Annotated in this window: 27 protein-coding genes and 4 pseudogenes; 19 read left to right on the top strand and 12 right to left on the bottom strand. The window is 44.1% G+C overall.

The genetic code is table 11. The features are described from left to right. The first annotated feature begins 126 nt into the window (after positions 1 to 126). Together K4039_RS19540 and K4039_RS19535 are read left to right on the top strand one after the other, a co-directional pair. Positions 127 to 3099, top strand: coding sequence for an adenylate/guanylate cyclase domain-containing protein (locus tag K4039_RS19540; protein WP_265237681.1), 2973 nt, complete (start codon positions 127 to 129; stop codon positions 3097 to 3099). A gap of 151 nt (positions 3100 to 3250) precedes the next feature. After that, entirely contained in the window at positions 3251 to 5314 is a 2064-nt protein-coding gene (locus K4039_RS19535) for an adenylate/guanylate cyclase domain-containing protein (RefSeq protein ID WP_265237679.1), read from the top strand. Positions 5315 to 5571: 257 nt separating this feature from the next. Here the strand turns inward: K4039_RS19535 and rpmB are convergent, their stop codons facing one another. The 4 genes from rpmB to rppA all read right to left on the bottom strand — a co-directional run bounded on the left by rpmB (position 5572) and on the right by rppA (position 10299). Then, positions 5572 to 5808 (bottom strand): 50S ribosomal protein L28, encoded by a 237-nt coding sequence (rpmB, locus tag K4039_RS19530; protein ID WP_265237677.1) that lies wholly within the window; start codon positions 5806 to 5808, stop codon positions 5572 to 5574. Between the two features lie 84 nt (positions 5809 to 5892). Further along, positions 5893 to 7878 carry a molecular chaperone HtpG gene (gene htpG / locus K4039_RS19525; RefSeq protein WP_265237675.1) on the bottom strand — a complete coding sequence of 662 codons (1986 nt, stop codon included), beginning with the start codon at positions 7876 to 7878 and terminating at the stop codon, positions 5893 to 5895. A gap of 217 nt (positions 7879 to 8095) precedes the next feature. Beyond that, positions 8096 to 9427, bottom strand: coding sequence for a two-component system sensor histidine kinase RppB (rppB, locus tag K4039_RS19520; protein WP_265237673.1), 1332 nt, complete (start codon positions 9425 to 9427; stop codon positions 8096 to 8098). A 182-nt stretch (positions 9428 to 9609) separates the two neighbouring features. Then, the gene (gene rppA, locus K4039_RS19515) at positions 9610 to 10299 is read right to left on the bottom strand and encodes a two-component system response regulator RppA (protein WP_265237671.1); all 690 of its coding nucleotides are present in this window, start codon (positions 10297 to 10299) and stop codon (positions 9610 to 9612) included. A 207-nt stretch (positions 10300 to 10506) separates the two neighbouring features. On the opposite strand from rppA, the gene K4039_RS19510 reads away from it, so the two are divergent. From K4039_RS19510 to K4039_RS19495, 4 genes are all read left to right on the top strand, one after another. Further along, positions 10507 to 11511, top strand: coding sequence for a multicopper oxidase domain-containing protein (locus tag K4039_RS19510; RefSeq protein WP_265237669.1), 1005 nt, complete (start codon positions 10507 to 10509; stop codon positions 11509 to 11511). 162 nt (positions 11512 to 11673) lie between these two features. Beyond that, entirely contained in the window at positions 11674 to 12705 is a 1032-nt protein-coding gene (locus tag K4039_RS19505; protein WP_265237667.1) for a helix-hairpin-helix domain-containing protein, read from the top strand. A gap of 194 nt (positions 12706 to 12899) precedes the next feature. Further along, positions 12900 to 13856 (top strand): FTR1 family protein, encoded by a 957-nt coding sequence (locus K4039_RS19500; RefSeq protein ID WP_265237665.1) that lies wholly within the window; start codon positions 12900 to 12902, stop codon positions 13854 to 13856. Between the two features lie 81 nt (positions 13857 to 13937). Then, on the top strand, positions 13938 to 15410 hold the full coding sequence (locus K4039_RS19495) for a sensor histidine kinase (protein WP_265237663.1): 1473 nt from the start codon (positions 13938 to 13940) through the stop codon (positions 15408 to 15410). A gap of 120 nt (positions 15411 to 15530) precedes the next feature. Here the strand turns inward: K4039_RS19495 and K4039_RS19490 are convergent, their stop codons facing one another. Together K4039_RS19490 and K4039_RS19485 are read right to left on the bottom strand one after the other, a co-directional pair. Continuing rightward, entirely contained in the window at positions 15531 to 16001 is a 471-nt protein-coding gene (locus K4039_RS19490) for a DUF2808 domain-containing protein (protein WP_265237662.1), read from the bottom strand. A gap of 236 nt (positions 16002 to 16237) precedes the next feature. After that, positions 16238 to 16717 carry a hypothetical protein gene (locus tag K4039_RS19485; RefSeq protein ID WP_265237660.1) on the bottom strand — a complete coding sequence of 160 codons (480 nt, stop codon included), beginning with the start codon at positions 16715 to 16717 and terminating at the stop codon, positions 16238 to 16240. A 442-nt stretch (positions 16718 to 17159) separates the two neighbouring features. Here K4039_RS19485 and K4039_RS19480 point away from each other — a divergent pair, with 442 nt between their 5' ends. The 5 genes from K4039_RS19480 (at position 17160) to K4039_RS19460 (ending at position 20565) form a co-directional block, all read left to right on the top strand. Further along, positions 17160 to 17468 carry a hypothetical protein gene (locus K4039_RS19480; protein WP_265237658.1) on the top strand — a complete coding sequence of 103 codons (309 nt, stop codon included), beginning with the start codon at positions 17160 to 17162 and terminating at the stop codon, positions 17466 to 17468. A gap of 14 nt (positions 17469 to 17482) precedes the next feature. Next, on the top strand, positions 17483 to 17977 hold the full coding sequence (locus K4039_RS19475; protein WP_265237656.1) for a PepSY domain-containing protein: 495 nt from the start codon (positions 17483 to 17485) through the stop codon (positions 17975 to 17977). A 123-nt stretch (positions 17978 to 18100) separates the two neighbouring features. Then, positions 18101 to 18868, top strand: a complete 768-nt coding sequence (locus K4039_RS19470; protein WP_265237654.1) for a hypothetical protein — start codon at positions 18101 to 18103, stop codon at positions 18866 to 18868. A gap of 178 nt (positions 18869 to 19046) precedes the next feature. Next, positions 19047 to 19763: a hypothetical protein gene (locus tag K4039_RS19465; RefSeq protein ID WP_265237652.1), complete on the top strand. Its 717-nt coding sequence runs from the start codon at positions 19047 to 19049 to the stop codon at positions 19761 to 19763. Beyond that, positions 19741 to 20565, top strand: a complete 825-nt coding sequence (locus K4039_RS19460; RefSeq protein ID WP_265237650.1) for an ISL3 family transposase — start codon at positions 19741 to 19743, stop codon at positions 20563 to 20565. Before K4039_RS19465 ends, K4039_RS19460 begins: the two co-directional genes overlap by 23 nt. A gap of 21 nt (positions 20566 to 20586) precedes the next feature. Here K4039_RS19460 and K4039_RS19455 read toward each other — a convergent pair whose 3' ends face one another. The 5 genes and pseudogenes from K4039_RS19455 to K4039_RS19435 all read right to left on the bottom strand — a co-directional run bounded on the left by K4039_RS19455 (position 20587) and on the right by K4039_RS19435 (position 30202). Then, positions 20587 to 21294, bottom strand: a complete 708-nt coding sequence (locus K4039_RS19455; RefSeq protein ID WP_265237649.1) for an IS630 family transposase — start codon at positions 21292 to 21294, stop codon at positions 20587 to 20589. Between the two features lie 135 nt (positions 21295 to 21429). After that, positions 21430 to 22854: pseudogene (locus K4039_RS19450) on the bottom strand (IS5 family transposase). 119 nt (positions 22855 to 22973) lie between these two features. Next, positions 22974 to 23309, bottom strand: a complete 336-nt coding sequence (locus K4039_RS19445) for a helix-turn-helix domain-containing protein (RefSeq protein WP_265237647.1) — start codon at positions 23307 to 23309, stop codon at positions 22974 to 22976. Between the two features lie 234 nt (positions 23310 to 23543). Continuing rightward, positions 23544 to 29249 (bottom strand): AAA family ATPase, encoded by a 5706-nt coding sequence (locus K4039_RS19440; protein ID WP_265237645.1) that lies wholly within the window; start codon positions 29247 to 29249, stop codon positions 23544 to 23546. A 209-nt stretch (positions 29250 to 29458) separates the two neighbouring features. Further along, complete coding sequence (locus K4039_RS19435; RefSeq protein ID WP_265237643.1) at positions 29459 to 30202, bottom strand: hypothetical protein; 744 nt, start codon at positions 30200 to 30202, stop codon at positions 29459 to 29461. 576 nt (positions 30203 to 30778) lie between these two features. On the opposite strand from K4039_RS19435, the gene K4039_RS19430 reads away from it, so the two are divergent. The 8 genes and pseudogenes from K4039_RS19430 (at position 30779) to K4039_RS19390 (ending at position 43685) form a co-directional block, all read left to right on the top strand. Further along, positions 30779 to 30985, top strand: coding sequence for a hypothetical protein (locus tag K4039_RS19430; RefSeq protein ID WP_265237641.1), 207 nt, complete (start codon positions 30779 to 30781; stop codon positions 30983 to 30985). Positions 30986 to 31307: 322 nt separating this feature from the next. Beyond that, positions 31308 to 38120, top strand: coding sequence for a PAS domain S-box protein (locus K4039_RS19425; RefSeq protein WP_265237639.1), 6813 nt, complete (start codon positions 31308 to 31310; stop codon positions 38118 to 38120). A gap of 461 nt (positions 38121 to 38581) precedes the next feature. Next, on the top strand, positions 38582 to 40306 hold the full coding sequence (locus K4039_RS19420) for an EAL domain-containing protein (RefSeq protein ID WP_265237638.1): 1725 nt from the start codon (positions 38582 to 38584) through the stop codon (positions 40304 to 40306). 315 nt (positions 40307 to 40621) lie between these two features. Then, a complete protein-coding gene (locus tag K4039_RS19415) occupies positions 40622 to 40786 on the top strand; it encodes a response regulator (protein WP_265237636.1) in 165 nt (54 codons plus the stop codon). 19 nt (positions 40787 to 40805) lie between these two features. Next, positions 40806 to 41939, top strand: coding sequence for a hybrid sensor histidine kinase/response regulator (locus K4039_RS19410; RefSeq protein WP_265237614.1), 1134 nt, complete (start codon positions 40806 to 40808; stop codon positions 41937 to 41939). A gap of 213 nt (positions 41940 to 42152) precedes the next feature. Continuing rightward, positions 42153 to 42344: pseudogene (locus K4039_RS19405) on the top strand (IS5/IS1182 family transposase); the annotation flags it as partial. A gap of 132 nt (positions 42345 to 42476) precedes the next feature. Further along, positions 42477 to 43192, top strand: a pseudogene (locus K4039_RS29980) (hypothetical protein). Beyond that, entirely contained in the window at positions 43167 to 43685 is a 519-nt protein-coding gene (locus K4039_RS19390; protein ID WP_265237607.1) for a hypothetical protein, read from the top strand. Before K4039_RS29980 ends, K4039_RS19390 begins: the two are co-directional and overlap by 26 nt. A gap of 26 nt (positions 43686 to 43711) precedes the next feature. Here the strand turns inward: K4039_RS19390 and K4039_RS19385 are convergent. Beyond that, a pseudogene (locus tag K4039_RS19385) lies at positions 43712 to 44230 on the bottom strand (ISKra4 family transposase); the annotation flags it as partial. Positions 44231 to 44358: the final 128 nt, after the last annotated feature.

Here is a 44358-nt window from a genome sequence, read left to right as displayed (position 1 = left end):
TGGTATTTATGTAAGTCTTTTAAGATAATTAAATTTTTGTTTGAGTTTTTCACAAACGAACATAAATTTGATTTCCCCAAAATCCATCAATACACCTATACATAGAAAATGATTTAGGATTGCTATATGAATCTGAATCTAAGTCAGTTTCTTCGATTTCCTCAATCCCGAATTTGGCGGTACTTAGCCCAAGTAACTGTCGTGGCGATCGCTTACGCCGTGGGGGCGAGGCTAGCATTTTCAATTCAAGGTGTCAGTCCCTTTGCTTCCTCGGTGTGGCCGCCCGCAGGCATTGCACAAGCCGGACTTTTATTGTTTGGTAGAAAAGTCTGGCCTGCGATTGTTTTGGGTATATTTTTACTCAATTTTGTTAACCCAAGTGAACAGATATTCGCGGTCTGGGTGGGAGGAAACCTCGGGGCAATTTTGCAAGCTGTGTTTGCAGTAACTGCGCTACGCTGGCTGGGGTTTCGTCCATCTCTAGAACGTTTGAAAGATGTAGTTAATTTAATCTTGTTTGGCGGGTTAATTTCCACTCAGATTAGTTGCACTATTGGCGCTTTTTCCCTATACTTACTAGGAAAAGTAGATTGGGCAGGCTATTTTTCTGCTCGCTGGAATTGGTGGTTGGGAGATACAATGGGAGTTTTGATTTTCACTCCGTTAATTCTCATATTCTTTCGCCCTAAAGTCACGGCAGACCGTTTAAAAAGACAAACAGAGAAACCGAAAAATTATCTAATTTGGCGGGGAGTATGGTTGATATTATTAATTGGGCTGAGCTGGTTTGTATTTGAGTCAAAAAATGACGCTTCTATTTCTCGCTATCCCCTTGAATATTTGCCGTTTCCCTTGATAATTTGGGCGGCGCTCCAATTCGGTCAGCGGGCCGCTGTTCTGGCCTCGTTAGTTGTCTCCATCATCGCAATTTTTGGCAGTTCTAATGGAGGTGGGCCATTTATAGCTAAAGCAGAAAATATTAGTCAGGCTATTTTATTTTTACAAGCTTTTATGGCTGTAGTTACGATTACTTCGCTATTATTGGCAGCGACGGTAGCCGAACGCGCAGCCGCCGAAAATTCTCTGCGAGAAAGTGAAATTAAATATCGAGAGTTGGTTGAGAATGCTAACAGTATTATTGTCAAATTGGAGCCAAAAGGCACAATTATTTTTTTTAATGAGTTTGCTGAAATATTGTTTGGCTACAATCAGGAAGAAATCCTGGGGAAAAATGCAGTGGGAACAATTATTCCCCAAACCGACGACGAAGGGAATAACTTACAGTCGGTTTATAATGAAATTTTACAAAATCCCGATCGCTTTACTAACTATGAAAATGAAAATATCCGGCGCGACGGATCTCGCATTTGGGTAGCTTGGGCAAATAAACCGCTGTTTGATGCAGCGGGAGAACTCCAGGGCATCCTCTGCATCGGCACAGATATCACCGATCGCCGAAACGCTGAAATAGCCTTGCAAAAGCTGAATGAAAAGCTGGAAATCCGAGTTGCAGAGCGCACAAATGCCCTGAAACAAAGCGAACTTCAGCTACAGAAACAAAAATCGGCATTAATTGATTTAGCCAAAAATAAAGCGCTGAATCAAGGCGATTTAACCAAAGCGCTTCAAGAAATCACTGAGACTGCTAGCCGTACTCTGGAAGTTACCCGATCGAGTGTATGGTTGTACGATCGCCCTAAATCTAAGATGGAGTGCCTGGATTTGTTCGATCGCACCGCCAACCAGCACTCAAAGGGTATGGAATTAGCAGCAGCAGACTATCCTGTCTATTTTCAAGCACTGCGAGAAGAACGCGCAATTGCTGCCTTTGACGCGCAAAAAGATTTTAGAACTAGAGAATTTGAGGAATTTTACCTAATTCCCTTGGGCATCACTTCCATGCTAGATACCCCGATTCAAATAGGCGGAAAAATAGCAGGAATTCTCTGTTTGGAACACGTAGGAATGCCCCGCAATTGGACTATTGAAGAACAAAGTTTCGCTGTTTCTCTAACAGATTCTGTAACTTTCGCAGTGGAAGCGCGGGAACGCCAGCGCGCTGAAGCAGCGCTACGGCAAGCTGAGGCCAAATACCGCAGCATTTTTGAAAATGCGATCGTCGGGATATTTCAAACTACTCCAGATGGGGAATATCTCAGCATCAATCCTGCTTTGATTCGCATTTATGGTTACAGTTCTTGCGAGGAGTTGATGGCCAATTTAACTGATATCAACCGCCAGCTATATGTAGACCCAGAACAGCGCGCCGAAGTCATACAGTTAATGCGAACTAACGGCAAAGTATCGGATTTGGAATCTCAAGTTTACCGTCAAGATGGGAGTATAATTTGGATTGCCGAAAATGCTTATACTGTCTGCGATATACATGGAAATTTACTGTATTACGAAGGTACTGTTGAAGATATCACAACTCGCAAAGAAGCTGAGGCAGCTTTACGATTAGAACAAGAAAAATCCGATCGCCTCCTACTCAACGTTTTGCCGCAAGCGATCGCCGAAAGACTCAAACAAGACCAAAGCATCATCGCCGATACTTTTGCTGAAGTAACAGTATTGTTTGCGGATATAGTCGGTTTTACGCAAATTAGTTCCCAAATTTCTCCGCCGGAATTGGTTTCGTTGCTTAACGACATTTTTTCTACCTTCGATCGCCTAGCCCAAAAGCACGGATTGGAAAAAATTAAGACGATTGGTGACGCTTATATGGTAGTAGGAGGGCTGCCCGTGCCCCGCAGCGATCATGCAGAGGCGATCGCCCAAATGGCCCTGGATATGCAGCAGGCAATTATTGATTTCAGCCACACCCAAAATCAAGATGTCAGCATCAGAATCGGCATCAACAGCGGCCCGGTTGTCGCGGGAGTCATCGGGATTAAAAAATTCATCTACGATTTGTGGGGAGACACCGTTAACACCGCTTCCCGCATGGAATCCCACGGCTTACCGGGGTGCATCCAAGTCACATCTGCAACTTATGATATATTGCAGTACAAGTATGTATTTGAAAGTCGCGGCGCGATCGAAGTCAAAGGCAAAGGTGAAATGAACACTTATTTTCTCACAGGCATTAAATTGTAAAATAAGGAAGAAGGAAGAAGGAAGAGGGAAGAAGGAAGAGGAAAAAAAGAGGGAAAAAGGAATAAACAATGTTCAGCTCATATTTGTGCAATTAATTAGATCCTAATCGTCTTAGCTGTTTGCATAGCTAATTAAAAATATAAAGCTGAGTATGAACCAAAACAAAAATCTGTTTCTGCGATTTGCTCAATCTATAAATTGGCAATACTTAGCAAAAATAGCTGCCGTTGCCTTTGTTTACGCTTTAGGAGCAAAAATAGCAGTTTCAATCCCAGGCGTAAATAAATTAGCTACCTGCGTCTGGCCGCCCGCAGGAATTGCACAAGCTGCAATGTTATTATTTGGTTGGCGCGTGTGGCCGGGAATAGCTTTAGGCGTATTTTTTTACGAGACTATTAACCTCAATGTATCGTTAACACTTGCAACAATAAGTGCCTTTTGCGCTTGTTTACAAGCTTTGTGCGCCTTTACCTTGCTGCAAAAATTCAAGTTTCGCCCGTCACTCGATCGGCTGATCGATGTAGTCAATTTAGTCTTTTACGGTGCTGTAGTTGCCACTCAAATAAACTGCACTCTCGGCACGCTGCGCCTGTGTGTAACTGGTCTAGTTGACTGGAGCGAATATTGGGCAATTCGGTGGAATTGGTATTTGGGAGACACCTTAGGAGTTTTAATTTTTACGCCATTGTTGTTGATTACATACCAAAAAATAGCGGCACAAAATCAAGTAAATACAGGCAATAAAAGAATTGCCAACCAAATCTGGCGCGGCATATGCTTGCTATTATTGGTAACAGTCAGTTGGCTAGTATATAACTCAAAAAGTGAAGGTAATATCTCCAGTTATCCCCTCGAATACTTGCCATTTCCTTTAGTCATTTGGGCAACGATTCAATTCGGCCAGCGCGGGGCTGTTTTAGCATCTTTTATTGTATCCAGTATCGCCATTTGGGGAGGTTCTCAGGGAGGTGGGCCGTTTATTGCCAAAGCGGAAAATATCAATCAAGCAATCTTATTTTTGCAGGCTTTTATGAGCGTAATTGTAGTTACATCGCTGCTGTTGGCTGCCACAGTGGCCGAACTCACATCAGCACAGGATTCGCTGCGGGAAAGCGAAATTAAGTATCGGGAATTAGTGGAAAATGCTAACAGCATTATTTTAAAATTAGATACGGAAGGTAATATTACTTTTTTTAACGAATTCTCACAGAAATTTTTTGGTTACAGGGAAGAAGAAATACTGGGTAAAAATGCTGTTGGTACAATTATTCCCCAGACAGATACAGCGGGAAATGACCTGACAGTATTATTGAGTCATATTTTAAAGAACCCGGAACAGTATACGACAAATGAACATGAAAGCATTCAGCGTAACGGCAATCGGGTTTGGGTATCGTGGGCAAATAAACCGCTGTTTGATGCGGCCGGAAAGTTCGTGGGACTGTTGGCAATCGGTACGGATATCACAGGCCGCAGGCTGGCTGAAATGGCGCTTTATAAGCTGAATGAAGAGTTGGAATTTAGAGTTGAAGAACGAACTAATGCTCTCAATGATACTTTAAGTGCACTGCGAGTTCAACAGGAACAATCAGAACGGTTGTTGTTAAATATTTTGCCTGAAGAAATAGCCAATCGGTTGAAGCAGGGAGATAGTACGATCGCAGATACTTTTGCTGATGTTACTGTCTTATTTGCGGATATCGTAGGTTTTACTCAATTGAGTGCGCGAGTTTCTCCAACAGAATTAGTTGCCTTGCTGAATGACATCTTTTCGACATTTGACAACCTAGCAGAAAGGCACGGTTTGGAAAAAATTAAGACGATTGGCGATGCTTATATGGTTGTTGGAGGGCTGCCAATTCCTCGCCCGGATCACGCAGAGGCGATCGCAGAAATGGCGATCGATATGCAGGAGGCAATTATTGACTTCAGCAAGACTCAAAATCAACATCTTAGTATCAGAATCGGCATCAACACTGGCCCGGTTGTCGCCGGAGTCATCGGCATTAAAAAATTTATTTACGATTTGTGGGGAGACACCGTTAACACGGCTTCCCGCATGGAATCTCACGGCTTGCCGGGAAGCATTCACGTCACAGCGACAACTTATCAGCAATTGCAGGACAAGTATGTTTTTGAAAGTCGCGGTGCGATCGAAGTTAAAGGCAAAGGCAAGATGACTACTTATTTACTACAATGCAGAAAATGGATCTAATCTCAATACGGATAGGACGTACGGTTGAAACCGCGCCTACAAAAACCAAGTCCGCCTCCGCGGACTGAAGAAAATAAGGTAATTTCAACCAATCGGTCTTTAACCCGCGCACCATCCGGGCTTGGTCTGTATAGAAGCGGTTTCAACCGCCCGATCTTTTGAACCGTATTGGGCGATAATCTATGTTTTTCTCTAAAAGTAAGGGCGATCGCACTTTTAATTTACACGATCGCCCTTTTCTCAATTAACAAAGTTTTTTACAGCTTGAAAAGGTTAATACCAGCTTTCTTCGCCATTACTTCTAAACCCTTGTGTTCCAAGGTTTTAATCGCCTTCGTAGAAAGATGTAATTTTACCCAGCGCTTCTCCTGCGGCCACCAAATGCGCTTCCACTGCAAATTTGCTTCTTGCAACTTGTGAGTGCGGTGGTGCGAGTGAGAAACCGCAAAACCGTTATTCGCCTTCTTGCCCGTTAGCTGACATTTCCGTGACATATTGCCCTCCAGATTACCGTTTTTTGATGCAGCCTCTCATTATATAGCAATGACAAGGCGCGCAATGCGCGCCCACTTGCAAGATTACATTGCACGTTCAGTCAATTTTGTCAACACTTGATTCGATCGCTCGACAAACTCCTGCATCCCTTCAGCATCGAAACCCTTCTGGGCCATCAAAGCCAAGTCATAAACGTGGTGACAAATCATACTCGCCAACTGCGCCGACGGAGACTCGCCACCGTCTTGAATAATCGCACCCTGGCTCAAACTTGCCAGATTTTGAATCAGCGGGTGAGACGTATTCACCAGCAAAACGTGTTCATCGGGGAATTCGGCCGCTTGCTGCTGTAAAAGCGCCGTCATATCGCGCATCCGGCGCAAAGCTTCCGGTAAAAGGACGATCGCAGGTGGCGCACCCTCAGTAGAGTCAGACTTCAAAGCTTCAGTGCGAATGTTCACTTTCGGCTTATTGAGAGCCTTTTGGAACATTTCTTTAACTTGTTCACTACGAGTTTTGTTAGTTGTCGGATCGACAATTTCCGCTTCTTTTTCTTTGTCAATTAGCGTGTCGTCAATGTCAGAATCAACCCGCGAGAATTTGACATCTGAATGTTCTCTTTCTAAGAAACTCACAAAGTGCGTGTCAATGAAAGAATCCATAAACAGCACTTCTAAACCTTGACTTTTGTGCAGTGCGACGTAAGTTGCTTGAGACGCAGGTTCTGTGCAGTAAAACACGCGATTTTCGTGACGTGTTTGATTGCGTTCCAAATACTCTTTCAGCGTCGTGTAAGGCTGCGTCGAAGAACTGTCCGATTTCGGAGTTACATCTTGCCACAAATCTCCGTCCTCAGTTTGCACCTGCACTTCTGGGGTGGTAGTTTCTGGCTTTTCTACTGTCGGCTCGTAGGTGCTGCGGTAGATTAAGATATCTTCGACTTGCTTTTTAAACTTGTCATCGTTGAGGGCTCCAAATTTGACAAAAGTGCCGATATCTTGCCAGCAACGGATGTACTCGTTGCGGTCATCGCGGTAAAGTTCTTTCAGGCGATCGCCCACTTTTTTCGCAATATAATCAGCGATTCTTCGCACTGTGCGATTGCTTTGCAAAGAACTGCGAGAAACGTTCAGCGGAATGTCGGTACTGTCAATGACTCCCCGCAGCGGCATCAAAAATTTCGGGATAATTTCTTCGCAGTGATCGCTGACAAAAACCTGGTTGGAAAATAGCTTAATATTGCCTTGGGTGACATCGACATCCGGCCGCAGTTTCGGAAAGAAAAGAATTCCGTTGACAATGAAAGGATAATCTGTATTCAGGTGTACCCAAAGCAGCGGCTCATCTTGGTATGGGTAAAGGTAGCGGTACAGTTCTAAGTAATCTTCTTTTTGTAAATTGCTGGCTGATTCCCGCCAGATTGCTTTGTCCTTGTTGAGTGCCTCTCCCTCAAATTTGATGGGAACCGGCATGAAATCGCAGTAGGTTTTGATTAACTGCTTGATGCGGGTGGCATCTACATACTCTTGTTCTTCATCTTGGAGTGTCAGAGTAATGGTAGTACCGCGTTCTGTGCGGGCAGATTCTGATAGTTCAAAAGCGGGAGAACCGTCGCAAGACCAGTGTACTGCTTGGGAGCCTTCTTTGTAGGAAAGAGTATCAATGTCTACTTGCTTTGCTACCATGAAAGATGAGTAGAAACCGAGACCAAAGTGACCGATAATTGCGTCGTCGCCGCTGCCTTGGTATTTTTGAATAAATTCTTCGGCGCTGGAGAAAGCGACTTGGTTGATGTATTTTTTTACCTCGTCGGCGGTCATGCCGATGCCGTTATCGGTAATCGAGAGGGTTTTGTTTTCAGTATCAATGACAATGTTGATTTGTGGTTCGCCAATGTCGTCGCTGTATTCGCCGGAACGGGAAACCATTTTGAGTTTGGCTATGGCATCGACGGCGTTAGAAATTAGTTCCCGCAAGAAGACTTCGTGGTCGGTGTATAGCGACTTCTTGATAATCGGGAAAATATTCTCGGTATGGATGGAGATTGTTCCCTGTTCTAAAACTGTCATAGTTTTTCTGTGTGGTAGTTTTTAGGAATCAGTAGTCAGTAGTTATTAGTTATTAGTTATTAGTTAGTGGTTATTCGTTGTTATATCCAACAACTATCAACTGTCAACTGTCAACTGTCAACTGATTACTGACTACTTAATAATTTTCGGCGATCGCGCTATCTTCTGCAAAAGGGATTACCCTAAAAAGATGATTCGGTTTCCCTCACATAGTACCTTACAAAGGCAACCGCAGGACAAAGGTGCTGCCGAAACCCAATTCGCTGCGGGCGCTGAGGCTGCCGCGGTGGGCGCGGGCGATGGTTTGGGCGATCGCCAATCCGAGTCCCGATCCGCCGGTATGGCGCGATCGATCGCTATTAACTCGGTAAAATCGATCGAATATGCGCGCTAAATCTGCCGCCGCTATCCCAATCCCGGTATCTTGAACCTGAATGATCGCCTCTTGGTGACTGGAATCTAAGATAACTGTGACTTTTCCGCCAGCCGGAGTGTATTGAATGGCATTGACAATTAAATTAGTAACCAGACGGTAAAGTCGATCGGCATCTCCGACAACATTCAACTGCTGCTGTACGCGCATTTCGGATGTTAGCGCTACCTCGGAGGTGATCGCCAAAGCCGCCAATTCCTCGACTAAATCGCTAACCAAGTCATTCAAACAACAAAGCTGAGGGCGATCGGCGATCGCTTGAGAGTCCATCCGCGCCAACAGCAACAAATCAGCCACTAACTGAGTCAATCGTCGGTTTTGGCGATCGACAGTTCGCAAAACTTCCCGCGCTTCTTTCTCATCCAATGCTGGCATCAACAGGGCTGATTCTACTGTTGCTTGGGATGCCGCTAAAGGCGTCCGCAATTCGTGGGCAGCATCCGCCGTAAACTGTTGGATTTGTCGGTAGGAAGAATAAATCGGTTTCATTGCCAATCCAGCCAGCCACCAACTAGAAAAGCCTACCAAAATTAACGCTGTCGGCAATCCCAATTTCAAAATTAATCTCACTGTACTGAGATAACTATTGAAATCTTGCAAACTTCGCCCTACTTGAAAATATCCCCAATCTTGCTGTGTTCTAGTGTGCAGCGATACAGAAATTTGGTGATAAATATTGCCTTGGCTGTCAGCGATCGTTTGCCAGTGTTGCGAGTTAAATGTCGGCGGCAATGCTTCGGGATAAGCGCCTGCTGTAGCAATCAAATTCCCTGAATTGTCAAACAAACGAATATAATAATAACTTTGATTCAGCGCGCTTAAAATATGGCGGTTTGGCAACTGTTCTTTCATGCCGTTAACTCCAATTACGCGGAGGTTTGGCAAAAGTTCATAGACTATGGGTTCCAAACGTCCTGGCTGCTGTAGCTTGATTTCGAGGCTGTCGTGGAGTGTCCCCGCTACCGATTCTAGTTCGCGATCTATGGCGATCCAGTGCGCGTGGGCGATTGCCTTATACACGCCAAATCCCAACAAGCTTAAAATCAAACCCATTACTGCGGCATAGGAAATGGCTAATTGCGATCGAGTTCGATTAAATAGTTTGTTTTGATTCACATTTCATAATTTGGCATTGGGCATTGGGCATTGAGCATTGGGCATTGGGCATTGAGAATTGAGAATTGGGCATTGAGAATTGGTAATTGGTAGTTGAGCCTGATGTTTTTTTGTGAACCGCATACAACGCAGAGTTTCTGTTTCTTTAGGGGCGGTACTCGTGTCCGCCCTCCGGGTTTCTTTCAATTTCTCATCCGATATCCAACACCGTGGACAGTTTCAATTAAATTCGCGCAGCCAACTGATTCGAGTTTGCGCCGCAGCAAGCGCACTTGAGCGGCTACTACATTGCTAAAGGTATCTGCGCTGGCTTCCCATATCTGATTCCGAATTTGGTCGGTGGTGACAATTTGGTTCGGATGTTTCATGAAATATTCTAGCAGTTGAAATTCTTTGTTAGTCAGCGAAATTGTCTGGTTTGTGCCGTTTTGATTCAGATGACAAGCCGTGCGATTCCCGCAATCTAAGGCGAGATTTCCAATTTGTAGCTGTTGAGGCTGTATTTGGGGCGATCGCCTTTGTAATGCGCGCAACCTTGCTAACAGTTCCGCCATCCCGAAAGGCTTGACCAAATAATCGTCAGCCCCCGCATCCAATCCCGCGACTTTATCTTCCATCCTGTCTTTGGCTGTCAGCATCAAAACTGGCAAAAAACTATGTTTTGCGCGCAATCTTCGCAGTAGTTCTATTCCCGACAATCCCGGAAGCAACCAGTCAAAAATGGCTAGGGTGTATTGTGTCCACTGACTGTCTAGATATTCCCAAGCTTCATTTCCGTCCTGGGCCCAGTCAACTATGTATTTTTCTTGCTTCAAAGTGCGATCGATCGCTTTTCCTAAATCTGGCTCGTCTTCAACTAGCAAAATTCTCATAAGATTAATTTACAGCAGTCAATCTGTATACATTGTTAGCTGCCGCCAGCGCCAACCCCCAATATATAAGTTGACACACTTAAATGAAATCAGTATGAAATCTCTTGAGTTCGCATAAAAAAATAACAATTGACAAAAATTGACAATAAGCTGGAAATGTCTTATACTCGAATGCAGCCCAAATTTTGACAATTATTATCAAGAAGTATGGCAGACTTATCCGATCGCTCCGCGATGAAAAAGCCGGGGCACTGGACTCGCCGCCAACTCCTACAGCTAGGAATAGGTGGTGCTGGGGTAGCGGGCGCAGCGATCGCACTGCAAAATTTTACCCAAAGGCGATCGGCTGCGGCGAGAATACCACCAATGGCTGCCGATCCAGTCGCAGCTAGCACGATCAACCCGATGCAAATTGCGCGGGATTTCGATTACGGCACGGTGACGCGGGAAAACGGGCGCACGGTGCGGGAATTTCGCATGGAAGCTAACACATCGATCGTCCAGCTTAACAGCGCCGTTAGTTTCAACACCTGGAATGTGAACAATCGCGTGCCGGGGCCGACATTGAGAGCAACTGAGGGCGATCGCATCCGCGTCATTTTTTCTAACAAAGCGGGACATTCTCACTCACTGCACTTTCACGGCGTTCATCCTACAGAAATGGATGGCGTTAAACCGATCAGAAACGGCGCTGCATTTATATATGAATTTGACGCACTTCCCTACGGGCTGCATCTATATCACTGTCACGTTGCACCCGTAACGCGCCACATCGGTAAAGGACTTTATGGAATGTTCATTATCGATCCGCCAAAACCCCGCCCTCCGGCAGACGAAATCCTGTTAATCATGGGAGGATACGACGTAAACGATGACGAAAAAAATGAACTTTACGCTTTTAACGGGATGCCAAATTATTATATGAACAACCCGATCCAAATTTACAAAAATCAGCTGATCCGGCTGTATGTAATGAACATGATTGAGTATGAATCGGCAGTGACTTTTCACCTGCACGCCAATTTTTTTGACGTATATCGTACGGGAATGACTTTAACTCCCAGCGAGAAAACAGATGTCATTACAATGGGAGTAGCTGAACGACATATTTTAGAATTTAGCTACGGCTACGGCGGAAAATATATGTTTCATCCCCATCAAGATGCGATCGCCGAAGCAGGCTGCATGGGTTTATTTGAAGTCATCGCTTAACCCAAATCGCGATCGATCTGCGTCTATTTAAGTTAAGAAAATCTTAAATTATCTACCCAAATTTATCATAAATAGGTAGAATCATTAACTCGCAAATAATTAAGAAACTTTCTTGATAACAGGCGAGTCCTACTGCACCTAACCAAAAAATCATCAACTGCCATGTTACCATCCTTTCGCCAATTACCCACAGCCGCCGCTACAGCAATCCTCGTTGCTTTGACTGGTTGCGTTTCCACCCCCACCGCCAGCAACACCGGCAGCACCGCCTCACCCACCGCCACTGCTAGTCCCGCAGCAACAAGCGGCCACAGCATGAATCACAGCGGCAAAGGCGGAATTAACATTAATACCGCCATTCTTTCGGAGTTAGATAAACTCGAAGCCAAGTTAGGAATCCCGGCACTTTCTAACAAAATTCAAGCCAGCCGCCCCTACGGAAAAACAGAAGAATTGGTCTCAAAAAATGTCATCAATCAAGCCCAATTCGACCAAATTAAAGACATGGTGACTATTGAAGATGTCGTCCTCACAGGGGAAGCCAAAGATGTAGACTACATGACTAAACTCGGCTTGATGAAAGGGCATCTTTTTGTAGCCAAAGAACTCTTGGATGCAGGCAAACCAGACCAAGCCGAACCGCACATCGGTCACCCGGTAGAAGAAATTTATGCCGACGTAGAAGACCAGCTAAACGAGCGAAAAGTTCCCGAATTTAAGACAACTTTAATTAAATTGCAGGATTTAATTAAAGCGGGTGCAAAAGATCCGGCTCAAGTAAATGCAGAATTTAATACATCAATGCAAGCTGTAGATGGAGCAATTGCCGCCCTTCCCGAAGCGCAGCGCCAAGATCCGAAATTCGTATTGCAAGTGATTAACGGCTTGCTAGATACAGCTAATTCCGAATACGGAGCGGCAGTTGCTAACGGCAAAATTTCCGCAGTTATTGAATACCAAGATTCGCGGGGTTTCGTCATGTACGCGGAAATGCTGTACCAAAATATTGCCGCTCAAGTGGCTAAAACTAACCCGGATATCGACAAAGCAATTGTTGCCAACATGACTGAACTTAAGGCAAATTGGCCAACTGCGATCGCGCCGCCAGCCCCGATAAAAACCACCGAACAAGTCGCCTTGCTAATTAAGACGATCGAAAACGACAGCCAAAAAGTTCTCAAACCCGCATCCTAAAAGATAGTCCTCGACGCACGGGTAGCTAGAAACCGGGTTTTTCAACCCAAATATTTGCCCAAAACCTTCAATAAGAGTCAAAAAACCCGGTTTCTTTGCTTTGATGCGTAAGTTTTGAATAATTAACTCAAACCGCCAACGGTAATTGGATAAAAATATACCAATTACCTCCACATATTACCTTAACTAAAAAGATGAATTTTAGCGAAGCATTGCCCACATTTGTAATTACTCTCCGCGAAGGAGTGGAAGCAGCATTAGTTGTCGGAATCGTTCTAGCTTGCCTCAAAAAATCGGGACAAAGTTATTTAAATCCTTGGGTTTTCGGCGGTGTCGCCGTCGGACTTATTGCCAGCGCTTTGATAGGTGTACTGTTCGGCTGGACTATTCAAATTTTGTCCGCATCCAATCAGCCCTTTGCACCAATTATGGAATCTCTGCTAGAGGCAAGTTTTGGAGTTTTAGCAATAGCAATGCTGAGCTGGATGCTGCTCTGGATGACCAAGCAAGCGCGATTTATGAAAGCCGAAGTTGAAGGCGCAGTAAGTGCTGCCTTAACGCAAAACTCTCATGCCGGTTGGGGCGTATTTAGTTTAGTTTTAATTGCCGTTTTGCGCGAAGGATTTGAAACCGTTTTGTTTGTCGTCGCTAAGTTTCAACAAGGCATTCTTCCAGCCATCGGCGCTTTGGGAGGAATACTTTCAGCCGCCGGAGTTGGCGTGCTGCTGTTTAAATGGGGAGTGAAAATTAATATCCGCTTGTTTTTTAAGTATATGGGCATTTTATTGCTCTTCATTGTAGCGGGTTTAGTGGTATCTACTTTAGGATTATTTGACAGCGCGGTGAATATTTTATCGCAAGCAAATCGCGAGTCAGCAGGGATGTGTTTCTATTACGAAAGATTTGCCAAAGTACACTCTTGCATTCTCGGCCCGATGGTTTGGAATACCTCTAAAGTGCTTCCCGAAGAAAAGTTTCCCGGTTTGTTGCTGAGCGCGATGTTTGGCTACACTGACAAGCTTTATTTGGTGCAGGGCTTTGCTTATTTCGCGTTCTTAATGACCGTTGGCGGGATTTATTTTCAAAGTTTGGGCGGTCGAGTCTTTTTTCCATTCAAATCAAAAAACAGCAGTAACGAAATAGGAAATTAAGTGCAAACAACAGGGTGCATCTATCTAGCAACTTAAAATTAGTGAGATTTAAACCCAATTCAAATTAACTAAGGATTGTTTATGATTGACTTAGCAATTGCTACGGTTTCAGCAAACTCTGGAATGCTTAATTGGGAATGGCTGCAAGTTCTGATCGTAATTGCCTATTATGCAATTCCCACAATGCTGGTTTACTCGCTTTACAAAGGGCGAGATATCCCGTTTCAGTGGATGTTTCTGGTATTCGGAGCATTCTTCGTCACCTGCGGCACAATTCACGTAATCGAAACATGGTATCTATGGTTTCCTGAGTCTTTAGTCTCACAATTCATGAAAGCGATTACAGTTTTCGTCGCTGGTAGTTCAGTTTTGTTGCTATTAACATTGATGCCTTTTGCACTGGCACTTCCCAGCCCAGCAAGGCTAGAAGCCGCTAATTTAGCATTAGAAAATGAGATTGCAGAACGCCGGAAAGCCGAGACAGCACTGGCTGAACTAGCCGAATTATTGGAACAGCGAGTGCAAGCAAGAACTGGCAAACTTTCCCAAGCAAATAATTATTTAATTAAAGAAGTTCAAGAGCGGAAAAAAGCTAAAAAAGCGCTGCAACAATCTGAAGCAGACTTGAGAATAAAAGCCGGAGAACTAGAGCGAGCTTTGCAAAAACTTCAGGAAAGCCAAGCTCAATTAGTACATACCGAAAAATTATCAGCTTTGGGTGAACTGACAGCAGGAATTGCCCACGAAATTAACAATCCCATCAACTTTATTGATGCGAACATCGCCTACGCCCGCAATTATGTTGAAGATTTGTTACGTCTGGTCAACTTATACGGCAAATATTATCCCAATCCGGTAGAAGAAATTCAGAAGGAAATTGAGACAGTAGAACTAGATTTTCTCAGGGAAGATTTGCCCAAACTGCTTTCTTCAATGAAGGTAGGAACTGACAGAATTTGCGTGATTGTTTCGTCTATGCGTAATTTTTCCCGTTTCGATAAAGATGGCATGAGTTTGGCTTCGATTCACGAAGGAATCGACAGCACTCTGTTAATTCTCCAGCACCGACTGAAAGCGAACGGCAAACTTCCGGGTATCGAATTGATTAAAAATTACGGGGATTTGCCGCTGGTAGAATGTTATGCAGGGCAATTAAATCAGGTGTTTATGAATATTATCAGCAATGCGATTGATGTTTTGCGAGACTGTTCTAATGCGGCTGTTTTGAATGGTCAGAGAAGCTGTCCTACAATTCAGATTAGCACGGAAGTCGCGGAGGGCGATCGGGCAATCATCCGCATTTCCGACAACGGCCCTGGAATGACTGAAGAAGTCAAGGCTAAAATATTTAATCACTTTTTCACCACGAAACCCGCCGGTAAAGGAACGGGTTTAGGGTTATCAATTAGCTGCGAAATTGTTCGAGAAAAGCACTGCGGCTGCTTGGAGTGCCTTTCGAGAGTTGGAGAAGGTACTGAGTTTGTAATTTCGCTACCAATCAGGCAGCAGAAGTCTGAAACTAGAAGGTTATTGGCAATGCAGGAAGCAGTTTGAATTTCAGATTTTCAACCGCAGGTAGCCCAACGGGCTGAACGCTTGTGCCACAATAAACGCGAATTTTGACTTTTTCAAAATGAGAGTAGAACACAGAATCTTTCCATAATTTTATTACTATTAGTAAGTTTGAATCCCAACTCTACCGAGGGGAATTTCTGCGTTTATTCCTACCATTTTACCAGAAATTGCATACCCCCAATTGCGACTGTAACCGGGAGTATGAATACCTCGCATATCAATTGAGATGGTGGTATCAGGAGCGACTGGTTGAGCAAAAACTACGGTGGCTTTTTGGTTGTTGACAGAAACTTGAGTCTTGATTTTCTGATTGGATTGATTTTTTACCTCAATCCCTCCCCTGATGCTCAGATTGTCTGGAAGGGCGATCGCAATTTCCGAAAGAGCTCTTCCCTGAACGTGAACCTCAAAATGATGGGTAGCACCTTGAAAGCGAGCTTTATTAGGAGTTGCAGCGCTACCAACAAGGTGAGGAATATTAGCATTTTGCATTGCTCCTCCCGCAATAGTAGCAGGGGCATTATATGCAAGGATGACGGTAAAGGCGGTAGCGTAAATTAACTTTTTCATAGCTGTGTTCCCTGAAAACTTAACTAATTGTTGTTCTTATTTATTAGCTTGGGTCTCAGGAATGAAATTAAGATGAAATTTTAGCTACTTAAAAGTGAATCATTCAATTATAACTTAACAGGATTTACGCATTTATACCAAAGAAACCGGGTTTTTGTACGAAAATCTTTCGTTGCAGCCAAAAAATTAGGCAAAAAACCCGGTTTGTAGCCACCCGTGCGTCCAGGACTGTCAAACTACTGAGTGAATGTAAAACGACCGTCTACTTTTTCTCCCTTAATATCTGCATTCACCTTCACAGGATACTGACCGGGTTCTTTGCCGGGAAACACAACAGCGTAATGTTTGCCCTCTGGATCGTATTTGAGCGCTAGAGTTTGTTGCTTTCCATTTGGCAACTGCACTTGAGCCGTCACTTTCGCGTCAGCAACTGGTTCCTTTTTCTCGCCTTTTTGCAGATACAAATCTAAGTGAGTTCCGGTAGATTCTTTTTCAGGTACAAACTCTAAATGGTAAGCACCAGAATTGACAACTTGACCCCCTTTAGCTCCTGTCGCCGCCGAAGTCGTGGCGGAAGCGGAAGACGCAGGTTGAGAGGCAGCAGGAGGTGGTGGTGGAGTAGTATTTGTATCGCTTGTTTTGTCGCCACCGCAAGCTCCCAAAAATAGCAATCCGCCACTGGCTAGAATAATTAAACTTGACTTGAGCGTTTTCATGTGCTTGACTTTTTGAGAACAATGATTGGTAAATTATGGCACTTTGAGACAGCGAGTCAAGGAAATTTATCAAAACTTATTCATAACTTAGCCAGTATAACTGTTGAAACAATGCTGGGCGAATATCAGTAATTAAAAAACAAAAATCTTGCCCTCGGACATCAGCAGAGACGACTATTAATCGAGAGATATTTTCGCAGTTGATGGTATTTTGGTCTGTGGCTGCGAAAGCTTGCACGCTTGATGCTTACTATCTTAAGTGCGATCGCACTCCTCACCGCGACAGCACCTCAACCTAGGTTAAATCGCCATTTAACTTAGGTTGACACCCAAAAATGAAATCAGGATGAAATCTCTTAACTTTCAGACAGATAATCTTGCCAAGTTCTTGACATTTGCCCTGTAGAGTGAAATCGCCAACTCACATTGAAGGGATTTAACGGTGAAAACTTCAACTAAAATCACTCTTGTTGACAACTTAAGCAACGGCGAGGTTAATGAAAACTCGTTAGCTGCGGGTAATGCCAGCAAAGACAAGATGCTTGGCCCGCAGGGAAAGGATGTGGTTCCACCATTCATGAATAATTTAGACGGCAGAATGTGGCACGATCCACTCGATCGCACAATAGGTAACGATTTGCTATCCGGTGAAGAAGAAAACGAAAAATCACTCAAAAAATTTCCAACTAAAACAAATCTTGCTAAGTTCTTGACTTTTGCGCTCTACAGTGAAACTACAAACCTAAATTGAAAAAGTTTTACACCATGAAAACCTCAACAAAAATCGCTTTAGCAGCAGCTTTGGTAGGTACTTTAGCAGTCAGTGGATTAGTCCGAACTGTGTACGCTTCGCCAGCAAAATCTCACGTTGCCGCCATGCCTCAGAATAGCAGCAATCCCAAAGCAGAAGCCAGTGATGGCGACGGCGAAACTAACGACGAGGCCCAAGAAAAGCAAGAATCAAGTCGCCTGCAATCTCTAGCTAAAATTACACCACAACAAGCAAAAGCGGCGGCGGAAGCAGCGAAAGGTGGCACAGCAAGTCGCGTCAAATTAGAAAACGAAGATGGCAATGTTGTGTACTCAGTTGCGATCGGTCAGCAGGAAGTAAATGTAGATGCCGGTAACGGTAAAATTCTCAACACAACCAACGTCAAAAATGAGAGTAATGAGAGTGTTTATCCCCGCAGCAGCATTCAAAGTTCCGAGGCGGCCGGTGGTGATGGCGATGGGGAAACTAATGATGATGCCAAGAAGTAAATTCCGAAATAATTCGCTTTCTTGAGGCAACAAATAGAGTAGGGGCAGTGCTATGAATGCCTGCCCTTACTTGGGGAAATATCCCAGATTTAGAACACTCAACAAACCCAAAAGAGAAATCTTATGAAGAAGATACTAAACAGGGTTCCAGAGGTTACAGGTTCCTTCTGGATTATTAAGGTTCTGGCAACCACAGTAGGTGAAACTCTGGCTGATTATCTGTCGGTAAACCTGAATCTTGGTTTAAGCGTTACATCCTATGTTATGAGCGCTGTGTTACTGATTGCGCTTTTGAATCAGTTTAGGCTTAAACGGTATGTCCCAGTGAGTTACTGGATTGTAGTCGTTTTGATGAGCATCACTGGCACACTAATTACCGATAGATTGGTAGATGAGCTGGGAGTTAGCTTGACGACAATTAATATAGTTTTCACTGTTGTATTGTCTGCCGTTTTTTTGCTGTGGTATTCAAACGAAAAAACATTAGCTATGCACTCCATCAACACAGCCAAAAGAGAGCTATTTTATTGGGCTGCTATCTTATTTACATTTGCTTTGGGTACCGCAACAGGAGACTTTATAGCAGAGGCTTTGAAGCTGGGTTATGCACAATCAGCGCTAGTATTCGGCGTTTTAATTGCGATAGTAGCCACTGGTTATTATTACTTCAGAATGAATGCTGTCTTGGCATTTTGGATAGCCTACATCTTGACTCGTCCACTGGGAGCATCTACTGGCGATTTATTGTCACAACCTACTACAAATGGTTGTTTTGGTTTTGGTACGGTGGGAACAAGTATGCTTTTTCTTTCTATAATCATGAGTCTGGTTATTTACTTAAGCTTTAAGCAGAAGAAACTAGCCCCAATGGCGATCGACCAACAAGACTGATTAACTATCAAATCATCAGATTACCTTTACTGTTACAAGTCAGCTAGGCGTGGGCAGTTGTTTCACGGTGCAATTGCCACATTATCCCTGGTAAACACAAATGCAATCAATCTTTCCGAGTTCTTGACATTGATCATCTAGAGTGAAGTCGCCAAAGTACCATAACCCGATCGCAAAAATGAGCAAACTTCCACAAATCACCGCGTTTTTCTGGATAATGAAAATATGTGCAACCACTCTGGGAGAAACGGCAGGAGACCTTTTGTCGATGACGATCAATGTGGGCTATGCAGTTAGTTCTCTGATATTAATTGGAGTATTTTTAATTTCTCTTGTCACTCAATTGACCTCGAAAAGCTATAACCCTTTGCTTTATTGGACTGTCATCCTTTCAACCAGCACGGCTGGTACAACGATGTCAGATTACATGAATCGTACTTTAGGGCTTGGCTACACTGCGGGATCTGCGATTTTAATTACTCTTCTTTTTGCTATTTTTGCGTTTTGGCAATTCAGTGTTGGATCTCTATCTGTCAAAAACGTCAAAACACCTAAAATTGAGATGCTTTATTGGACTGCAATTCTAATTTCAAATACTTTGGGTACTTCCTTGGGCGATTTCCTGGCTGATACTTCTGGACTTGGATTTGCAGGAGGAGCAATCCTAATTTCTAGTTTGCTTGCCGTGGTATTGGCAGCATATTATTATACTCAAATTTCGCCAGTCTTGTTGTTTTGGATTGCGGGCGTTGCTGATTTACGGTATGAAAGGCTAAATATGCAATTCATAAAAACCAGCGTCTACAAAGCTTCTGGATTTTTCAATTATTTATTTCATACCGTAAATAAGCAACGCCGAAGAAGTTTGGTCAATGGTAAAGACTGTAGCGAATAAAATATTACCGGTTGATGTACAAAACTTACAAAAACTCGGCATAGATGAAATTAGTTTAGTAAAAGGGCAAGGAAAATTTATAGTTGTATTAGTAGATTTAGAAACACATAAATTAATAGGCTTAGTTGCCGAAAGAAAACAAGAAGCAATCAAAAAAAAGATGCTTGAATGGGGAGAAAAAGTCTTAAGCCAGATCAAAGAAGTAAGTATGGACATGACTGGTAATTATAAGTCATTAGTCAAAAAGATTTGCCCGAATGCTGATGTAACAGTAGATAGATTTCATGTGACAAAAATGATTTATGAGGAATTAAATCAGTCGAGAATTGAGCAAAAAAAGGCAGCATTATCGCTGAAAGCGAAAGAAAAATCTAAATTATTGGATAGTTTAAAAGGAAGTAAATATACATTGTTGAAAGCAGAAAATAAGTTATCTGACGACGATAAAATAAAATTAAAACAAGTAAAAGATGCTTCACTAAGAGTAGGAGCTATGCACACTTTAAAAGAAGAGTTTCACTCTTTATTTGAAAAAAGCAATAATTTGGGTGACGGGATATTAGAATTAACAGATTGGTTGAAAAAAGCACAACCATACTATAAAAAAAGTGTAAAAACAATCAAAAGATGGTTGGGAGAGATTGTGGGCTATTTTGAAGAAAGAACAACAAATGGGATAGTAGAGGGAATTAATACTAAATTAAAGCTATTAAAAAGGTGTGGTTTTGGATTTAGAAATTTGAGAAATTTTGAAATAGGGGCATTACTTTTTTGGCATTTTCCTGAAAAATTAGCACAATAAGTACGGAAGAGCCATCATTTTCTATGTATAGGTGTACTGATGAATTTTGGGGAAATCAAATTTATGTTCCTTTGTGAAAAACTCAAACAAAAATTTAATCATCTTAAAAGACTTACATAAATACCAATACTTTAGTAAAAAATTTTTAGCTTGTAACCAAATATCTTCAACGGGATTTTGTTCGGGAGCATTGGGAGCAAATAAAATACAAGTGATTGACCAATTATCAGGTTCTTTGTCACGATTAACTTCTGACAAATAATCTCTAAATTCTCCATATTTATGATAACTAGCTCCATCCCAAATCAAGATAATTTTCCGCTCTTTGTATTTATTTTGCAAGCATTTTATGAATTCAACTGTTGATTTTTTATCCCCAGATTTATAACCTTTAACATGGAATTGTTTGGTTTGATAATTGAGTGCGCCAAAATAAGTTTGTCTATTTTTTTGATTGGTAATTTGGACTTCAATTCTTAGATCGGATCGACCCCAAACGTAGCCATTGATATCGCCATGAAGTAGATGACATTCATCTAAAAAAAATACTATTATTTCTCCAGAATTTATGCCAGCCTTGTTTTTGGCTAAAATATTTTTAATTTGTTCCCTCTTTTTTTTGACCAGTTCGGGATCAGATTTGGGATTGATTTTCTGAGTTTTTTTTCCAGGTAATCTTCGCCAGATATAAAAGTTCATAATAGCTCTGTTTTGATTTATAGCTGACACCAAATTTTCCCTCTAAATAAGTAGGGCTTGCTGAAAAAGTCAGAAAACAGTATTTAGAAAGATGAGTGAATTCGCATTCACATTGATGAGATAAGTTTTATTTAAACTTTCTTGGGTAAATACGATTTTTGCTAATCAGTAAAGGTAGAAAAACTGAAAAAAGCTGTTTGTTCTGAAATAGACACAAAAAAGCCAAAGAGCCTGCCGCAGCAGGGCAGAAAGATTCATCACCAGAAAAGTTATGGCGATGGTTGTTTGAGAAGTATTAGAAAGTTTAGCCATCACTCTACCAAGGCTGAATCTTCTTTTAGCTTCTCCAAATTTTCTGACAAATTGAGTTACGAATTCTCTCGTCTAACTGAGCCTGTTTCTTCATTTTCTTGCTGATATTTGTCGGGGGTCTTCCTAGAGGTGGACCACTCATCCTAATCCCTCTTTCTTTGCACCAAGCTAAGAATGTCTCTCGTTCGATAAATCCGATCTACATGAATTGATTCTGGGTAAAATCCCGTGAACCGTTTAAATTCTTCTACTTGTGTTTTTAAGTCTACAGATTCGTTAAAATTATCCCAACTAATTCGGTCTAAAAACACGTACCCATTACGACAACTCGCTGACATTTTTGCCCCAAATTCAACGGATTTCCCGGCTTTTCCTCTGACAATTGGGCGGATGTGTGGTTGTGTTAAACTTACTATTCTGTCCTGAATACTCTGTTCTTTATTTTCATACATCCATAACTGTTGACGGTAGACCTCTGTAGCCACTAACAGCATTTTATAATGATATTTACTCAGCAACTGTAGCTGACCCATTTTATCGATATGAGCCAAATTTCTTTTGATATATTGAAGTTGTTTTTTAATCGCTTTTCTTCGTGCTTTTCGTAAGGGCTTCCGGTTTTTGGCTATTGTTAAGTATTCTTTTCTGGCTGTGTTTCGATATGTTATTTTTTTTTTTTTACTGGTGACTGAATTTGAGTATGTAGAGCATCTATAATTTTTTCGGTATGTTCCCTAGCTTGATTTAATAGTCCTAAGTCGGTCGGATATTTAATGTCTGCTGGCGCGCAGGTTGCATCTAATATTAATTTGCCTTGATTTTTAGCCTCACTTATTTGTGATGACTTTTGTTTGACTTCTACTGCTGGCACTTCTGTCTGGTCTTTAACCATTTTTTCGTTAATTTTGTTGACTAGACTGACACCTATTCTCTGCCTAAAATGAACGAACATGGATGAATCGAATGGTGCTTCACTACTATAGGTTGTCATGCCTATAAAGTATTGTAGGTATGGGTTTTCTCTTATTTGTTCTACTGTTTCTTTGTCGCTAGTTCCTAACCTTTCTTTAATGATTAATGCTCCCAATGCTATCCGAAATGACGCAAGCTGGAGCTCCCGTTGAAACTGTAAAATTTTGGGCATATTCGACTTCAAATTCTGACCACGGAATTAGTTTCGCCATGATTACCCAACGATTATCATCTGACAATTGCCCCTCGAAGGGGAGGTCAAAGTTGGATGGCTCTTTTGGGGCCCTAGTCAAGTTTTCGGTACATTACGAAAATGATAGTGTGCTGGGCTTTTGACTCATTTTAGCTACTATCTTTGCACATTTTCAGCGCTAAAACGAGCCCAAGTCTTTTGATGTAAGGGTTTTAGGCTTTTTCAGCAAGCCCTAAGTAACTAGCTCATCGAAATCCCAATATTCTTTATTCTTTAGCCATTCGATTACTTCAGTTTTGTGTAGAGATGTTAAATATCCTTTTGACCCTTTATGCCCTAGTTTGATCCCTGCGACGCCTTTGGTTTTAAATTGTTTTTTCCAATAACCAATAAAAAATTTACTTACACCTAAAATTTTGCTAATTTCATGGTAGAGTTTACCTTCGATAGCCATCCTGACAGCTATTGCTCGCTTGAGTTCTCTTACAGTTCGATCGCTTTTAATGAAAGATTCTAACGCCGCTCTTTCTTTTTCCATATCTTTCTGTGGCATTTGTAAGTTATTCATTTTTTTATTGTCACAATCAATTATTGCATATAATTATATCATAATAAGTGTAGATAATGATTTAGGATTGCTATATATACTGGAGGAGTGTCGGATCATTATCACCCCCCCAATTTGCTCTTTGCTTGACAGATTTAGCCCAGCTAGTTAACTTGAAATCTTTGCTTAAACAACCTCGTTCTCCTAAGAAGAAAAAACCGGACTTGATTGTAGACCCACTGCATCGTCATGTATCTACAGCTCGACTTTTGAAGCAAGCTCAGCAAACACCTTGACAGGGCTAGCCACGGCAGTACAGTCACTACTGCTTTGGTCAACTGGAATTTCAATCCAGAATTCAGCCCCTCGACCGGGTTCAGAAAAGCATTCGAGGGAGCCACCATGTTTAGCAACTACAATTTGATAGCTAATTGACAGTCCTAATCCAGTCCCTTGACCAATAGGTTTTGTGGTGAAGAAGGGGTCAAACAACTGTTGTCTAACCTGTTGTGTCATCCCAGAACCGTTGTCTTGAATTTGAATTACCACTCTTTTAGAATGACTAGGCTGAGTATTGTTAGTCAATAACTTAGTCCGAATTGTGATGCAACTGGGATTATTGAGTGCGTCTTTCACAGAACGCTGAGCGTTGTAGTGATCTAAAGCATCAAGCGCGTTTGCCAGAATATTCATAAATACCTGGTTCAACTGGCCTGCATAGCACTCTACCCTTGGTAAATCGCCGTATTCTTTGATAACTTCAATGGCAGGACAATCGGGTTTTGCTTTCAGCCGATTTTGCAAAATCATGAGTGTGCTGTCAATTCCCTCATGGATGTCAACAGGCTTCATTTCTGCTTCATCCAGTCGCGAGAAGTTTCGCAGGGATAGGACAATTTGACGAATGCGCTCTGCCCCTACTTTCATTGAACTCAGTATCTTGGGCAAGTCTTCAATCAGGAAGTCCAAGTCGATTTCTGTAATCTTCTCCTCAATTTGGCGGTTGGTCGCTGGATAGGTCTGTTGATAAAGCTCCACTAAGTCCAGTAAATTCCCCGTATACTCAGCAGTGTGGATCAGATTGCCGTAGATGAAGTTCACTGGATTGTTGATTTCATGAGCCACTCCAGCCACCAGTTGCCCCAACCCTGACATTTTCTCAGTTTGAATTAATTGGGTTTGCGTGCGTTGCAGTTGCTCTAGGGTGGCAGAGAGATGTTGATTTTTCTTGTGCAATTCCTGAGTTCGCTGCTCAACTCGCTTTTCCAGCGTATGGTTTGCTTTCTCCAGTTGCACTTTTGCCACAGCAAGCTTGTTGTATAGCATTGCATTTTGCAGCGAGATCGCTGCCTGCGCCGTGAGCAACCGCAGAACTTCCAGACAGTTACGAGTGAAAGCGGCGATCGTCAAATTATTTTCCAGATACACCATGCCAATCAACTTGCCGCGATTACAGATTGGCATACACAGCAAGCTTTTGGGCTGTTGTAGAATCATGTAGGGATCATCGGCAAAGGTCGTTTCCAGTCGGGCATCATCCAGCACTAAAGGCTCGGCAGTGCGGGAAACATAGTTGACAACGGAGTGGGGAATGTCGCGGCTCGATCGCAGGGGTCGCGAGCGCAAGCCAAACGCCGAATTTTCACCGAGTTGGGAGCGCTGGGCCCCCACTTCTAACGGAGTTTCGAGATCAACATTGGTCGCGGTTTGGGCCGCAATCACCCAATTTTCCTCATGTCGCAGCAGCAGTACACATTTTTCGGCTCCGGCATTTTCAACCACTACCTGCATCAACGTTGACAGTAGCTTCTCCAACTCAATTTCTCCCGCCAGCGCATGAGATGCTTTGATCACCGTTGCCAAATCTAGAGCTTCGGAAATGCTGGAACTGTTACGTCCCGCCCCGGTGGTGGTGGAGCGAACGGCCCGGATGGGAGAGCTTGCGTCCTCGCCCTGTACGATCGGAGCCAAGAGTTGGGGATAGCGGTGTTCCAGGTCATCTAGCTTCGCCTTCGCACCCCAGCGTCCGTAGGCATAATAGCCATTCGTCAGGTAAACCTGAGCGATCGCTTCTTTACCCCAGTCTAGATAAAATCGAGCTGCAAGTTCGTTGGCAAGGGCTTCTTCTTGCGTGTATTCGTTGGCTTTGGCGGCCGCGATCGCGCGATCGTAGTGATCGAGCGCGACCGCCGTTTGACCCAACACCCGACACAGTTCCGCTGCCACCAACTCAAATTTATGCAGATAATTCATGGGCGCATGACTGGCCCAGGTTTGCATTTTTTGCTGGTTCTCAGTCACTCGTTGCAGCAATTCTGCCTGTTCAAACGGTGTAGCAGTAGGATAGGCAGCCAGCGCAGTGAGCGAATCATAAAACTGAAAGACCGGAATCGTGGCGTATCCGGTGCCGGCTCCTAGATACTGTCTGGCTTGAGTAGCAGTTGCGATCGCCAAAGACAGATCCCCAAACAAATAGCAGAGAATTAGTTTATGAACGTAGAAATAGTGCAGTCCTGTAAATTCATTTGCAGCAATTAGCTGAGGTAATAATTCTTCCTCGTTCAATGCTTGACCAGTCAGAACACAAGCATTCTCAGCCTTGCCTAGTAAGTTAAGAACCGCTTGATGATAGATCCGGCAGTAGTTGAGGGTGGTAGTTTGTTGGAAATTCTCCAGGACAAGACTATAAGCCTGCATATCTTCCTCTAGCCGAGGCAGTTCCCGCCCCAGGAAATAGGAATACTGACAAATATCTTTCGCATTGAAGCCGAGGTAGTAGATATTTCCCGTGTCGAGCGCAATTTTATAGCCTTCCAACATCAACTGCACAGCATTCTGGAGATGAGATTTCAGATAGATGATGAAAGCACCCACGACATATAAAACCGTGGGCTTGATGACGTTGATATTCAACTTGGCATTCAACCCTAATGCCAATTTGCCCACCCGATCGGCCACTTCAACGTCTTGCAAAATCCCGTTTAGAAGAATTCCGTAGCAGGCATAGCAGAACGCAGAAAAGGGTGCATTACCATACTGAATCGAGGCTTTCACCTGCGATAAAATGAGCAACGGAAACAGATTTGGGGCGGCAATATAAACAGCGGGAGCCACACTGGCCACAATTTGAACAACTGCCAGTTTGTCTGCCGCCGTCATCATCGGCAAATCGACCAGTTCTTCTGGATTACGCCCGCCCAGCAGAACAGCCGTTTCTTGGAGGGCTGCCTGAATGTCAGCCGGGGTGGGTTCAAGAGGAAAAACGAGGCCGAACTGTGCCATCGCTTGCCGAGCGATCGCGATCGCAGCTAGCACATTATTTTGGGCTGTATAGGCCTGAATTTTGATGTCGTAAATGCCCACGCGATCGAGCAAAGTGTTGGCTTGTTGCATCACGGCCTCACCCAGTTGCTCCATCTGCTCATAGGCTCCGCAGAGATAAGCCGCTTCAGCCGCTGACTCATGCAGAGACAGGGTTAACCCATACTGACGATGCCAGCAGTCCAATCGCAGCAAGCGGATTCCCCTGGTCAAATACTCAATAGCAGCTTTGTATGCGGTAGAAGCGAGGGCTTTTCGTCCTGCGATCAGGTTGAGTTGAGCGAGTTGCTCCCGTAGCGAAGCAACTAGCAAGCCATCGTCCTGCGATCGCATCAACTCGATACCGATATTAAGGTGATTCACAATCTCAAAAACGTTGGCTTCTCGCTCGGCTTCTGGCACATTGTTTAACAGCCGTTGCCCGATTTTGAGATGAGTCGCCTGTTTGTCATCGTCTGGAATCAACGAGTAGGCTGCTTGTTGGACGCGATCGTGAAGAAAGTTGTAGGAGGCGATCGGTTTTTCCTGAGCGCTAGGGATGGGTGCATTTTCTGTCACAAGTGTCCAACCATCGGCCGGGAATAATTTGTATCCTTCGCCGTTGGGCAAAATCACTCCTTCTTTGAGGGCTTGCCACAAAGCAGCAGCCGTCTCTGTGGGAGATTGCTCATACACGATCGCCAACGTTTCCAGGTCAAACTGGTTGCCAATGCAAGCCGCCAGTTTCAAGACATTTTGGGTTTCCAGCGACAACTTCTGCAATTGCTTGGCCACAAATTCCACCACATCCTCAATCAGGCTCATAGCGCGGATTGGGGCGATGTCATAATGCCAACCGCTCACCGATGTATCAAATACAATCAGTCCATCGTCATAAAGCGATTTAATAAATTGATTGCTGAAAAAAGGATTGCCCTGGGTCTTTTGATGCACCAACTTGGTCAAGGAAATTGCTTGCTCTGGTGAGGCACTTAGAGTATCGGCAATCAAGTAATTCAGGTGGATGGGGGTCAAGGGAGCTAGAGCAATTTTATTGACCGTGACCGATGCCTGCAGCAGTTCTTCGATCATCTGCATTAACGGATGCGCGGGCGAAACTTCGTTATCCCGATACGCACCCACGAGCAGCAAATAGTGGCTTTTTGCTTCGCTCATCAGCAGTTGCATCAGCTTGAGCGAGGCGGAGTCTGCCCATTGCAGGTCATCGAGAAAAACCACTAGGGGATGATCTTGCGTGGTGAAAACCTGGATGAACTTTTGGAACAACAGATTAAAGCGATTTTGGGCTGCACTGCCGGACAGTTCCGACGCAGGAGACTGTTCGCCAATGATTCGTTGGAGTTCTGGAATTACTTCGACGATCACCTGGCTATTCTCGCCCAGTGCAGCTAGAATGTTGGTCTTCCATAGATCGATCTGGGCATCGCTCTCGGTCAGCAGTTGCCCCATCAAGTCGCGGAACGCCTGCACCAACGCCGAGAAGGGGATGTTGCGTTGGAATTGATCGAACTTGCCTTTGATGAAGTACCCGTGTTGGCGCACGATCAGCTTGTGCACTTCGTGGACGACGGCCGTTTTGCCCACGCCGGAAAAGCCTGCCACCAGCATCAGTTCGGTGGCACCCTGCTGCACCCGCTCAAAGGCTTCCAGCAGCATGGTCACTTCCGCTTCCCGACCATACAGCTTTTCAGGAATCACGAAGCGATCGCAAGTATCCCGGTGTCCCAGCTTAAACGGCACAATCATGGCCGTTGCGTTCCATTGATGCAAACAGGTTTCCAGGTCGTGCTTCAGTCCCCAGGCGGTCTGATAGCGATCTTCGGCATTCTTCGCCATCAGTTTACTCACCACCTCCGAGAGGAGCGGCGGCACGGCAGGATTCAGGTTATGGACGGCGGAGGCTTGTTTGGCGATGTGGCAATGTACCAGTTGGAGAGCATCGTCCGATTGAAACGGCAACTGACCAGTGAGCAATTCGTAGAAGGTGATGCCTAGCGAATAGAAGTCGGTGCGGTAGTCAATGCCCCGGTTCATCCGGCCGGTTTGTTCAGGGGATAAATACTCCAGCGTCCCTTCCAGCACTGAAGGATTAATCAAAAGTTGCGTTTCTCTAGGCAGCAGGGAAGCGATGCTAAAGTCAATCAGCTTAATCTGCTTGGTGGTGGGATGAATCAGAATATTGGCAGGCTTGATATCTTTATGAATAATGCGATGACAGTAGAGATTATTGAGCGATTGGGCGAGGGCGATCGCAATCTGCAAAAATTCGGTGAGAAACAGTGGCTCGTAGCGAGGAGCCTTATGAAGTGAGGTGTTCACTTCAGATTGCTGGCCCCAAAGCGCTGTATACTCCTTGAGTGAAATTCCTCCGAAGTCCTCCATAATTAGAGCAAGCTGATTTTGGTAGGTCTCCAGACTATAGAAACGGACAACATCAGCCATGTTCAAATTTTGGGCGATCGCATATTGGTTCTTGAATTGTGCTAATTCAACCAGACTGGGATAAGCCGTTTTTAGAAGTTTGATCACAACGGGGGTTTGATCCCACTCTCGCCAGCCCCGGTAAACCACCGTTCTGGAACTGGTGTAAATCGTTTCATGAATTCGATACCCTGGAATTCCAATCAAGCTCTTTAGCATAAACCCTGTTCAAAACAATGGATTCATCATTATATCCACTCTCACGGTTACTTTCACACTACACTCATATTTTTTTTCAGCATAAACCGATCGAATAGATAGAGCAGAAGCCATTTGTAAATATAAACGTAATACTACTGAAAAACGATGGTAAAACAGAAGCGTTATCCCCTCTACCATCGCTACAAGAACTGACAAATGACAATAAATTAGACGACGCTCAGCGCTGGCTCTGAAAGAGCCGCCTTGCCAAACGGATTTTCGTAGGAATGAGTTTTAATGTAAACCAAAAATTCATTGACCAGTTCTGCAAAATAGTCAAAGGCGACATCAATCAACTCCATCGCTTGTTGGCGAATCTCCTCTGAGATTTCAATGTCTCTGATGGCTTGCAAAGAGGCTGGAGTATGGAGCGTGTGGGTATTTTCAATGTGATTGTGACACATACCAAAATAGCGGAACTCATGCCCGGTCATGGCTTGCAGTTGCATTGCCACTGGATTGGTTGCCCGGAAAAAAACATTGGCTGTAACTTCAGAAACCTCGATCGCCACCAGCTTCATGATCGGATCGGCTTGGTAGGTGTAGCGTTCAAACAGAGGAAGCATGGAGCGAGATACCTTGGTGTGCTCACTCCAAATAAATCGTACAACGTCGCTGAAAGGCATGGAATAATTCATGCCCATCTTCTCCATGTCTTCCAGCAGCCATTGCCAGTGAAAATGTTCTTCATAAGTGTGCCGATTCACCATTTCTTGAATCTTGTTTGTCGTGGGTTCCTGTCGCAAAACCCGCTTGCACAACTCGCTGAACTCCAGCGCCAGTGGGGTAATCACTGGCGCAAATGCTAGTTTTTGGCGAGGCTCAACACTTTCATCTTTCATATAGTCGAAAAACGGCAACTGAGCAAACTCCTGATTCTTTTTCTCTATTATATCTAGAAGTGTTTTCATCTCAATTTTTCTCAAGTAATGGGCAACAATTTAGGAGTTGAATTTAGCTAGACCCGAATTCCACCTCTTCCAAGGAATTTGAAGTAGGGGCTTATTCATAACAGGGAATTCCTTAAAATTTCCTCACATTAAGGGCAATCAGTCAAATAAAATCAGACTGATGCGGTCACAACTTGGAGTCCCTACGAATGAGTGAAGGCACGAAGGCATGAAGGCACTTTCATTACTTCAAGCAAATTCTAACTTAAAATTTTTGTTAGAGCCATCGGCAAAACTACTGTTTAGCCAACTGTCCAAACTGCTCATTCAATACTGAGTATTTCCCAGTATTCAGTAATTATACGGAGGCTACTGATTGCTTTCTATCTATCAGAAGCACTTTGAAACTTAGAGGTTATCGGTAAAATTTGACTCTCTAATTTATATAATTCAGTTTCTGTCTAGGTGTCGTACTGCCTAAATTTGTTAGCCTAACTAAGTAAATCTACGATTCTGTAGATTTACTGACACGGACTAATCTGATAGGAGGACAGAGACTGTTATCCTAGAGCAGACTCAACAAAAAAAGTCTGGGTCATGTCAGGTATTATAGTAAAATATAGAGTCTTAAAGGTCGTAGAGGAAATGCCACCAGAGATTACTTTTGAGGAAGTTATGAAGAGGGTTTACTTCCTTGACAAAGTTGACCGAGGTTTGAAGCAAGTTGAAGTCGGTGATATTATTTCCGGCGAAGCAGCGAAAAAAGTGGCTCAGAAGGTGGGACGAGTAAATTTGACTAATTAGCCTTTAGCGGATATCGAAGCGATCGCTACATGGTGCAGGGCTATTTTATTCTAAATAGTTCTTTGGCGTTGCTTAATCAGGGTATGAAATAAATAATTGAAAAATCCAGAAGCTTTGTAGACGCTGGTTTTTATGAATTGCATATTTAGCCTTTCATACCGTAAATCAGCAACGCCTTATTTTGAACGCAATAATACCAGAAACAAAAAACCTGGTGAAGAATGCTTAAATTTTACTTTTTTAGAAGCCTTTTCTAACTAAGGAACAAATGTCACAGTACAGGTGCGAGATGTAAGATGGACAATAAAACCCCTATAAACCCATGTTGACTCACGCCACAGCTCTGACCCCGCTAGAACTGAAGTCGGCGATCGCCCGCGAGCCATTAATTGTCTCGCCCGATACAACAGTAAGGTCAGCGATCGCCCTAATGAGCGGGGTGCGATCGCTCTGTGCTGCCAATAAAACAGCGGATAGTCAACTGGATGAACTCCACGAAAAGGTACGGTCAAGCTGCGTGTTGGTAGTAGAAAACGAGCGGTTGCTAGGTATTTTGACCGAACGGGACGTAGTACGCCTGATTGCCCAGCAGCAGCCCCTCGATCGCCTAGTCATGCAGCAGGTGATGGCACATCCCGCTGTCACTTTGCGCGAGTCAGACTTCACCGATTTGTTTTTTGCGATTAATCTGCTCCAGCAGCACCAGATTCGCCATTTGCCGATCCTGGATGAACACGATCGCCTCGTGGGGCTTGTTACCCATGAAAGTCTGCGCCAAATCTCCCGACCGATCGATCTGTTGCGGTTGCGTATGGTCGCGGAGGTGATGACCAGTGAGGTGATTGTTGCTACACCCGATTGTCACCTGCGGGCGATCGCCCAACAGATGGCAAACCACCACATCAGTTCCGTCATCATTGTAGAACAGGGTAGCAGCTCCACAGAACCCCTGCAAATTCCCCTGGGGATTGTCACCGAGCGGGACATGGTGCAGTTTCAAGCCTTGGGATTGAACCTGGACAACTGCACAGCACAGGCGGTGATGAGTACACCGATTTGTGCAGTCAAGCCTGATGATTCGCTCTGGAATGTGCAGCAGATTATGGATCAGCGCTTGATCCGTCGGTTGGCGGTGACCGGGGAGCAGGGAGAACTATTGGGCATTGTCACCCAAACCAGTTTGCTACAGGCCCTTAACCCCCTAGAACTATACAAACTGGTGGAGGTTTTAGACTCCCAGGTGGTGCGCCTAGAGGCGGAAAAGGTGGCACTACTAGAAAATCGCAACGTTGAGCTAGAGCAACAGGTTCAAGCCCGCACAGTTGCTCTAGAAACAAAAGCAAAGCAAGAGCGACTCCTAAACACGATCGCCGATCGCATCCGATCGTCCCTGAATTTGGAAGACATCCTCGACACCACAGTGCGAGAAATTCGATCGCTCCTTGGGTGCGATCGCGTGATCATTTACCAGTTTCGTCCTGACTTTAGCGGCACGGTGATCGCCGAAGCGATTACCGGTACTGGGCGATCGGTATTGAATACCGAAGCACACGATCCTTGTATTAGCGCAGAATGGCTAGAACCTTATCGCAATGGTAAAATTCGCATCATAAATGACATCTACAACGAAGCGATGACCCAGTGCCATCAGGAACTCTTAGTGGGGTTTGAGATTCGCGCCAAACTGATGGTACCGATCGTAGTCGAGGAGCAATTGTGGGGTCTAATGCTCGCCAGTTATCGAGCCGTGCCGCACACTTGGACAACCGATGAGATCGAACTCATAAGGCAAGTATCCCTGCAAGTGGCGAGCGCCCTCCAACAAGCCATCACCCACCAACGGTTACAAAAGGAACTGACTAAACGACGGAAAGTTGAAGTCCTATTGGTAGAGAGTGAAGAACGCTACGCCACCCTAGTGACAGCAGCTCCCGTGGGGATTTTTCGCACCGATCTTGCGGGTAAGTTGACCTATATCAACGATCGCTACTGTCAGATCAGCGGACTCACCCCAACAACCGCCATTGGGAAGGGATGGCAACAAGGGCTACATCCCGACGAGCGCGACTGGGTTACTGCTGAATGGGAGCAATCTGTCTCCGAAAATCATCCCTTCCAGCTAGAATATCGCTTTCAACGTCCCGATGGTAAAGTGACGTGGGTATGTGGGCAGTCTGTTTCTGAACTGGATGCAGATGGGCAAGTAGTCGGCTATGTAGGCACGGTGACAGATATTAGCGATCACAAGCGAACTGAAACCCAATTGCTAGAGAGCGAAGGACGCTACGCCACCCTAGTTGAAGCGTCTCCAGTGGGGATTTTTCGCACCGATGCTGTCGGTAACTGCATTTATGTTAACGATCGCTGGTGTCAAATTAGCGGAATCACCCCAACAACCGCCTTCGGAGACGGATGGCGAGAAGGGCTACATTCTGACGATCGCGTCGCGCTCCCCACCGAATGGCAGCAATCTATGGAAGAAAATCGTCCCTTCCAACTAGAATACCGCTTTCAACGTCCCGACGGTGGAGTGACGTGGGTCTATGGGCAGTCTGTTGCCGAACTGGATGCAGAGGGGCAAGTAGTCGGTTATGTAGGCACGGTGACAGATATTAGCGATCGCAAACAAGCCGAACAACAACTCCAGCAACTCAATCAAGAACTAGAAGCCAAAATCGTAGAACGCACCCAAGAGCTTTGGCAAGTCAACAGCCTACAACGCGCTATCCTCAATGGTGCTGATTACTCGATCATCTCCACTGACCCAACTGGCATCATCCAAACCTTTAATGCCGCAGCCGAAGAGATGCTGGGTTATAGTGCCGCAGAAATTGTAGGCATTGTCACACCTGCACTCATTCATGATGCCAGGGAGGTAATTGACCGAGCAGCCTCCCTCTGTGCCGAACTGGGGCAATATGTGCCTCCCGGCTTTGAGGTTCTTGTTGCCAAAGCACGCCAAGGCATTGTCAGCGAAGAAGAGTGGAGCTATATCCGCAAAGATGGCTCTCGCTTTCCTGTGTTGCTATCCATCACCCCCCTCAAGGATGTCAATCAGCAAATTATGGGCTTTTTAGGGATCGCCAAAGATATTACTGAGCGCAAACGAGCTGAAGCCGAACTACAAAAACTATCAGATCGACTCGCCTTGTCCCTCAAATCTGGGGCGATCGGTTCTTGGGAATGGGACATTGAACAGAACACCATCCTTGGGGATGAGCGGATATACGAACTGTTTGGCTTCACGAAACAATCTGATTCCCCTATAGCCTACGACACTTGGGCAAACGGGCTACATCCCGATGACCGTACCTCCACCGAAACATTGCTCCACCAAGCCGTCTTGGGACAGGCAGAATACGATACCGAGTATCGGGTGTTGCATCCCGATGGTAGCGTCCACTTTATTAAAGCCAATGGAGTGGTGGTGCGAGATGCCCAGGGCAATCCCCAGAGCATGATTGGGATCAACTTTGATATTAGCGATCGCAAACAGGCTGAAGCCGAACGACAGCAGTTAATTCAAGAACTCTCCGCTTTCAAACTCGCCCTCGATCATTCCGCCATTGTCGCCATCACTGATGCTCAAGGGGTCATTAACTACGCTAACGATCGCTTCTGCGACATTTCTGGCTACTCCCGCGATGAACTCATCGGTCAAACCCATCGCATTGTCAACTCTGGCTACCATCTCCCCGCTTTTTTCCAAGAGCTGTGGCGCACCACTTCTAGTGGTCAGATTTGGCGCGGTGAAATTTGCAATCGGACGAAGAATGGTAGCCTGTACTGGCTTGCCAGCACCATCGTCCCCTTTCTGGACGAACAAAGGCAGCCTTTCCAGTATCTAGCAATTCGCTTCGACATTACCGCCCGCAAATTGGCTCAAGCAACTCTCCAGCAGGAAAATACTTTCCGTCAACAAATTGTAGAAAACATGGCAGAAGGTTTGTGTGTTTTTCATGAAGTTGAGGAGTTTCCTTTTATCCGCTTCACAGTCTGGAATCGGCAAATGCAAGCGATTACAGGCTACACCTTAGAAGATATTAACCGTCTGGGGTGGTATCAAAGTTTATACCCAGATCCAAGGGATCGAGAACAAGCGATCGCCCGTTTGGGACAGATGTGGCAAGGGGAAAATCAGATCGCTCAAGAAAGGGAAATCCAGCGTCAAGATGGGCACAAACGAACTGTCACCATTTCTACCTCTGTCCTATCAAGCCATGACGGACTGACACACTTACTAATCTTGATTCAAGACATTACCGAGCGCAAAGAAACTGAGCAGGCGATGACGCAGCAACTAGCGGCAATTGAGGCGGCGATCGATGGCATTGCAATTATGCAAGGAGACACCTACCTCTACTTGAATCAAGCTCATTTAGAACTATTTGGTTACGAATACCCTGAAGAATTGGTAGGCAAAAACTGGAGTGGTTTGTATTCCCTAGAGGAGTTAGAACGGTTTGAGCAGGAAGTTTTTCCAGTGCTGGGGCGCGATCGCGCTTGGGAGGGAGAAGCAATCGCTACCCGTAAAGATGGCTCGACTTTTAGTGAAGGTCTATCTCTGACTCTTACAGAAGATGGATTGTTGATTTGTGTATGCCGCGATATTAGCGATCGCAAACAAACCGAATTGAGATTGCAACAACAGGCAAAACAGGAACGTTTGCTGGGAGCGATTACTCAACGGGTGCGATCGTCTCTGAATCTAGACGAAGTTCTCAATACCACTGTTGAGGAAATCCGTCAGGTCTTACAATCAGACCGAGCGCTGGTTTATCGGGTTTTCCCTGGAGGAACGGGGGCTGCCATTGCTGAATCTGTGTTGCCAAAATGGCCCAAAATTCTGGATATCCTTTTTCCTCAAGAGGTTTTCCCAGAAGAGAATTATGAGCGCTATATCCAAGGAAGAGTGTATGCCCTCTGCGATCGCGAAGATGAAAACCAGCCAGTTTTACCCTGTCTGATTCAATTCCTCTCAAAAATTCAGGTGAGAGCTAAACTCGTAGTTCCAATTGTTCAGAATCACACACTCTGGGGATTGCTAATTGTCCATCAATGCGATCTTCCACGCCAGTGGGAAGACTGGGAAATCAATTTACTCAAACAAACTGCCAACCAGTTAGCGATCGCCATTCAGCAAGCTAATCTCTACGAACAGGTGCAATCGGAACTGGTCATCCGCAAGCAAACAGAAGAGGCGATCGCTTTACAACTGCAACGGCAGCGAACTTTGGGAGTGATCGTCCAGCAAATTCGCCAATCATTGGATATTAACCAAATTTTGGTGACTGTGACGCAGCAAGTCAAAGAAATTTTGCGAGGCGATCGCGTCATCGTGTTCCGGCTATTTGGCAATGGCAAAAGCCAAATTGTTAAGGAATCGGTATCTAGTCAGTTCCCCGCTCTCAAGGATCGTCAGTGGGATAATGAAGTTTGGTCTCAAGAAATCTTACAATACTATTGGCAGGGTAAGCCGCGCATTGTCCCTGATGTGATGACTGACATATCGAGTGATTGTTTAGTAGAATACTGCATTGAAGGTCAAATTCAGTCCAAAATCGTTGCGCCTATCCTGCAAGAAGTGCGAGGCAGCGAAAACGATAGATGGGTTGCCCCAGACCAAAGCAATAAGCTCTGGGGGGTTTTAGTCATCCATGCCTGTCGAGAAAAACGAGTATGGCAAGAGTCTGAAGCGCAACTACTGCAACAAATTGCTAATCAGTTGGCGATCGCCATTCAGCAAGCCCACCTCTTTGAGCAGTTGCAGCAAGAACTCACTGAACGACAACAAGCGCAGCAGCAAGTCACTGAGCGCAATCAACAATTGGCAGTTTCTAACGAGGAACTTGCCCGTGCTACCCGCCTTAAAGACGAATTTCTCGCCAACATGAGTCACGAACTCCGCACCCCCCTTAATGCCATTCTGGGTATGACTGAGGGGCTACAAGAGGCAGTCTTTGGCATAGTTAACGAAGCACAAATTAAGGCTTTACAAACCATCGAGCGCAGTGGCTTTCACTTACTAGAATTAATCAACGACATTTTGGATGTGGCTAAAATTGAATCCGGTCAAATGGAGTTGGATTTTACACCAGTTTCAATCAATCGTCTGTGTCAATCTAGTCTGGCATTTATCAAACAACAAGCCATGCAAAAACGCCTCCAGCTAGAGATTAAAATTCCCTTAAATTTGCCAGACTTCTTAATTGATGAACGGCGCATCCGCCAAGTCTTGATCAATCTGCTTAACAATGCTGTCAAATTCACCCCAGAAGGGGGACGCATTACCCTAGAAGTCACTCGTCACAAGCGGGCAACGGTTCTAGTCCCGCACGATCTCCAAGGGGACACCAAGGTGATGTTATACCAGACTCCCTTCGAGCAGGAACTAGCTCTCAAACCCCAGGAAGAGGGGTTAGAACTCAAAGACTATCTAAGAATTGCTGTCATCGATACAGGCATCGGTATTGCCCCAGAAAATATTAACAAATTGTTTCAGCCTTTTATCCAAATCGATAGTGCCTTAAATCGTCAATATGCGGGTACTGGCTTGGGTTTAGCCTTAGTGAAACGCATTGTCGAACTTCATGGCGGACAAGTGGGGTTAACGAGTCAAGTAGGATTAGGAAGTTGTTTCACGATTGACCTTCCCGGCGTTGCTCGTGAACTATCTTCTCCTAACCTATCTTCTCCTAACTTATCTGCTTCTAATTTGAAATCCCAGGCGGAGTCTCCCATCGAGTTTTTTCAACCAGAAAAGGAAGCATCTCCTTTAATTTTGTTGGCAGAAGACAACGAAGCTAATATTAGTACGGTTACGAGCTATCTGAAAGCTAAAGGCTATCGTATTGTTTTGGCTAAGAATGGAGAAGAGGCGATCGCGCTAGCCAAGTCTGAAAACCCCAATATAATTTTGATGGATATTCAAATGCCGGGGCTGGATGGATTAGAAGCTATGGAGCACATTCGCCGTGATCCAAACTTAGTCAATGTGCCGATTATTGCCCTAACTGCTTTAGCTATGACTGGCGATCGCGATCGTTGTCTTGCCGCTGGAGCTAATGATTATCTTACGAAACCTGTTAAGTTGAAGCAATTAGTATCCTCTATTCAACAACTTTTAGCTCCCTAAACAAAGGTATTTGGTTCTCAATAGGGGTTTTCTTGCTAGGGCGTGTTTTCAAACTATAAATTTGGTGTAGGGGTTCAGCATTCGGACGATAAATTCCCCCTAAAAAACAGTGTTTTAGTCCCGAATACTTTGCCATTCGAGGGTTTGAAAACTTTTTTCTACCAATTCCTAAAACTATAATTTGTAGAACGAGCGCGAGCTTAAATTATATATGGGTAAGATAAATATCACTTGTTTGCGGCGATCGCCCACCTACTATCCTAAGTTTGATATAGCAATCCGATCTGAGTCTCAAGATATAACGACCTCTTATATTATTAGACTCTTTGTATAGCAAGGGTTTCAAGTTTTGTATACCTAGAAAATCAATGAGGATTGCTAGAGTTATAATAATAATAATAATAATAATATAAAAGAGTGCATACAATATCTTCAGACCCTTCATTACGTACATTGGTTTTATGAATACCCCTTCTATTTTAGTCGTTGACGACGAACCCGATAACTTTGACGTGATTGAAACCCTTTTGCCCAATCTTGGCTACAAGTTATACTACGCTTCCAATGGTCAAGATGCGATCGCTTCCTTAGACCTTTTTAAGCCAGATGTGATTTTGCTCGATGTAATGATGCCAGGGATAGACGGCATAGAAGTCTGTAAACGCATTAAAGCTATGCCGCAATGGGAATCAGTGCCTATAATTATGGTGACAGCCTTGACAACCAAAACGGATCTCGCCAGATGTTTCGCGGCAGGGGCGGATGACTTTATCAGCAAACCTATCAATCACTTAGAATTAAAAGCAAGGGTGCGATCGATGTTACGCATTCATGGGCAATATCAGCAATTAGTAAGCTTCAATGCTCAATTAGAAGCAACGGTGCAACAACGAACCGCCCAATTGGAAACCATGATTCTTCAGGATGCACTCACAGCATTACCCAGTCGAACTTTCTTGCTTCAAAAATTGGCTGAGATTTTACAAGCTGGGGAATTATCATTTGCGGTGGTTTATCTAGACTGCGATCAGTTTAAATTGGTTAATGGTTCCTTTGGTTATGCCGTCGGCAATCAATTGCTACTCGCCATGACAGAACGGTTACAGCATCATCTACGCCCTGGCGATGTGTTAGCACGTATGGGTGAGGATGAGTTTTGCTTTTTGCTTTATAACATTGATGGTGCGGTCGATCTTGAACTATTTATTGAAGCTGTTTTACGGGGATTTGACGCATCGTTTCTAGTTGCAGATTGTGAAATCTTTATGACTGCTTGTATGGGCATTGCTCTAGGTAGTAGTGTTTATAAACAACCGGAAGAACCCTTACAAGATGCCGATACAGCAATGTATAAAGCTAAACTTTCTGGGAAAGGCTGCTATCAAATTTTTGATTGTCAGATGTCTTTGGCAATGCTAAACCGGCTGACCTTGGAAAATGATTTACAGCGAGCACTGGAACATCAAGAGTTTGTCATCTACTACCAGCCAATTGTCAATCTACAAACCCAAAAAATGGTCGGATTTGAAGCACTGGTACGCTGGCAAAATCCCGTTCGGGGTATGGTTTTACCAGGAGAATTTATCCCCTGCATGGAGCAAACAGGGCTGATTGTGCCAGTAGGAATGGTAGTGTTGAAGCAGGCGTGTCAGCAACTTCGGATATGGGAGCAACGGGGCTGGACAGAGTTAACAATGAGCGTTAACCTCTCTGTGCGACAATTTTCTTCCCCAACCCTTTTGGCTGATGTCGATCGGGTGTTGGCAGAAACTGCGGTTAATCCTGCTAACATCAAACTGGAAATTACCGAAAGCGCGATTATAGAAAATGCTCAGATGGCGATCGCGCTAACTGAACAATTGCGTTCGCGCCAAATTCAGATCAGCATTGATGATTTCGGCACGGGATATTCTTCCCTGGGTTATCTGCACCGTTTTCCAGTGGATAACCTCAAAATCGATCGCTCTTTTGTCAATCAGCTCCAAGCTGAAAATCGCAACTATCAAGTTGTGAACACTATTATTACTCTGAGTAATCAACTCGAACTTACCGTCATTGCCGAAGGAATTGAAACAACTCAGCAACTTCAGTGGCTCCAACAACTCGGTTGTGAATTTGGACAGGGTTATTTATTTTCTAAACCCCTCCCAGCGACTGAAATTGAAAGGATTTATCTTACCAATTAATATAAAAAGTGTTGCCCACCTGCTTCAGTCAATTAATTCAATATATAGCAACCGCTGTCGTCGTTTACGACAGATACGACCCCTCTTCCCTCCAACCCTAGCCCGTATAGCCTGTTTTCAGTAGTAGGGGCGAAGCCTGCGGGCGATCGCTTACCGCTAAAAACGAATGTTTTGTGTCCACAGGCTTCGCCCTCCCAGGGTTGGAAAACACACCCTAGTCATAAATGGAGAGGAGGCCATCACTCTAGTCTAGTCTGAAAACCCCAATCTGATGCTGATTAACATTCAAATCCCTGTATGAATTGACGAGAAGCCATGCAGCAGATCTGCCGCGATTCAAACTTAGTTGATGTACCCATCATTGCTCTCACCACCCTAGTCATGACAAGCGAGCGCGATCGTTGCCTTGCCCTTGGAGCCAACGATTACCTTAGCAAATCTGTCAACTTAAAGCAATTGACAACTATTATTAACTTTTAGCTCCCCAATCAAGATCACCATGAAAACACCATCCATTTTAATCATTGATGATGAGCCAGATAATTTTGATGTGATTGAAACCCTGTTATCCGAGCAGGATTATCAATTGCATTATGCTGCCAATGGTCAAGAGGCGATCGCTACCCTCGACACCTTCAATCCCGATCTAATTTTGCTAGATGTGATGATGCCAGGAATAGATGGCATCGAAGTTTGTCGGCAAATCAAAGCTATCTCAAAATGGCAAGCAATTCCCATCATTATGGTCACGGCATTAAGCTCAAAATCAGACCTTGCTCATTGTCTAACCGCCGGCGCCGACGACTTCATTAGTAAACCCGTAAATGGAATTGAATTGCGTGCTCGCGTCAATTCAATGCTCAGAATCAAGCAACAGTATGACAATATCCAGAACTTGTCCCACATCCAAGAAAATACTATCAATATCTTAGAAAGTACCCTCAATGAACTGCGTGGCAACTTAGCTTCTAGTCTATCCCATGAATTGAATACGCCCCTCAATGGCATATTAGGTACTATCGGATTGCTTAAGGAGGATTTTGAAGAGATGGATCTCGCCGAAATCAATGAGATGTTAGGCTGGCTCGATCAATCTGCCCGTCGCTTAGAAAATTTAACGAAAAAATTCCTCATTTATTTAGAATTAGAATTATCCGCCAATCGGCAACACAAGCTTCAATCCGCCCCTACTCAATTCTCAACTTCTGCCATTGAAACTGCGTTGAAATCCCATGCTCAGAGCTTCAACCGTAGCAACGACCTCATATTTGCACTTGAGGAAGTGGTACTGTCTCTACCAGAGCGATATCTATCAATAATTCTGCATGAATTAGTTGATAATGCACTGAAATTTTCCCCACCAGATACAACAATTAAAGTTAGTGGTCAAGTTGTGGGGGAAATGCTGAATTTATCTGTACATGACTCAGGGCGGGGCATGACAGAAGAGCAAATTGCTAAAATCGGTGCCTTCATGCAGTTTGAGCGCAAGACCTATGAGCAACAGGGCATTGGTTTGGGCTTAAAAATTGTCAATAAAGTTGTCGAACTAGCCGGAGGTGAGTTCTCGATTACCAGTATTTATCAACAGGAAACAACGGTATATGTCACCCTGCCGATAGTTCCCAGTTAGCAGGGGTTTTGACAGGATTATTTCAAGATCGTAAAAGCTACAAAGTATCATAAAAAATGTCTTCCATCCTTGTTGTCGATGACGAACTAGATAGGGTTTGCTGAAAAAGCCTAAAACCCTTACATCAAAGGACTTGGGCTCGTTTTAGCGCTGAAAATGTGCAAAGATAGTAGCTAAAATGAGTCAAAAGCCCAGCACACCATCACTTTCGTAATGTACCGAAAAGTTGACCCAACCCCAAGCCCGCCGTCCAGCTTTGACCTGCCCTTCGAGGGGCAATTGTCAGAGGATAATCGTTGGGTAATCATGGCAAAACTAATTCCGTGGTCAGAATTTGAAGCAGAATATGCCCAAAATTTTACAGTTTCTACTGGAGCTCCAGCCAAATCATTTCGGGTGCATCTCACTTTGGCAAATACATCAAATTGAAAGTTGACCGTTGAGATAAGGGGCTTGCAATTAAATATCACCCCAGGTATGCTAGAAAGGTAGGAAACAAAAAATCTGACATAAGTGGTTGTGACCTCTGTGAGTGGGATGCGAGAAATGATATTGAGTGAGCCCGTTAAATCGACATTCAAGGATGCTGCCAAAAAACTGACGGGCTATCGCCGTCGAGACTTTATGGCAAAAGTAGCCGAAGACTACTTTAATAGTTCAGCCCGAAAAGTAGAAACATTTATGGGATGGAACCGAGACAGCGTTCAATTAGGCTTACATGAACGACGAACCGGGTTGATTTGTGTTGATAATTACCGAGCAAGAGGGCGACATAAAAGTGAAATATTGCTGCCCAACAAAGATGCCGATATTCGTTCTTTAGTAGATCCCGATTCCCAGACAGACCGGAAGTTTCAATCGACATTTTTGTATGCTCGGATCAGTGCCAAGGCGGTACTATCGGCATTAGTGAGTCAGAAGAACTACAACTGTGAGCAATTGCCTTCTCGTCAAACAATTGGCACGATTTTAAATCGGATGGGATATCGCCTAAAAAAACACAAAAAACCAAGCCCTTGAAAAAGATTCCCGAAACAGATGCCATTTTTGAGAATGTATCAAAGGAGAATCAAGCCTCCGATAAAGATGTTAAGTCTCTACGAATATCAATTGATACCAAAGCCAAAGTCAAAATTGGCAACCTCTCACGGGATGGTAAATCCCGAACCCTTGAACCGAAGTCGGCTGATGACCATGATACGGAGTGGCAAGCCGTATTAGTCCCCTTTGGCATTCTCAACAATAAAGAGTGACCAATTATCAATTTATATGGGACAGTCCGCTGAAACCACTGATTTTATCGTCGATTGTCTAACGGATTGGTGGCAAAATAACCAATCTGATTACACCGAACTGGAAGAATTGGTGATTGACCTTGATGGTGGTCCAGCAACTAGAAGCAATCGAACACAATTCATCAAACGTATCATTGAGTTATCTCAGAGAATTGGTTTAATAATCCGACTAATTTACTATCCACCTTATCACAGCAAGTATAATCCAATTGAACGCTGCTGGGCGGCACTTGAACATTATTGGAATGGTGCTATTTTAGATTCGGTTGAAACTGCCATATACTGGGCATCCAACATGACATGGAAAGGAATTCAGCCCATTTTACACTTAGTTGAAATCACTTATGAGAAAGGAGTAAAAGTCTTACCTGATGAGTTAAAACAGTATTTGCCTGAATGGCAACGTTCTGAAACTTTACCAAAATGGGATATCACGATTATCCCATTTTGACTGGTATTTTATTTGTCCGCGAGCCCCTAAGCACAGCGAAGAGAAAGGATAGAGGGAACGCTCTCAATCTTCCATTGCGCTCCTGATATTTTCACCCTAAACCCAATTCGTTTAATGATTGATTCAACTGTTCCAGAACCAATCGAACTTATGGATTCTTCTTTATAGTATTGGTAGTTGACTATTCGGCAGCGATGGGTCTCTAAATAGTTACAAAATGTTTTAAATTCTTTTTTTTTATTTCTTTAAATAGATTGATGACTTCATCTATTTTGCCTTGCCACAACATATTTTCTGCTAACTTTAAACGTTTTAGTGAACCTCCTATCTTGTAAAGATTTTCTTTTAGATGATACCAATCTAAGATTTCTTGTCTTTGTTCGGCATCTCCGATTTCTTGAAATATCTTCCAAATTCCGGCATGACCATCTCAAGCGCAATACATAGGATGTAGCAATTTTTGGCTGTTAGTCCAATCAATTAAATCTTGATTATTTTGAAAAAATGCTCCCGCATAAACGTTATCATGCGCAAACGGCTTTATAGTAGACCTCTTGCAAAAAAAATCTATGCTATAATAGAAAGTTTTCAATTTAATCCCCTAGAGCTAACTCATAATTATAAATTGCTGATAACAAATTACAACGCTTTGCATAACGGCGGCGACGATTCC

Source organism: Lyngbya sp. CCAP 1446/10 (assembly GCF_026130175.1).
In the GTDB taxonomy this organism is placed as follows: Bacteria; Cyanobacteriota; Cyanobacteriia; order Cyanobacteriales; family Microcoleaceae; genus Microcoleus.
This window is presented reverse-complemented; position numbering and strand designations above follow the sequence as displayed.

Bases quoted from the DNA above. Each gene is read 5' to 3' on its own strand.
- K4039_RS19445 (WP_265237647.1), bottom strand. From the start codon at position 23,309: ATGAATAACTTACAAATGCCACAGAAAGATATGGAAAAAGAAAGAGCG.
- K4039_RS19440 (WP_265237645.1), bottom strand. From the start codon at position 29,249: ATGCTAAAGAGCTTGATTGGAATTCCAGGGTATCGAATTCATGAAACG.
- K4039_RS19485 (WP_265237660.1), bottom strand. From the start codon at position 16,717: ATGAAAACGCTCAAGTCAAGTTTAATTATTCTAGCCAGTGGCGGATTG.
- K4039_RS19410 (WP_265237614.1), top strand. From the start codon at position 40,806: ATGAAAACACCATCCATTTTAATCATTGATGATGAGCCAGATAATTTT.
- K4039_RS19535 (WP_265237679.1), top strand. From the start codon at position 3,251: ATGAACCAAAACAAAAATCTGTTTCTGCGATTTGCTCAATCTATAAAT.
- rppA (WP_265237671.1), bottom strand. From the start codon at position 10,299: ATGAGAATTTTGCTAGTTGAAGACGAGCCAGATTTAGGAAAAGCGATC.
- K4039_RS19460 (WP_265237650.1), top strand. From the start codon at position 19,741: ATGGTAAAGACTGTAGCGAATAAAATATTACCGGTTGATGTACAAAAC.
- K4039_RS19500 (WP_265237665.1), top strand. From the start codon at position 12,900: ATGAATTTTAGCGAAGCATTGCCCACATTTGTAATTACTCTCCGCGAA.
- htpG (WP_265237675.1), bottom strand. From the start codon at position 7,878: ATGACAGTTTTAGAACAGGGAACAATCTCCATCCATACCGAGAATATT.
- K4039_RS19425 (WP_265237639.1), top strand. From the start codon at position 31,308: ATGTTGACTCACGCCACAGCTCTGACCCCGCTAGAACTGAAGTCGGCG.
- K4039_RS19435 (WP_265237643.1), bottom strand. From the start codon at position 30,202: ATGAAAACACTTCTAGATATAATAGAGAAAAAGAATCAGGAGTTTGCT.
- K4039_RS19415 (WP_265237636.1), top strand. From the start codon at position 40,622: ATGCAGCAGATCTGCCGCGATTCAAACTTAGTTGATGTACCCATCATT.
- K4039_RS19490 (WP_265237662.1), bottom strand. From the start codon at position 16,001: ATGAAAAAGTTAATTTACGCTACCGCCTTTACCGTCATCCTTGCATAT.
- K4039_RS19420 (WP_265237638.1), top strand. From the start codon at position 38,582: ATGAATACCCCTTCTATTTTAGTCGTTGACGACGAACCCGATAACTTT.
- K4039_RS19470 (WP_265237654.1), top strand. From the start codon at position 18,101: ATGAAGAAGATACTAAACAGGGTTCCAGAGGTTACAGGTTCCTTCTGG.
- K4039_RS19475 (WP_265237656.1), top strand. From the start codon at position 17,483: ATGAAAACCTCAACAAAAATCGCTTTAGCAGCAGCTTTGGTAGGTACT.
- K4039_RS19430 (WP_265237641.1), top strand. From the start codon at position 30,779: ATGTCAGGTATTATAGTAAAATATAGAGTCTTAAAGGTCGTAGAGGAA.
- K4039_RS19505 (WP_265237667.1), top strand. From the start codon at position 11,674: ATGTTACCATCCTTTCGCCAATTACCCACAGCCGCCGCTACAGCAATC.
- K4039_RS19495 (WP_265237663.1), top strand. From the start codon at position 13,938: ATGATTGACTTAGCAATTGCTACGGTTTCAGCAAACTCTGGAATGCTT.
- K4039_RS19510 (WP_265237669.1), top strand. From the start codon at position 10,507: ATGGCAGACTTATCCGATCGCTCCGCGATGAAAAAGCCGGGGCACTGG.
- rpmB (WP_265237677.1), bottom strand. From the start codon at position 5,808: ATGTCACGGAAATGTCAGCTAACGGGCAAGAAGGCGAATAACGGTTTT.
- K4039_RS19465 (WP_265237652.1), top strand. From the start codon at position 19,047: ATGAGCAAACTTCCACAAATCACCGCGTTTTTCTGGATAATGAAAATA.
- K4039_RS19540 (WP_265237681.1), top strand. From the start codon at position 127: ATGAATCTGAATCTAAGTCAGTTTCTTCGATTTCCTCAATCCCGAATT.